Genomic DNA, 51,466 nt, shown 5'->3' on the forward strand with positions numbered 1-51,466 from the left:
AAACGATGCATCGCCGATGGTAGTGTGGGGTTTCCCCATGTGAGAGTAGGTCATCGTCAAGATTAAATTCCGAAACCCCTATCTGCGTATGCAGGTAGGGGTTTTGTTTTTGCCTGGAGAAAAGTTCGTACAGCAACACTGGACAGCTCTGCGCTGTCACCGTCTCTCGACAATGCTAAGGTTTGACCCTCGCGTTTGTATTTTCCAAGGAAGCCTTTATGCCGGACGCAACGTCCCTCAGTGCTGGTTTTATGGTGGTTCACGGCAACCGCCTGGATGAGTTACGCAGCCTGGTGGTGAGCTGGATGCGGCGTTACCCGCTGGCTCCCCTGGAAAATGAAATCGCCTTGGTGCAGAGCAATGGCATTGCTCAATGGCTAAAGCTGGCGTTGGCAGAAGATGCTGAAGACGACGACATGGGGGGCTGCGGTATCGCCGCCGCCATTGACGTTCAATTGCCCGGTAGTTTCATGTGGCAGCTCTATCGCATGGTTCTGGGGCGCGACGAGATTCCGGCCAAGTCCCTGCTCGATAAAGCCCCGCTGACCTGGCGTCTGATGCGTCTGCTTCCGCAGTTGATCAACCAGCCTCATTTCGAACCGCTGCAGCGCTTCCTGACCAATGACACCGATTTACGCAAACGCTATCAGCTATCTGAACGGCTCGCGGATCTGTTCGACCAATATCAGGTATACCGTGCCGACTGGCTCGAAGACTGGGCAGAAGGGCGTCACCAACTGCGAAATGCACGCGGGGAGACCAAGCCACTGACGCCAGCTAATTGCTGGCAAGCGGAGTTGTGGCGTGCACTGTTGCTGGATGTTGGTGAAGAAGGGATGGCGCAAAGCCGTGCCGGTGTCCATCAGCGTTTTATCGAACGAATCAACAGCCTCGACGCTGCCCCGCCTGGATTGCCTTCACGGGTTATCGTATTCGGTATTTCTTCTCTGCCAGCCCAAGCCCTGGAAGCTTTGGCCGGGCTGGCTCGTTTCAGTCAGGTGTTGTTGTGTGTACACAATCCATGTCGTCACCACTGGGCAGACATCGTCGCCGATAAGGACCTGTTGCGACATCAATACAAGCGACAGGCTCGCAAGAGTGGAACGCCGGTTGTACTCGATGCCCAAACCCTTCATCAACATGCTCAACCGCTGCTGGCAGCATGGGGCAAGCAAGGTCGAGACTACATCAACCTGCTCGACAGCTATGACGATCCCAACAGCTATCGCTCGGCATTTCGTGACGGCCGCATCGACCTGTTCAGTGACAGCCAACCACTGAACCTGCTTAACCAGTTGCAGGATGACATCCTTGAACTGCGTCCCCTGAACGAAACGCGCGAGCGATGGCCTGCCATAGATTTGCAGATAGACAAATCCATCCGTTTTCACATTGCTCATAGCGCGCAGCGTGAAGTAGAGATTCTTCACGATCAGTTGCTCGCGCGTTTCAGCGCCGACCCACAATTGCGTCCTCGCGATGTGATCGTCATGGTCCCGGATATAGACAGCTATGCACCGCACATTCGGGCTGTGTTCGGTCAACTGGAGCGACACGATCCGCGATTCGTTCCTTTCACGCTTGCTGACCAAGGCCAGCGCGGTCGTGATCCCTTGCTGATCGCCGTCGAACACCTGCTCAAGTTGCCTGACAGTCGTTTCCCGGTCAGCGAGATTCTTGATCTGCTGGACGTTGCCGCATTGCGCACCCGCTTTGGTGTAGAGGAGCGTGACCTGCCGACTTTGCATCGCTGGATCGAAGGTGCTGGCATCCGCTGGGGCATGAATGCCGAGCAGCGTGCAGGTCTCGGTCTGCCGCAGGCTCTGGAACAGAACAGTTGGCGTTTTGGCTTGCGGCGAATGTTGCTCGGCTATGCGGTTGGCAGCGCCAATGCCTGTGAAGGTATCGAGCCCTACGATGAAATAGGCGGCCTGGATGCAGCACTGATAGGCCCTTTGGTCGCGCTGTTGGATGCGCTGGAAATAGCACACCAGGAACTGACCCGACCGGCATCACCCCAGCAGTGGAGCATGCGGCTGCAGGCATTGGTGTCGCTGTTCTTCCAGGCGAGCAACGAGCATGACGAATACTTGCTGACCCAGCTCGAAGAGTTGCGTGAAGCCTGGCTCGAGAATTGTGAGTCGGTAAGCCTGCAAGACGAATTGCCTCTGACCGTCGTTCGTGAAGCCTGGCTTGCCGGCCTCGATCAGGGACGTTTGTCTCAGCGCTTCTTGGCGGGTGCAGTCAATTTCTGCACGTTGATGCCCATGCGCGCGATCCCGTTCAAACTGGTCTGTCTGCTGGGGATGAATGACGGTGACTACCCGCGCGCACAACCGCCGCTGGACTTCGATCTCATGGGCAGTGACTACCGTCCCGGCGACCGCTCGCGACGTGAAGACGATCGCTACTTGTTGCTGGAGGCTCTGTTGTCGGCCCGTGACCAGCTCTACATCAGTTGGGTCGGCCGTAGCATTCGCGATAACAGCGAGCGCCCCGCATCGGTACTGATCGGCCAGCTACGAGATCATCTCGCCAGCGGTTGGCGATTGACCGGTGCCGATGAAGACCTGCTTGAAGCCATCACTCAGGAACATCCTCTGCAACCCTTCAGCGCCCGTTACTTTCATGAGGGCGATGATCTGTTCAGCTACGCCAGCGAGTGGCAAGTGCTTCATCAAGCCACTGAGCAATTGACTGAAATCGACAGGCTTGACGCTCACGTTCAGGATGAACCGTTGAGTCTCGGTCAGCTCCAGGATTTCCTGCGCAACCCTGTGCGACATTTCTTCAGTCAGCGGTTGAAGGTGTTCTTTGAATCTGCCGAAGTACCGTTGCCGGATGAAGAGCCCTTCGTCCTCGATGCCTTGCAGCGATACAACCTCAGCGACAGTTTGCTTGAGGCGGCACTGGCGGACCTCGATAACAGCGATCAAGCGCTGGAGGTGCAGGCTCGGCGTCTTCAGAACGGTGGACTGCTGCCAATGGCAGGGTTCGGTGAATGCCTTCAGCGGGAGCTGATCGAGCCGTTACCGGATTTGCTGCAACGCTATCAACAATTACTGAGCTTATGGCCAACGCCGCTGACCAGTGCACTGCCGGTGAGCCTGGAGTTGCATGACTTGCGTGTCGAGGGCTGGCTCAGCGGTCTGCATCAGCGGTCTGATGGTGGTTTGCTGTCTATCACGACGATTCCCAACAGCATTGGGTCGATCAAATCCCGTAAATGGCATCGCCTGACGCGACCGTGGGTCAATCATCTGGTCGCGTGCGCCAGCGGACTGTCGATGACCACGGCACTGGTGGCCAGCGACGACAGCCTGTTACTTGCTCCATTGGACGCGGATGCTGCTCGACGGATTCTGGGTGACCTGCTGCTGGCCTGGCAATCAGGTATGCGCCAGCCACTTCCTATTGCGGTTAAAACGGCCTTCGCCTGGTTGGGGCAGACCGATCCGGTCAAAGCCGAAGCCGCTGCTCGCAAGGCCTATGAAGGCGATGGATTGACCACTGATGGAGAGCGAAGGGAAAGCATGGCACTCGCACGTCAGTTCGCCGATTACGACGTACTTGTCGCCAACGAGACATTCACCGATTGGTGTGACGCGCTGTATCGACCGTTGCTTGAGGCGCCTTGGCGTTCATTGTCCAGTGAGGAGGCGCGTTCATGAGTACCAAGACACCTCTTGCCCTGGCATTCCCGCTGCACGGCAGTCAGTTGATCGAAGCCAGCGCCGGGACTGGCAAAACCTTCACTATTTCTGCGCTGTATTTGCGCCTGGTGCTTGGCCACGGTGTGGACTCCAGTGGTTTCGGGCGCGAGCTGTTGCCTCCGCAAATCCTCGTGGTGACCTTTACCGATGCCGCCACCAAAGAGTTGCGTGAGCGCATCCGTACCCGACTGGCTGAAGCCGCACGGTTTTTCCGCGATGAAACCCCGGCACCTGACGGCCTGATTGCCGAGTTGCGTGATCAATACCCGATCGAGCAGTGGTCCGGATGCGCCAACCGCTTGGACATCGCCGCCCAGTGGATGGACGAAGCGGCCGTCTCGACCATTCACAGTTGGTGTCAGCGCATGTTGCGCGAGCATGCCTTCGACAGTGGCAGCCTGTTTACCCAGACCCTGGAGACTGACCACAGCGATCTTCTGGGCGAAGTGTTGCGCGATTACTGGCGATTGTTTTGCTACCCGATGCAGGGAGATGCACTGAATTGGGTGCGTAGCAACTGGGGCGGGCCAGCAGCATTGTTGCCGCGGGTTCGCGGATTGTTTGCCAGCGAGCGGGACAACGTTGAAGGCAAGGAGCCTGCCGAGCTGATTGCGCAGTGTTTGCAGGAGCGACGAGCCGCGTTGTTGGAGCTCAAGCTGCCCTGGCGTCAGTGGGCTGACGAGCTGCTGGTTATCTGCCACGAAGGTGTCGCCAGTAAAAGTGTCGATGGCCGCAAGATGCAGGCACGTTATTTCGAACCCTGGTTCGAGAAACTCAAAGCCTGGGCTGAAGATGAAACCCTTGAGCATCTGGACATCGGGACCGGTTTCACGCGCCTGACTCCCGACGGCATGGCTGAAGCCTGGAAGAAAGGTGACGTACCCAACCATCCGGGGCTCGATGCCATGCCCGGTCTGAAGGCCTGCCTGGACAGTTTGCCGACTCCGGACGCGGCGGTTTTGCAACACGCCGCCCATTGGGTCGGCGTGCGCTTCGAGGAAGAAAAGCGTCGTCGCGCGGAAATGGGCTTTGACGACATGCTGCTGCGCCTTGATGCCGCGTTGCAATCCGACGGTGGTGAGCGGCTTGCGACGTTGATCCGAGAACAGTTCCCGGTAGCGTTGATCGACGAGTTCCAGGATACCGACCCGGTCCAGTACCGGATCTTCGAGAGCATCTATCGCATCGAAGAAAACTGCCCGCAAAGCGGTCTGTTCCTGATCGGCGATCCCAAGCAGGCGATCTATGCCTTCCGCGGCGCCGATATCTATACCTATCTTCGCGCACGGCAGGCGACCACCGGGCGCCTGCATACCCTGGGCACCAACTTTCGTTCCAGCCACGGCATGGTCAGTGCCGTGAACCATGTATTTGAATGCGCCGAGTCTCGTGAGTCGGGGCGCGGGGCTTTCCTGTTCCGTGAAAGCAATGGCGATAACCCGGTGCCGTTCCTGCCTGTGGAATCGCAGGGTCGCAAGGAAGTTCTGCGCATCAATGATCAATCTGTCCCGGCGCTGAACATCTGGCACTTGTCTGCCGAGCAGCCGTTGTCCGGTGCCCTGTACCGCCAACAACTGGCTGCTGCGTGTGCCAGTGAAATCACTGCCTTGCTCAACGCTGGGCAGCAAGGGCGCACGGGTTTTGCCCGGGAAGGTAAAGACTTTGCAGGCCTGATGCCTGCGGACATCGCGATCCTCGTCCGTGATGGCAAGGAAGCGCAGGCCGTGCGTGCCGAGCTCTCTGCCCGAGGCGTACGCAGTGTTTATCTGTCCGATAAGGACTCGGTGTTCGCCGCGCAGGAAGCTCACGATGTGCTGACTTGGCTCAAGGCCTGTGCCGAGCCCGATGTCGAACGACCGCTGCGAGCGGCATTGGCCTGCATCACGCTCAATCTGTCATTGGTAGACCTGGAACAGTTGAACCAGGACGAGCTGGCCTGGGAGGCGCGGGTCATGCAGTTCCGCGGTTATCGCGAGCTTTGGCGCAAACAGGGCGTACTACCGATGCTGCGACGCCTGCTGCACGACTTCCAACTTCCACAGACGTTGATTGCCCGCAACGACGGCGAACGTGTATTGACCAATCTGTTGCACCTGTCTGAGTTACTGCAACAGGCGGCTGCTGAACTGGATGGCGAGCAGGCCCTTATTCGGCACTTGTCCGAGCATTTGGCGCTGTCCGGTCAGGCCGGTGAAGAACAGATCCTGCGGCTGGAGAGCGACGAGCAACTGGTCAAGGTCGTGACCATTCACAAGTCCAAGGGGCTCGAATATCCCTTGGTGTTCCTGCCGTTCATTTGCTCGACAAAACCGGTGGATGGCAGCCGTCTGCCACTGCATTACCACGACGCCTCGGGCAAGGCTCAGGTGACCTTGAACCCCACGCCCGAGTTGATTGCCCAGGCCGATGATGAGCGCCTGGCCGAGGATTTGCGTCTGCTTTATGTCGCCCTGACACGGGCGCAACACGCCTGCTGGCTGGGGGTCACGGATCTCAAGCGCGGAAGTAACAACAGCTCGGTACTGCATCTGTCAGCGTTGGGTTATCTGTTGGGTGGCGGTACACCATTGACTGAGTCGGCGGGCTTGAAGGTTTGGTTGCGGGACTTGCAACAGGATTGTCCTGCAATGAGCTGCAGCGAAATGCCTGAAGCGACCGGCGAGCATTACAATCCACCGCTGAACACCGCCGCATTGCTTGCTCCATTGACTCCCCAGCGCAAGGCCAGCGAAAACTGGTGGATTGCCTCTTACAGCGCCTTACGCATAAGCGACAGCCTGAGCATCGGCAATGACGAAGCGCCTGAGAGCCCGCAGGCGCAGAAGCTTTTTGACGATGAGCGTCTCGATCCGCAAGCGCCCCGAGAGATGGCGCATGGCGGTGCCGATATCCATCGATTCCCCCGTGGCCCGAACCCTGGGACGTTTCTTCATGGCCTGCTCGAGTGGGCTGGCGATGAAGGTTTTGCTGTCACACCGCAAGCTGTGGAAGATGCTATTGCCCGTCGCTGCAATCGCCGTGGCTGGGAAGGCTGGATAACGACGTTGAGTGACTGGCTCCAACATCTGCTCAAATCGCCGCTGTCTGTCGGTGCTGGGCAGGCTGCGATGACTCTCGAAAAGTTGACCCAGTACCAGGTCGAAATGGAGTTCTGGTTTGCCAGCCATAAAGTCGATGTCCTCAAGCTCGATGCACTGGTGCGCCAGTACACTCACAACGGCGTGGCTCGCGTCGCCGCCGAGCCGGTGTTGCTCAATGGCATGTTCAAGGGGTTCATCGACCTGACGTTCGAGCACGATGGGCGCTATTACGTCGCCGACTACAAATCCAACTGGCTCGGCGTCGACGACACGGCCTACACAGAACAGGCCATGGAGCAGTCGATCCTCGACAACCGATACGATCTGCAATACGTGCTGTACCTCCTGGCCCTGCATCGCCAGCTCAAGGCCCGGCTTGCCGATTACGATTACGACCGACATGTCGGTGGCGCGTTGTACCTTTTCCTTCGGGGCACGCGCGCACCGAGTCAGGGCGTGTACTTCGCCCGCCCACCCAAAGAGTTGATCGAGCGGCTGGACCGGATGTTTCAGGGTAAGCCGGAGCCCAGGGTCGAGCCCGCCTGGGAACAGGGAGTATTGCTATGAGCCGCACCTTCGCCGATTTGCTGCCCACTTCGCTGGCAGCTGACAGCCTGGCGGATCTTGAGCCCTTGAACCGTGCCGACGACTTGTTGTTGCTGCTCACGCGCTGGGTTGAACGTGGTTGGTTGCGCGCGCTGGACAAGGCCTTCGTGGCCTTTCTTCACGAACTGGCACCCGAGGATGATCCGTTGGTGCTGCTGGCTGCGGCATTGACCAGTCACCAATTGGGTCATGGGCATGTTTGCCTGGATCTGTTCGAGACGCTCAAGGAGCCAGACTTCGCCCTGTCATTACCCCCGGAAGGCGACCTGCAGAGTGGCGTGATGCTGTTACCGTCGCAACTGCTGGAAGCGCTGGAGGGCGCCCATTGGTGCAAGGTGCTGGCTTGCAGCCCGCTCGTTGCATTGGCGGCCGACGAACGTGAAACCGTGCAGTCGCGACCGTTGGTGTTATCGGGCAAGCGCCTGTATCTGCGCCGCTATTGGGCCTATGAGCGACGTATCGATAATTCGCTGCGAGAACGCCTGGCAACCCATGAGGCCGCGCCGGATGACTTGCTCCTGCGTCTCACCGGATTGTTTGGTCCGGCCAAAGCCGGCGAGGTAATCGACTGGCAAAAACTCGCCTGTGCCCTCGCAACCCGCAGTGCCTTCAGTATCGTCACCGGTGGTCCTGGAACCGGCAAGACCACGACGGTCGTGCGTTTGCTGGCACTGCTGCAGGCTCCCGCTGTGGAGATGGGCAAGCCGTTGCGCATTCGTCTCGCCGCGCCGACCGGCAAAGCCGCGGCGCGGCTGACGGAGTCCATCAGCCAGCAAGTCCGAACGCTGAAAGTCAGTGAAGCCATACGCGATAAAATCCCGTCCGATGTCACCACCGTTCACCGCCTGCTCGGCAGTCGCCCGGGTACCCGACATTTTCGTCACCATGCCGGTAATCGCTTGCCGCTGGATGTGTTGGTGGTGGACGAAGCATCGATGATCGATCTGGAGATGATGGCGAACTTGCTCGATGCACTGCCGGCCCATGCTCGTCTGGTGTTGTTGGGTGACAAGGACCAGTTGGCTTCCGTGGAGGCCGGTGCGGTTTTGGGCGATCTGTGTCGTGACGCCGAGGCCGGTTGGTACAGCCCGCAGACACGCCATTGGCTGGAGGCCGTCAGCGGGGAAAGCCTGCAAGCCAGTGGGTTGCAGGAAGACACCCAAGGCACTCATCCCCTGGCCCAGCAAGTGGTCATGTTGCGTCACTCGCGCCGATTCGGCGAGGGCAGTGGCATTGGCCAGTTAGCCCGTTGGGTGAACCAGCAGCAGCCTGAGGAAGCCCGAAAGTTGTTGGTCGCTCGAAGCCACGACGATGTGTTTTGCCTGTCCCTCAAGAATGAACAGGATCGGGCGCTGGAGCGTTTGTTGCTCGAAGGTCATGGCGAGGGGCCGCAGGGTTACCGGCATTATCTAAGTCTGCTGCGTAACCAGCGGCCACCGCTCGATAGCCAGCACGATGATCCGTGCTGGGCGGACTGGGCTCGTCAGGTGCTGCAAGCCTTCGATGCCTTCCAGTTGTTGTGCGCCGTGCGTAAAGGACCTTGGGGCGTGGAAGGGTTGAACCTGCGAGTCACCGATGCGCTGCTCAAGGCCCGGCTGATCGACAGTGACCAGCAGTGGTACGAAGGTCGGCCAGTGTTAATGACCCGCAATGACTACGGCCTGGGCCTGATGAACGGCGACATCGGCATTGCACTCAAACTTCCCGAGCGAGAGGGGCCGCAAGCCGGTCGGCAGGTCCTTCGAGTGGCGTTCCCGCGTAACGACGGGCAGGGCGGTGTGCGTTTTGTTTTGCCGAGCCGACTCAATGATGTCGAAACCGTTTACGCCATGACCGTGCACAAATCCCAAGGCTCGGAGTTTGCCCATACCGCATTGATTCTGCCGGATGCCCTCAATCCTGTTCTCACCAAGGAACTGATCTATACCGGGATTACCCGCGCCAAGGACTGGTTCACGTTGATCGAACCTCGCGGGGGCGTATTTGAAGAGGCTGTGAGACGCAAGGTCAAGCGCTTGAGCGGGTTGATGCTGGAGCTGAAAGAGGGCAACGATACGGTGGATCTGCCTTGATGAGCCCCCCGCATCTGCCTGGAACTCAGTCGGTAAACCGCATTTCCCGCGTCTCACCAAGCAATAACGGTCCATTGAGCTCCGTCACCTCCCTGATGTAATCCCACAACAGGGTGATCCGCTTGAGCTTGCGCAGGTCCTCCCGGCAGTACATCCAGAACTGGCGGGTGATGTTGATCTCTTGCGGCAATACCGGCAGCAAGCGTGGGTCCTGAGCGGCGAGGAAGCAGGGCAGGATGGCCAGTGATCGCCCCTGCTGTGCCGCTACGAATTGTGCAATGACACTGGTGCTGCGCAGGTTGGCGCTGGCGCCGGGCAATACGTTTGCCAGGTACAGCAGCTCCGAACTGAATGCCAGGTCGTCGACGTAGCTGACAAACGAGTGCTTGGCCAAATCTGCAGGGCGACGAATCGTTGGGTGGTTATCCAGATATTCCTGCGTCGCATATAGCTGTAATCGATAGTCGCAGAGTTTGCAGCAGACGTACGGACCATGCTCGGGGCGTTCCAGGGCGATGACGATATCGGCCTCGCGCTTGGACAGGCTGATGAAGTGTGGCAATGGCAGGATATCCACCGAGATCGCCGGGTACGCGTCGACGAAATGGCTCAGTTGCGGCGTGATGAAAAAGCTGCCGAAACCTTCGGTGCAGCCCATCCGCACATGCCCGGACAACGCCACTCCAGAACCCGAAACCTGTTCGCACGCCATGTGCAGCGTACTTTCTATCGACTCGGCATAGCCCAGCAGTCGCTGGCCTTCAGCGGTCAGGACGAAGCCGCTGGTCCGGGATTTTTCGAACAGCAAGGTTCCCAGTGAAGCTTCCAGCGAACTGATGCGCCGCGACACGGTGGTGTAGTCGACGGCCAGGCGTTTGGCTGCGGTGCTGGCCTTGCGGGTTCGGGCGACCTCAAGGAAAAACTTGAGGTCATCCCAGTTCAGCGAGCCTAAAGATGTGATGTTTTTTTGCATGTTGGACCGGCTTTAATGTGCGTTCTTATTAGAAGTTTGCACATCTATACTCCAAAAACAGTCGTATAACCAATTCGCGACACACGCCTCATCTCAAGGCGACTTTTTCGCCTTGGCTCTCTAGATAACAACAAGTCCAGGAGACCCACATGAACGTATCGCTCTCGCCTAACGAGACCACCCTGCAGAAGGTCAAACTGTTGATCGATGGGGAGTGGGTCGAGTCCCAAACCACCGAATGGCACGACATCGTCAACCCGGCCACTCAGCAAGTGCTGGCCAAAGTACCGTTCGCGACCGCGCAGGAAGTCGACGCCGCGATCAGCGCCGCCCATCGCGCCTTCCAGACCTGGAAGCTGACGCCCATCGGCGCGCGGATGCGCATCATGCTCAAAATGCAGGCACTGATTCGCGAGCACTCCAAGCGCATCGCTGTGGTGTTGAGCGCAGAGCAAGGCAAAACCATTGCCGACGCTGAAGGCGATATTTTCCGTGGCCTGGAAGTGGTCGAGCACGCGTGCTCCATCGGCAGCCTGCAAATGGGTGAGTTCGCTGAAAACGTGGCAGGCGGTGTCGATACCTACACCCTGCGCCAACCCATCGGTGTGTGTGCCGGCATTACCCCATTCAACTTCCCGGCGATGATTCCGCTGTGGATGTTCCCGATGGCCATCGCCTGCGGCAACACCTTCGTACTCAAGCCGTCCGAGCAGGACCCGATGTCGACCATGTTGCTGGTGGAACTGGCCATCGAGGCCGGCGTTCCGGCGGGTGTGCTGAACGTCGTGCACGGCGGCAAGGATGTGGTGGATGCACTCTGCACCCACAAGGATATCAAGGCTGTTTCCTTCGTCGGCTCTACGGCCGTGGGTACTCACGTTTACGACCTGGCTGGCAAACATGGCAAGCGCGTGCAATCGATGATGGGCGCCAAGAACCACGCGGTGGTGCTGCCGGATGCCAATCGCGAACAAGCGCTCAATGCGCTGGTGGGCGCCGGTTTCGGTGCTGCCGGTCAGCGTTGCATGGCCACTTCGGTGGTGGTGCTGGTGGGGGCGGCCAAGCAGTGGCTGCCTGACCTCAAGGCGCTGGCGCAAAAGCTCAAGGTCAATGCCGGCAGTGAGCCGGGCACTGACGTAGGCCCTGTGATCTCGAAAAAGGCCAAGGCGCGGATTCTCGATCTGATCGAAAGCGGCATCAAGGAAGGCGCCAAACTGGAGCTGGACGGTCGCGACATCTCGGTCCCCGGGTACGAGAAGGGCAACTTTGTCGGCCCGACCCTGTTCTCTGGGGTGACGACTGACATGCAGATTTACACCCAGGAAATCTTCGGCCCGGTGCTGGTGGTGCTGGAAGTCGACACCCTCGACCAGGCTATTGCGCTAGTCAACGCCAACCCGTTCGGCAACGGCACCGGTCTGTTCACCCAAAGCGGTGCGGCAGCGCGCAAATTCCAGACCGATATCGACGTCGGCCAGGTCGGCATCAACATCCCGATTCCGGTGCCTGTCCCATTCTTCAGCTTCACCGGTTCGCGCGGTTCCAAGCTCGGTGACCTCGGCCCGTATGGCAAGCAAGTGGTGCAGTTCTACACTCAGACCAAGACTGTCACCAGCCGCTGGTTCGATGACAACAGCGTCAACGACGGTGTGAACACCACGATCAATTTGCGCTAAGGAGCCGGACATGAAAATCGCTTTTATCGGTCTCGGCAACATGGGTGCGCCAATGGCGCGCAACCTGATCAAGGCCGGTCACGCGCTGCGCCTTGTCGACCTGAACAAAACCGTGCTGGCAGAACTTGAGCAGTTGGGCGGCAGCATCAGCGCGTCGGCCCGTGAGGCCGCCGAAGGCGCGGAGTTGGTGATCACCATGCTGCCGGCCGCTGTGCATGTGCGCAGCGTCTGGCTGGGTGAAAATGGCGTGCTCGCCGGTATCGGCAAGGGCGTGCCGGCGGTGGATTGCAGCACCATTGATCCGCAAACCGCTCGCGATGTAGCCGCCGCTGCCGCCAAGCAGGGCGTGGCCATGGCCGATGCGCCGGTCTCCGGTGGCACGGGCGGTGCGGCGGCGGGGACACTGACCTTCATGGTCGGCGCCACGCCGGAACTGTTCGCCACGCTGCAACCGGTACTCGCGCAGATGGGGCGCAACATTGTCCATTGTGGCGAAGTCGGCACCGGGCAAATCGCCAAGATCTGCAACAACCTGCTGCTGGGCATTTCCATGGTGGGCGTAAGCGAAGCCATGGCGCTCGGCGATGCATTGGGTATCGACACCAAGGTGCTGGCGGGCATCATCAACAGCTCAACGGGTCGTTGCTGGAGTTCGGAGATGTACAACCCTTGGCCGGGTATCGTCGAAACCGCACCGGCTTCGCGCGGTTACACCGGTGGCTTTGGTGCCGAGCTGATGTTGAAGGATCTGGGGCTGGCAACCGAAGCGGCCCGTCAGGCGCACCAACCGGTGGTGCTCGGCGCGGTGGCCCAGCAGTTGTATCAGGCGATGAGCTTGCGCGGGGAAGGGGGCAGCGACTTCTCGGCGATTATCAATGGCTATCGCAAGCCGCAGTGATCATGTGTAGGTAAACCTGTGGGAGATTCTATGGTTGAGAGCTTCCCCTCAACCACAGAATCTCCCACAGTGTTTTTCGGTTGATCGCAGATTCTGTGACCGGACAATAACTACTGTAGGAGCGAGCGGTGCGACGATTCGACTTGCCCGCGAAGAGGCCGGTACATCCAACATTGATGCTGACTGACCTGGCGCATTCGCGGGCAAGCCACGCTCCCACAGGGATTTGTGTTGTCCATGGATTTTGCGATCGCCGAAAGAACCTGTGGGAGCTTTCCCTCAACCATAAAATCTCCCACAGTGGTTTTTCGTGGAATCAGGCAAACACGAAATATTTGCGCACGGTTTCCACCACTTCCCAGGTACCTTTCATGCCTGGCTCGATGACAAAAATGTCACCGGCACGCAGGTGGATAGGCGCCATGCCTTCCGGGGTGATGATGCAGTAGCCTTCCTGGAAATGGCAGTATTCCCACTTCACGTATTCCACGTACCACTTGCCTGGTGTGCAGATCCAGGTACCCATGATCTTGCTGCCGTCTTCGCTGGTGTAGGCGTTGAGGTTGACGGTGTGCGGGTCGCCCTCGAGTTTTTCCCACTTGCAGGCGTCAAGCACGGGCAGCGGGTGGGTGTCGCGAAGAACGGTAATCGGTGCGGTCATGATGACTCCGGCTGATGAGAGAGAGCTGAAGTCGCACCCTATCGGGCTTGGAAGCGCCTCAGTTGTCTGTGCTCGACATCGAGGTATCCAGAAACGCAGCGGCTATCGACCGGCTAGCCGTTGAATCCAGTGACGTACAGGTTGAAACTTCCTCTCTAGAAATGGCCGATTCCTGGCAGTTTGTGCGAAAGATTCAAGCAAGGCCGACGGTTTTTGCAAGAAAATGCACAGGTATCACTCGTATCATTCACATCGGAAAAGGCCGAGAGCTTTGCAATGAAAAAAACAATGTCGTGGTGGGATATCAGCCCGCCCTTGAGCGCGGCAACACCGACCTGGCCAGGCGATACGCCTTTTCAGGAAGAGCGCGTGTGGACCTTGGGGCCTGAGTGCCCGGTGAATGTCGGACGTATCACGCTGTCACCGCACACGGGCGCCCATGTCGATGCACCGTTGCACTACAGCGCAGACGGCGCGGCGATTGGCGATGTGCCGCTCGACGTCTACATCGGGCCTTGCCGAGTGTTGCACTGCCTGGACAGCGGCCGATTGGTACAGCCCGAGCAATTGCAAGGTCGTTTGAAAAACCTGCCCGAACGCGTCCTGCTGCGCACTTATCGACAGGCACCGCTGAGCAACTGGGATTCGGACTTCACGGCGGTCGCCAAAGAAACCGTCGACCTGTTGGCCAGTCACGGCGTGCGTCTGATCGGCATCGATACGCCCTCGCTGGACCCGCAGCAATCAAAAACCATGGATTCGCACAATGCAGTGGCCCGCCACGGCATGGCTATCCTGGAAGGCATCGTGCTCGACGAGGTCCCGGAAGGTGACTATGAGCTGATCGCGCTGCCGCTGCGTTTTGCAAATCTGGACGCAAGCCCGGTGCGGGCGATTCTGCGTCCTCTGAATTCACTGCTATCTGAAGAGGCTGCCCAATGAGCCAATGTCCGTACTCGCCTGCCAATCCGTCCGGGGAATGGCACAACGCCGAGCTGAATTTTTCCGATTCCATGAGCTACGGCGACTACCTGGACCTGGGGCGCATTCTCAATGCCCAGCACCCGCTGTCGCCGGACCACAACGAAATGCTGTTCATCATCCAGCACCAGACATCCGAGCTGTGGATGAAGCTGATGTTGCACGAGCTCAAGGCGGCTCGGGAGCATGTACGACTGGGCGAATTGCCACCGGCTTTCAAGATGCTGGCGCGGGTCTCGCGAATCTTTGATCAGCTGGTGCACGCCTGGACAGTGCTGGCCACCATGACGCCCACCGAGTATCACGCGATTCGGCCATTTCTCGGGCAGTCGTCGGGTTTTCAGTCTTTCCAGTACCGTGAAATCGAATTCATCCTGGGTAACAAGAGCGCGACGCTGTTGCGCCCCCACGCCCATCGCCCGGAGTTGTTGCAGGAACTGGAGAAGTCGATCGCCACACCGTCGCTGTATGACGAAGCGATTCGTTTGATGGCCAATGCCGGGCTGGTGATCGACCCGAAACGCTTCGAACGTGACCCGAGCCTGCCAACCGAGCACGATGCCTCGGTCGAAGCTGCCTGGCGCGAGGTCTATACCGACCCTTCACGTTATTGGGATCTCTATCAGTTGGCGGAAAAGTTCATCGACCTCGAGGACTCGTTCCGTCAATGGCGCTTCCGGCACGTCACCACGGTTGAACGGATCATCGGCTTCCAGCCAGGAACAGGTGGGACTGAAGGGGTCGGCTATCTGCGCAAGATGCTCGACACGGTGCTGTTCCCCGAGTTGTGGCGCCTGCGCTCGACGCTCTGACCTGCGGGTAAGAAAAAGCCCCGGCATTCACTGAATGCCGGGGCTTTTCTTTGCGTGGTTACTGAGCCACTGGCAAGGCGCGATGCCTAGCCATGCGCAGCCGGTAGAACAGGTAGATGATCGCGACCCAGACCGGGATGGCGTACACGGACGCCCGTATCCCCGGGATCAACCACATGACATAGATGATCACAGCCATGAACGCCAGGCACAGGTAATTGCTGTAGGGCGTCCAGAACGCCTTGAAGCCGGGCACGATGCCGCGCTGGCCCATGGCCTTGCGGAACTTCAGGTGCGTCAGGCTGATCATTGCCCAGTTGATCATCAGCGAGGCGACCACCAGGGCAAACAGCAACTCAAGGGCTTTATGGGGGGCGACGTAGTTGACCACCACCGACAGCATCGTGATCAGCGCCGAAACGCCCAGCGCCAGCAGCGGTACGCCCTGTTTGTTCAGCTTCATCAGCGCTTTGGGTGCATCGCCTTGCTCGGCCAGGCCGTAGAGCATGCGGCTGTTGCAGTAGACGCCGCTGTTGTAGACCGACAGCGCGGCGGTAAGCACCACGAAGTTGAGGATCTGCGCGGCGGTGTCGCTGCCAATCAAGGCGAAAATCTGCACGAACGGGCTGCCGCTGTAGGCATCGCCCGAGGCGCCCAGGGTCTGCAGCAGTTGGTCCCACGGGTACAGCGACAGCAGCACGGTGAGTGCGCCGACGTAGAAGATCAACACCCGGTAAACCACCTGGTTGATCGCCTTCGGAATCACTTTACGCGGTTCGCTGGCTTCAGCGGCGGTGATGCCGACCAGTTCCAGGCCGCCGAAGGAGAACATGATGAACGCCATCGCCATCAGCAAACCGCTGTAGCCGTTGGGGAAGAACCCGCCGTGGCTCCACAGGTTGCTCACCGACGCTTGCGGGCCGCCCGTGCCGCTGAACAGCATGTAGCAGCCCAGGACGATCATGCCGATGATGGCCACGACCTTGATGATCGCGAACCAGAACTCCATTTCACCGAAGACTTTGACGTTCAGCGTGTTGATCAGGTTGACCAGCACGAAGAACACCGCGGCGCTGACCCAGGTCGGCACCTCCGGCCACCAGAACTGCACGTATTTGCCGACCGCCGTCAGCTCGGCCATGCCCACCAGGACATACAGCACCCAGTAGTTCCAGCCGGACAGGAAGCCGGCGAAGCTACCCCAGTAGTTGTGGGCAAAATGACTGAAGGAACCGGCGACCGGTTCCTCGACAATCATCTCGCCCAGCTGGCGCATGATCAGGAAGGCAATGAACCCGGCAATTGCATAGCCGAGGATCATTGACGGTCCGGCGGACTTAAGCACGCCGGCAGAGCCCAGGAACAGCCCAGTACCGATCGCACCCCCTAATGCGATCAGTTGGATATGTCGATTCTTCAACCCCCGCGTGAGCGTTCCCTGTTGCAAGATTTCATCTGCCATCTCGGTCCCTTCTGCTTGTTGTTGTCAGGCATGATTTGAAAGATCAGATATTACTCTCGGTGAACTTTTCGTAATACAGGTGAACGCTGTCCAATGTCTGGGTTTGCAACCAGTTCTTGATCGACTCGACCATCGGTGGAGGCCCGCAGACGTACATGTCGACCGGCGCATCGCGCAGTTCACTGCTGTCGAAGTACTGCAGCATGCTGGCAGACGTTGATCAGTGCGTTGAGCTGACCGTCACCGTCGCGGGTGATGATCATTGGCTGGCGGCCTGCACGCATCGTGACGAAGTCGTGATTGTTGGCCAACTCGCTTTCGTGGCAGGCGTAGATCCAGTTCTTCTCGAAGATCAGTTCCATCTCCAGATCGAACAACTGCGGTTCGGTGAAAATGTCCCGGGCGATCCGGAACACGCCTTCTGCCGGACGGAAGTCCAGGCAGCCCTGGATAAACGCTTTCCACTGCGCGACGTTTTTTCGCCACTCATGGGTGTGCACCGGTTTTTATTGGGGCTAATCGGTGTGCTCATTAGAGGGATTGAGGCGGGTGGGGGTCTATCCGGTTTGTCGACGAAGACAAGCCATAAAATTGGGGGGCGCGTGTCTGGTTCCTGTAGGAGCTGCCGAAGGCTGCGATCTTTTGATTTTTCAGGAGCAAAAGATCGCAGCCTTCGGCAGCTCCTACAGGGGGTGTCGGGTAACAATCGGTTGTGCAGCGTCTACCCAACCTCTGCACCATTGCGATGAACGGCTGCCCCTGATTGCAGCAATCAGGTACTGTTTTGACAGGCGTCGAGTGCCATTTGATTGCTGCGTTATCCACTTAGTCAGCGATTGCTATCCATTCAGTTGGCTGTGGCGTTTTGTGGCCTGGAAGTTGCCATTTCAGTCGAAGACGCGCCGTCAGAGCGCGCAAAAAAATAGCCTGTGGGTGCACCGTGATGAGCAGCAAAACTGATCCGCAGTTCCGCGATATTCGTGTCGATAGCGATGACCTTGATGCCGCGAGGATCTGGATGTCCGGTATCTGCGGACCTCATCGACTGGTGACCGCGACACCCGAACGGATCCGCTTTCATCACAGCGCCAACACGTTCAAATCGATGGCTACTACGCTTGGCACTATCGAGTACGGCACTGATGTGACCATCGATATTGAAGACCCCGAGCACTTCAGCAGCTACAGCCTGAGCTTGCCCCTGACAGGCGAGCAGGAATTGAGCAAGAACGGCAGTGTGCTCAAGTCCGATCGCGATCAAGGCGTGATCATTTCCCCGAATGAAAACCAGTTGCTGGCGATCTCCGGCGATTGCCGCAAGGTTCAGGTGGTGATCACCCGTGTGGCCATGAGCGAGTCCCTGGAGGGCATGCTGCAGCGCCCGCTGGATACGCCTTTGTGCTTCGAGCCGGTGATGGATGCGGTCGACGGCGCGTCGGCCTCCTGGTGGCGGATGGCGCGCTATTTCATCGCCGAACTGGAGCGTAGCAGCGAGCTCTACGAGCAGGTGGCTTTCACCCGGGACATTGAAAGTTCGCTGATCAAGGGGTTGATCCTCGCCCAGCCGAACAATTATTCGCAGGAGCTTCGTGAAGTACTCGGCATCAAGTTGCCGCACTACCTGATTCGGGCACGGCAATTCATCCATGAAAATGCCCGGGAAACCCTGCACCTTGAGGACATTGAGGCGGCGGCCGGCGTATCGCGCTTTAAATTGTTCGAGGCGTTCAAGAAATACTTCGCCCTGTCGCCGATGGTCTACCTGAAAAAGTACCGCTTGAACGCCGTGCGCCAGGACATTCTCGAACATGGCTCGGCGCGCAATATTTCCGCGATCGCCATGGGCTGGGGCTTTACCCACCTGGGGCGTTTCTCCGCCGAGTATCGCAAGTTGTTCGACGAGTCCCCGAGCATGACATTGCAGCGTAATAGTTCTCGACGCATGCGCTAAATTCGGAGCTCTACCGCGCTCGCTGTAGGAGCGAGCTTGCTCGCGAAAAACCTGTAGACGCGGCGACCATTCAGGATGATCGCGTCATCGTTAACGTATTTCGCGAGCAAGCTCGCTCCTACAGGATGTCGGTGTACGCCCCGGCGAGTTGAGCCTTTTACTTGCGCACCACCAGATCCAGCAACTCCTCACGCTCCTTGATTTTCTGCAGGACGATTTCCGAGCGGATATCGGTCACGCCGGCCGTGCGGTTGAGGTGGTTGACGATGAAATCCGAGAAGTGTTTGAGGTTGCGCGCCTGGACCCGCAATACATAGTTGCTGGCGCCGGTAATCACGTACGCGGTGACCACTTCCGGCCACGATTGCACCTTCTTGATGAAGGTCTCGTGCCAGTCCTCGACGTCCTGGCGCAACGACACATGGACGATGGCTTCCAGCTCGATTCCCAGCCGTTCGGCATTCAGTACGGCGCGATAACCGGTGATGATTCCTTCCGTTTCCAGCAGGCGCAAACGGCGCAAGCAGGCCGACGGCGATAGAGCGACTTTCTCTGCCAGTTCCTGGTTGCTGATACGGCCATCCTGTTGCAATTGATGGAGGATGCGCAGGTCTGTCGAGTCGAGATTCATGGCTGATAGAAGTCCACGTTTATTGGCGTTTAATTCGAATTTTCTGCGAGATAACTACTATATGGCAGTCCACTTTGCACGAAAATTCTCCATTGCTTCGTTCATTATCTTTCCACGGAAAAGGGGCCGACAACGCCTGAAAACACGCTAAGACCTTCAAAGAACAGGACACCCAATGACAACAAGAAACGATTGCCTGGCGCTTGATGCCCAGGACACTCTTGCGCCACTGCGCCAGCAATTCGCACTGCCCGACGGTGTGATCTATCTCGATGGCAACTCGCTGGGCGCCCGCCCGGTCGCCGCATTGGCGCGCGCGCAAGAAGTGATTGCTCAAGAGTGGGGTAATGGCCTGATCCGTAGTTGGAACAGCGCGGGTTGGCGTGACCTTTGCGAGCATCTGGGCAATCGATTGGCCGGGCTGATTGGCGCTCGTGACGGTGAAGTGGTGGTGACCGACACCACTTCAATCAACCTGTTCAAGGTGCTCAGCGCCGCCCTTCGCGTGCAGGCTGCACGGTCGCCGGAACGCCGGGTGATCGTTACCGAATCCAGCAACTTCCCGACCGACCTGTACATCGCCGAAGGCCTCGCCGACATGCTGCAGCAGGGTTACACCTTGCGTCTGGTCGATAGTCCCGAGGAGCTGCCGCAAGCGATCGACCAGGACACCGCCGTGGTGATGCTCACCCACGTCAACTACAAGACGGGCTACATGCACGACATGCAGGCCCTGACCACGCTCACCCACGAATGTGGCGCACTGGCCATCTGGGACCTGGCGCATTCCGCTGGCGCGGTGCCGGTCGATCTGCATCAAGCGCAGGCTGATTATGCGATTGGTTGCACTTACAAATACCTTAATGGCGGCCCTGGTTCGCAGGCGTTTGTCTGGGTTAGTCCGCAACTGTGTGATCTGGTGGCGCAACCCCTGTCGGGCTGGTTCGGGCACTCGCGGCAGTTTGCGATGGAGACTCGCTACGAGCCGAGCAGCGGCATCGCTCGCTACTTGTGCGGCACTCAACCGATCACCTCTCTGGCGATGATCGAGTGCGGTCTGGATATCTTCGCCCAGACCGACATGGCCTCCCTGCGCCGCAAATCCCTGGCCCTGACCGATCTGTTCATCGAGCTGGTCGAGCAGCGCTGTGCCGCTCATGAACTGACCCTGATCACACCACGGGAGCACGCTAAGCGTGGCAGCCATGTCAGCTTCGAACATCCAGAAGGCTACGCAGTGATCCAGGCCTTGATCGCCCGTGGCGTGATCGGCGATTACCGCGAGCCGCGCATCATGCGCTTCGGTTTCACCCCGCTGTACACCACCTTCACCGAAGTCTGGGATGCAGTGCAGATTCTCGGTGAGATCCTCGATCAGAAAACCTGGTCGCAAGCGCAATTCCAGGTTCGCCACAGTGTGACGTGAAAGCGTTTTTTCCATCCATGTGCTCTCTCTTAAAAAAGACAAAATTCAGAGGACAGACAAATGAGCAAAGCCGCCGGCTTTGACACTATCGCCAACCGTGAGCAAGGACTGCGGCGCCAACTCACCTCGGGGCAAATGAGCATGATCGCCATTGGTGGCGCGATCGGCACCGGGTTGTTCATGGGCAGTGCGTATGCCATCGGCTATGCCGGGCCGAGCGTGCTGCTCAGCTACGCCATCGGCGCGATCATTACCTTGCTGTTGATGGGCTGTCTGGCGGAAATGACCGTGGCCCACTCGACCTCGGGTTCGTTCGGTGCCTATGCCGAGTTTTATATCAGCCCGCTGGCCGGGTTCCTGGTGCGCTATGCCTATTGGGCGGCCATTGTGCTGGCGGTCGGTACGGAAGTGACGGCGGTGGCGATGTACATGAAGTACTGGTTTGCCAACGTGCCGGAATGGATCTGGATCATCTCGTTTTCCAGCATGCTGATCCTGCTCAACGCCATCAGCGTGAAGACGTTCGGTACGTTTGAATACTGGTTCTCCACCATCAAGATCGGCGCGATTGTCGGCTTCATCATTTTGGCGGTGTATGTGGTGTTCGGTTCCGGCAACCCGCAATACGGCGTGCAAAACTACACCGACCACGGCGGCTTTTTCCCGAATGGTCTTCAGGGAATGTGGGTCGCGGTGATCGTTTCGATCTTCAGCTACCTGAGCGTGGAAATGATCGCCGTGGCTGCCGGTGAGGCGCAGGACCCTGAGCGTGCCGTCAAGAAAGCCTTTCGCGCGACCATCGTGCGGTTGGTGGTGTTTTACCTGCGGACCCTGGCACTGATGCTGGCCATCGTGCCGTGGGTTCAGGCCGGCAAGGCCCAGAGCCCGTTCGTCACGGTCATGCAAACCATCGGTATTCCCGGCGCGACCGGGGTGATGAATTTCGTGATTCTGATTGCGGCGTTGTCGGCCATGAACAGCCAGCTCTACATCACCACGCGCATGATGTTCAGCCTCTCTCGTGGTGGTTATGCACCGAAATCCATGGGCGTGTTGAGCAAGACTGGCATTCCGCTCAATGCCCTGTTGCTGTCGAGTTCTGGCATCGCCTTGGCCACCTTGCTCAACATTGTGTACCCGGAGAGTTCGTTCACTTTGATGATGGCGATCTCCATGTTTGGTGCCATCTTCACCTGGTTCATGATCTTCCTGACGCACTACTGTTTCCGTCGCTACCACGAGCGTAACGGCGAGCGAAAACTGTCGTTCCGCATGCGTTTGTTCCCTTACAGCACCTTGCTGGGGCTGGTACTGATGGGCGCGGTCATGATCACTACCTATTTCACTGACGCGTTCAAGATGACACTGGTATTCGGCGTGCCTTTCCTGCTGTTGCTCACCGTTGTCTACTGCATGTTTTTCAGAAAACCCAAGGCTGCGGGTGCATTGAATCCGTTGTCCAGGGTCTAGTCTGGGCACGCAACTGCGAGTCTTCAGTCTTCAACGACTGGCGGCCCGCAATGCCTCGAACAGGGCCTGGGCATAACCGGGCAGATGGTCGAATGAACGGGCGCACAGCAGAAGTTTGCGTTGCGCCCAGTCTTCCTTCAGCGCAATGCTTTTGAACGATCGGTCGGGCGATCCGCGTTCGATGGCAGCCAGCGGCACGATCGCCAGCCCGGCACCGTGCGCGACCATGCGCATCACGCCATCGAAACCGTCGGCGCGGATGCGGATATGCATCCGCGAGCCGGTGTGCAGGGCCTGTTCTTCAAGATAAATCGCCAAAGCATTGTTGGTATTCAAACCAACGTAGGTGTGATGCAGGGTGTCAGCGAAACTCACGAATTCGGCGTTCGCCAAGGGATGATCGCAGGGCATGATCAGCACCAGCGGATCGTCGCGAAACGCTTGGGATTGCAGGTCGCTGGTGTCCACCGCATCGGTGACGATACCGAGGTCTGCGGCGCCCTGACGCAAGGCGTGGGTGATGCGCGTGCTGGGCAGTTCCTGAACGTCGATGTCGAGGTTGGGATGCTCGCGCAGAAAATCGGCGAGCAGCTCCGGCAGGTATTCGGTGAGCGCCGTGGTGTTGCACAGCAGCCGTACCTGACCTTTGACGCCGTTGGCGTATTCGGCCAAATCCTGCTGCATGCGCTCGGCTTGTTGCAGCATAACCCTTGCATGTCGTGCCAGGGCTTTGCCGGCGGGTGTGGGCGTGACACCACGACGGCCGCGTTCGAGAAAGTCGATGCCCAGTGACGCTTCCATGGCACGAATCCGTGCGCTCGCTGCGGCCAGAGACAGATGACTGCGCGCCGCTCCAGCGGTGATGTTGCCGGTGTCGAGGATGTTCAGGTACAGGCGCAGGTCGGTCAGGTCGAAGTGCATAGAGTGTCCAGAAGATCGTTCCCACGCTCTGCGTGGGAATGCCTCACCGGACGCTCCGCGTCCACTTCGGCAAGTGACGCAGAGCGTCACGGGCTGCATTCCCACGCGGAGCGTGGGAACGATCCTGTCTCTTGCTGGGCAAGAGGCAGCCTCAGTATATGGCAGATTTTCAACCGGCCCGTCCAGGCTCACCATGAGCCCATGAATACATTCTCCGCGTTCTACCAAAATCTCGGCCTGACCCTTTCCTTGCTGGTCATCGCCACGTTCCTGCTGGCCGGCATGATCAAGGGTGTGATCGGTCTCGGGCTGCCGACCATCGCCATGGGGCTGCTGGGTCTGGCTATGGCGCCATCACAGGCTGCAGCACTTCTGATTATCCCCGCGACCCTGACCAATGTCTGGCAACTGGCGTTCGGTGGGCACCTGCTGGGGTTGGTCAAACGGTTATGGCCGATGTTGCTGGCGATTTTCTTCGGCACCGCAGCGGGCACGTTGTGGATTGGCATGTCAGGTGGTCACCGGGTGGTGCGGGGTTTGGGCGCGGCGTTGTTGCTCTATGCGTTGAGCGGTTTGCTCCTACCGACCTTGCGCGTCGGCACTGGTAGCGAACGCTGGCTGGGTCCGCTGTGCGGCTTGATCACGGGTGTGATCACCTCGGCCACGGGGGTGTTCGTGATTCCGGCGGTGCCTTATTTGCAGGCACTGGGTTTGAGCAAGGATGAGCTGGTGCAGGCGCTGGGCCTGTCATTCACGGTCTCGACCCTCGCCCTGGCCGGCGGCTTGTTGTGGCGCGGGGCTCTGGGTGGTGGCGAGTTGAGCGCGTCGTTGCTGGCGCTGATTCCGGCGGTGCTCGGCATGTTGCTCGGGCAGTGGTTACGCCAGCGGATCAGCGCCATATTGTTCAAGCGCGTGTTCTTTATCGGCCTGGGATTGCTCGGCGGCCATTTATTGATCAGCGGCTAGCAGACGACGAGCTGATCATATCGATGGCGCGGATCTCGAAGTCCCGTTCCAGGTATTCGTCGCGTTGTTCAAGAAACTGTTTCATATGCGGCAGGTTCGAGTGCACGTCGAGGTGGGCCTGGGATTGCCAGATCTCGTAAAAGATAAACAGCGTCGGGTCCTGTTTGTCGCGCAGCATGTGGTACTCGATGCAGCCGGGCTCGGCGCGACTTGCCTGCACATGACCGCTGAAGAACGCTTCGAAGGCGTCGGATTTTTCCGGACGGGTTTTGGCGTGCAGGATGAAGCCTTGAATTTCACTCATGAAATCTCTCCTCAAGTCAGAATCGGCGCCAGTCTAAGGCAACAATTGCCAGTTGATTCGTGCGTATAGGTCAAATGAATTTTGCCAGTCGTGCGCTTATTCCGCGCGAGGCGGATCGCTATTCTGCCGCCATCCAATTCCTGATCTTCCCGTTTCTAATCTTTCCGTTTCTGATTTTCCCGAGACCCCCCATGAAAAAAGTTCTGTTGCTCAATGGCGGCAAAAAATTCGCCCACTCTGATGGCCGCTACAACGCCACCCTGCATGACGCAGCACTCAGCGTGCTGGATCGTGGCGGCATGGACGTGAAAACCACGTTCATCGACGAGGGCTACGACGTTGCTGAAGAAGTCGCCAAATTCCTTTGGGCCGATGTGATCATTTACCAGATGCCCGGTTGGTGGATGGGCGCGCCGTGGACCGTAAAAAAGTACATCGACGAAGTCTTCACCGAAGGTCATGGCAGCCTCTACGCCAGCGACGGCCGCACCCGTTCCGATGCTTCGCAAAAGTACGGCAGCGGTGGCCTGATCCAGGGCAAGCAGTACATGCTCTCGCTGACCTGGAACGCGCCGCAGCAAGCGTTTGACGACCCCACCGATTTCTTCGAAGCCAAAGGCGTCGACGCGGTGTACTTCCCGTTCCACAAGGCCAACGAGTTCCTTGGCATGACCGGCCTGCCGACCTTTCTCTGCGTGGACGTGATGAAACGGCCGAACATCGAAGCCGATGTGGTGCGTTATGAGCAGCATTTGAGCGAGGTGTTTGGCCTGTCGGTTTAATCGATTCGGGCTACTATCGGACGCAACGGCCGAAAAGATCGCAGCCTGCGGCAGCTCCTACACAGATATCACCCTATAGGAGCTGCCGAAGGCTGCGATCCTGGCGGTTTGAGCAACGCCGGTTCGCGAAAGAGGACACACGTGAAAGCCAGATCCGATGAGTTGCAGATTTTCGTCTGCGTGATTGAATGCGGCTCGATTTCCGCGGCAGCCGAGCAGGTTGGCCAAACGCCCTCGGCGGTCAGCCGGACGCTGTCGCGGCTGGAGGCCAAACTCGATACGACGTTGATCAACCGCACCACGCGGCGCATGGATTTGACTGAAGAAGGCAAGTATTTCTTCGAGCACGCCAAGCTGATTCTCGATCAGATGGATGAGCTCGAAGAGCGTTTGTCGTCGCGCCAGCAAACGCCGTCCGGGCGCTTGCGCATCAATGCCGCATCGCCCTTCATGCTGCACGCCATCGTGCCGTACATCGACGAGTTCCGCAGGCTCTACCCGGACATCCAGCTCGAACTCAACAGCAACGACCTGATCATCGACCTGCTGGAACAAAGCACCGACATCGCGATTCGCATCGGCACCCTGGCTGATTCGACCCTGCACGCTCGATCCCTGGGTTGCAGTCCATTGCACATCGTCGCAAGCCCGGCGTATCTGGAAAAGCACGGCACACCGACGGCGGTCGCTGACTTGACCGACCATACGTTGTTGGGCTTCACCCACAACGAAGGTCTCAACCAATGGCCGCTGCGCTACGTGCACGGTGATCGCTGGCCAATCCAGGCTTCGCTCAGCGCCTCCAGCGGCGAGACCATTCGCCACCTGGCGCTGGAAGGCCAGGGCATCGCCAGCCTGTCGCACTACATGACCATCGAAGACATTCGTGCCGGGCGCTTGAAAGTGTTACTGGCCCAGTTCAACAGCGGCTATCGCCAACCGATCAACGCTGTGTACTACCGCAACTCTCAACTGGCCCTGCGGATTCAATGCTTCCTGGACTTCATCCAGAGCAAGTTGGCGCTGTATGCCTCCACGGACTTCACCGGCTGATTCGTGAATCCTGCGCAAGAGTGAATTCGCTTTAGATCGCGTCATCGTTCTTCGCGAGCAAGCCCGCTTCCACAGGAATCGAGTCGTTCATAAAACCATTGAACGACACAAAATCTGTGGGAGCGAGGCTTGCCCGCGATGGCATTTTCGAAGTCCCTACAACTGGCCGGGCTGCCCTCAATTCCGTAACATCCGCACATTCTTTTTGCTCCTCCTGCATGCGGTCCCCCCATGAAACCCAAAAACCTGCGCGCCGATGTCCTGGCCGGCCTCACCACGTCCTTTGCCCTGTTGCCCGAATGCATTGCTTTCGCGCTGGTGGCTCATCTCAACCCGCTGATGGGGCTGTATGGTGCGTTCATCATCTGCACCCTGACCGCGCTGTTCGGCGGCCGGCCAGGCATGGTGTCCGGCGCAGCGGGATCGATGGCGGTGGTGATCGTCGCGCTGGTGGTACAACACGGCGTGCAGTACCTGCTGGCCACCGTGTTGCTGGGCGGGTTGATCATGATCGCGTTCGGTCTGCTCAAGCTGGGCAAACTGGTGCGCATGGTGCCGCATCCGGTGATGCTCGGCTTCGTCAATGGCCTGGCGATCATCATTGCGCTGGCCCAGTTGGAGCATTTCAAGAGCGGCGAGACCTGGCTCAGCGGCACGCCGCTGTACATGATGATCGGCCTGGTCGCGGTGACCATGGCGATTGTTTATGTGCTGCCGCGCCTGACGCGCACGGTGCCGCCGGCATTGGTGGCGATTCTCGGCGTTGGCCTGGCGGTTTACCTGCTTGGCCTGCCAACCCGCACGTTGGGCGATATGGCGCACATCGCCGCAGGCTTGCCGACCCTGGCGCTACCGGACATCCCGTGGAGCCTGGAAACCTTGCGCATCATCGCGCCCTACGCGATTTTGATGGCGCTGGTCGGCCTGCTGGAAACCCTGCTGACCCTGAACCTGACTGACGAAATCACCGAGAGCCGTGGCTATCCGGATCGCGAATGCGTGGCGCTGGGGGCGGCCAATGTGGTGTCTGGCGCGTTTGGCGGCATGGGCGGTTGCGCGATGATCGGCCAGACCGTGATCAACCTCAGCTCCGGTGGGCGCGGGCGCTTGTCCGGTATCGTGGCCGGGGTCTCGATCCTGTTGTTTATCCTGTTTCTGTCGCCGCTGATCGAGCGTATTCCTTTGGCCGCGCTGGTCGGCGTGATGTTCGTCGTGTCGCAGCAGACCTTCGCGTGGGCTTCGCTGCGAGTGGTGAACAAGGTGCCACTGAACGACGTGCTGGTGATCATTGCCGTGACGGTGGTCACGGTGTTCACCGACCTGGCCACGGCGGTGATGTGCGGGATCGTCATTGCCGCGTTGAACTTTGCCTGGCAGCAGGCTCGCGAGCTTTACGCCGACAGTCACCTCGAGGCTGACGGCGGCAAGCTGTACCTGATGCACGGGACGCTGTTCTTCGCTTCCACGACACCCTTCCTCAATCAGTTCGATCCGGCCAACGACCCGGCGGTGGTGACCATTGACTGCCGCCATTTGAGCTTCGTCGACTACTCGGCCATTGCTGCCCTCAAGACCCTGCGCGAGCGCTATGCAAAGGCCGGCAAGCACCTGCGCGTGCTGCACCTGTCCGAGCGTTGCAAGAAGCTGCTCAAGCGGGCACACGTCAATCACGACTGAATACCGCGTCAGCTTTATCGCCAGCAGGCTGGCTCCCACATGAGAATGCATTCCCGTGTGGGAGCCAGCCTGCTGGCGATGGGGCACTCATTTCAACTCGATAATGAGTTCAGGCTGATGAAAATTCGCCCGCCCAATTTTCATTAATCGCGACACAACATACCCATTAGCGACACGCCTTACCTCTGCACGAAAATTACTTTCACCTCGTTTGATAATCGCGCCTCGAAATGTTTTAAGAGTTTCACAAATATTTCGACGTGACCCTCTCGAGGAGTACCGCATGACCCTGTCCTTCGGTTATTGGCTGCTGGTGTATGCCGCCATCGCCATCATTGCGCTGATCGTTCTGATCGCCCGCTACCGGCTCAATCCATTCATTGTCATCACCCTGATCTCCATCGGCCTGGCGCTGGTGGCGGGCATGCCGCCATCGGGTGTGGTGGGTGCGTACGAAGCCGGGGTTGGCAAGACTCTGGGGCATATTGCGCTGGTGGTGGCGCTCGGGACGATGCTTGGCAAGATGATGGCCGAGTCCGGTGGCGCCGAGCAGGTGGCGCGCACGCTGATCGACCGCTTCGGCGAGAAAAACGCGCACTGGGCGATGGTCTGCATCGCGTTCCTGGTCGGCTTGCCGCTGTTCTTCGAGGTCGGGTTTGTGTTGCTGGTGCCGATCGCGTTCACCGTGGCGCGTCGGGTTGGCGTATCGATCCTGATGGTCGGTTTGCCGATGGTTGCCGGACTGTCGGTGGTGCATGCCTTGGTGCCGCCGCACCCGGCTGCGATGCTGGCGGTGCAGGTGTATCAGGCGTCGGTGGGGCAGACCTTGCTCTACGCGATTGCGATCGGCATTCCGACGGCGATCATTGCCGGCCCCCTGTACGCCAAGTTCATTGTGCCGCGCATTCAACTGCCGGCGGAAAACCCGCTGGAGCGCCAGTTCCTCGAACGCGAACCGCGCGACAGCCTGCCGGGGTTCGGCATCACCATGGCGACCATTTTGTTGCCGGTGGTGCTGATGCTGATCGGCGGCTGGGCCAATCTGATCTCTACGCCGGGCACGGGCTTCAACCAGTTCCTGCTGTTCATCGGCAACTCGGTAATCGCCTTGCTGCTGGCGACCTTGCTGAGCTTCTGGACCCTCGGCCTGGCCCAGGGTTTCAATCGCGAATCGATCCTCAAGTTCACCAATGAATGCCTGGCGCCGACCGCCAGTATCACCCTGTTGGTGGGCGCGGGCGGCGGCCTGAACAAGATTCTGGTGGACGCTGGCGTCACCGACCAGATCGTCGGCCTGGCTCACGAATTCCACCTGTCGCCCTTGATCATGGGCTGGCTGTTCGCCGCGCTGATGCGCATTGCTACCGGCTCGGCTACGGTTGCGATGACCACCGCATCAGGTGTGGTTGCGCCAGTGGCCATCGGCCTGGGTTATCCGCATCCGGAATTGCTGGTGCTGGCAACCGGTGCCGGTTCGGTGATCTTTTCCCACGTCAACGACGGCGGCTTCTGGTTGATCAAGGAATACTTCAACATGACAGTGGCCCAGACCTTCAAGACCTGGACGGTGCTGGAAACCCTGATCTCGGTTGTAGCTTTTGCTTTGACCGTCGGCCTTTCTTACCTGATTTAACCGGAGCCATCTGCCATGGACATCCTTTACCAGATTCGCGCCCGCCAGGATTCTTTCAGCGCCGGTGAAGGACGCATCGCTCGCCTGATGCTCGACGACGTAGGATTTGCCGCGTCCGCCAGCCTCGATGAACTGGCCCAGCGGGCGGAAGTCAGCACCGCCACGTTGTCTCGGTTCGCCCGTACCGTCGGCTGCAAGGATTTGCGTGACCTGCGTTTGCAACTGGCCCAGGCCAGTGGTGTGGGCAGTCGTTTCCTCGACCCGGCGGGCACACCGGATCAGTCGGCGTTTTACGGGCAGATTGTTGGCGATATCGAATCGACCTTGCGCCAGCATCTGTCGGCTTTCGATGAGTCGCGTTTTGCCGATGCGGTGAAGCTGCTGGGCAAGGCGCGAATGATTCATGCCTTCGGCATGGGCGGCTGCTCGACCCTGTGCAGCGATGAACTGCAAGTCCGCCTGGTACGCCTCGGTTATCCGATCGCGGTGTGCCACGACGCCGTGATGATGCGCGTCACCGCCGCCAGCCTCAGCGCCGATCACGTGGTGATCGTCTGTTCGTTGACCGGCATCACCCCTGAACTGGTGGAAACCATGGAGCTGGCGCGCAACTACGGCGCCCGCATCCTGGCCATCACTCGCGGCGACTCACCTTTGGCGCAATTGGCCGATATCGTTCTGCCGCTGCAAGGCGTCGAGACCTCGTTCATCTACAAACCGACGGCGGCACGCTACGGCATGTGGCTCGCCATCGATGTGCTTGCCACCGAGCTGGCACTGGCCAATCCTGAAGACAATCAAGAGCGTCTGCGGCGGATCAAACTCGCCCTGGACGATTACCGCGGCGGCGACGATCACTTGCCGCTGGGAGACTGACATGATGTACGACACGCTGATCCGCAACGCCCTGATCATCGACGGTACCAATAGCCCAGGCTATCGCGCCGACGTGGCAGTCATGAACGGTCGCATCGAGCGTATTGGCGACTTGTCTGACGCCCGTGGGAGCGAAGAAATCGATGCGGCAGGGAAGGTGCTGGCGCCGGGTTTCATCGACGTCCACACCCACGACGATACGGTGGTGATCCGCCAACCGCAGATGCTGCCAAAACTGAGCCAGGGCGTAACCACGGTGATCGTCGGCAACTGCGGGATCAGCGCGTCACCAGTGAGCTTGCGCGGTGATCCGCCGGACCCGATGAACCTGCTCGGCACCGCCGCTGCATTTGCTTATCCGAAGTTCAGCGATTACCGCGCCGCCGTCGAAGCGGCGAACACCACACTGAATGTGGCGGCGTTGGTCGGTCATACAGCGCTGCGCAGCAACCACCTCGATGACCTGTTTCGCACCGCCACAGCGGATGAAATCGCCGCGATGCGTGAACAGTTGCGTGAAAGCCTGGAGGCTGGTGCGCTGGGTTTATCCACCGGTCTTGCCTACGCCAGTGCCTTCTCGGCTTCCACGGATGAAGTCATGCAACTGACCGAAGAGCTGACGGCCTTCGGCGCGGTCTACACCACCCATTTGCGCAGCGAGTTCGAACCGGTGCTGGAGGCCATGGATGAAGCCTTCCAGATCGGCCGCCACGCGAAATCCCCGGTGATCATTTCCCACCTCAAATGTGCCGGTGCCGGGAACTGGGGGCGCAGCCCGCAACTGTTGGCCTCCCTGGAAAAGGCTGCGAAAACCCATCCGGTGGGCTGCGATTGCTATCCGTATGCCGCGAGCTCTTCGACGCTGGATCTCAAACAGGTCACCGATGCCCATCGCATCACCATCACCTGGTCGACACCGCACCCGGAAATGGGCGGTCGTGACCTGATGGACATCGCAGCCGAATGGAACCTGTCGTTGCTCGATACCGCCCGCCAGCTGCAACCCGCCGGTGCGGTGTATTACGGAATGGACGAGGCCGATGTGCGCAGAATCCTCGCGCACCCGCTGTCGATGGTCGGCTCCGATGGCTTGCCGGAAGACCCGTTTCCTCATCCACGTTTGTGGGGCGCGTTCCCGAGGGTGCTCGGACATTTCAGCCGAGACGTGGGACTGTTCCCGCTGCACACCGCCGTGCACAAGATGACCGGGCTGTCGGCGGCGCGATTCGGCTTGAAGGGCAGGGGCGAGATTCGCGAAGGCCATTGGGCCGACCTGGTGCTATTCGACCCGGCAACCATTCGTGACGTGGCGGATTTCAACGATCCACAACGGGCGGCCGAAGGCATCGAAGGTGTGTGGGTTAACGGCGTACTCAGTTACCGCGACGGCCAGGCAAACGGCAGAAGGGAAGGCCGGTTTCTAGCGCGGGAAGGGAACCTGCGCGATGGGTTTAGCCCCTTGTAGGAGCTGCCGAAGGCTGCGATCTTTTAATGTTGAAGAGTGATGGCATATTGAGATTAAAGTATGCCATTCCCAAGCCGATCCGCTGACGTACAGCCCGCTACACTCTGGGCTAATTCTGTCTGGGAGCAACTCGATGAGCTTCGGCAAAACCACTCCGATCCTGCGCATTTTTGATGAAACAAAGGCGGTCGAATTCTACGTCGACTTCCTCGGTTTCAAGATCGACTGGCAGCACCGCTTTGAAGCCAACTTCCCGTTGTACCTGCAAGTCTCTCGCGGTGAATGCGTGCTGCACCTGTCCGAACATCACGGCGATGCAACGCCGGGCTCGGCACTGCGCATCGAGACCAGCGAACTGGAAACTTTCCAGCAGCAACTGCTGGCCAAGGAATACGCCTTCGCCCGCCCACAGATCCAGGCAATGCCCTGGGGCAGCCAGGACATGACCGTGACCGATCCTTTCGGTAATCGGTTGGTGTTTACCAATGCGATTAGTGTTTGAGCCGTTCGGCAGCTGACACGTCTTACTGAGGCATGATGTGATAGCCTGCAATCAATGATTTCATTGATTGCAGGAGGCGTCATGGCCAGCATCACAATTCGAAACCTCGACGATCAAATCAAGGAACAGCTACGTATCGCGGCTGCCCATAACGGGCACTCGATGGAAGAAGAAGCTCGCCTGATCCTGGGAAGGGCATTGGCAACCGTCGACCGTGCGGGTGGGCTCGGCAGCAGAATTCGTAAGCGCTTCAGCGCATGTGGCGGGGTTGAACTCGATCTACCTTCTCGGGAGGAGAGAGCAACGGCGGTGGACTTCTGCGAATGATAGTGCTCGATACCAATGTACTTTCGGAGTTCATGCGGGCCGAACCCGACGCTCAAGTTCTTGCCTGGGTGGATGCACAACCGGCGATGGAGCTCGCAATAAGCGCCGTTACCGTGGCGGAAATTCTTCACGGTATCGCGCGCCTTCCCGCTGGTAAGCGCAAACAAAAACTCGAATCTCATGCGATGGCAATGTTTGAAGAAGACTTTGCCGGCAGGATATTGCCCTTTGATGTTCATGCAGCCGTCGAGTACGCGACATTGGTGGCGGGTTACGAGGCAAAGGGGCGAGCGGCATCGATGGCTGATGCACAAATTGCTGCTGTTTGCCGAATGCACGGCGCTCCGATTACAACTCGAAATGTTCGGGACTTTGAGTTTTCCGGGCTGGAGGTGATAAATCCGTGGGACGCCTGAGCTTCTTCATTGCCAGTTAGATCGCCATCGCGAGCAGGCTCGCTCCCACAAGGTACTTACTGACCTGTGGAAGCGAGCCTGATCGCGAATGGAGCTTTCATTCAGCGTTAGCCCGACATCAAACCCGGAAATGACTCACCATCTGCTGCAACTGATTGCCCAACCGTGCCAGTTCAACACTAGACGCGGCTGTCTCGTCGCTGGCGGCGGCGGTTTGTTCGGAGACGTCGCGCACGTTGATGATGCTGCGGCTGATTTCTTCGGCCACGGCGCTCTGTTGTTCGGCGGCGGCGGCGATCTGCTGGTTCATCGACTGGATGTTGGACACCGTGCGGGTGATGCTGTCCAGTGAGGCGCCAGCCTTGCGAGTCAGGGCTACGCTGCTGTCGGTCAGGGTGCGGCTGTTGTTCATGACCGCCGCCACTTGCTGGGTGCCGTTCTGCAGACCGGCCACCAGGCCTTCGATTTCCTCGGTGGATTTCTGTGTACGCTGGGCCAGGCCACGGACTTCGTCAGCCACCACGGCGAAACCACGTCCGGCTTCACCGGCGCGCGCTGCTTCGATGGCCGCATTGAGCGCCAGCAGGTTGGTCTGTTCGGCCACAGCCTTGATCACGTCCATGACGCTACCGATCTTGTCGCTTTCCTGCTGCAACACGGTCATGGCTTCGGTGGAACGCACCACTTCGTTGGCCAGGCGCTCGATCTGGGCGATGGCTTCACCGACAACCTTGTCACCTTCACGGGCTTCACCATCCGCCGCAGCGGCGGCTTGCGAAGCCTGCTCGGCATTGCGCGCGACTTCCTGCACGGTAGCGGTCATCTCGTGCATGGCGGTGGCAACCTGATCAGTTTCGACTTTCTGATTATTAACCCCGGCGCTGGTTTGCTCGGTCACGGCCGACAGTTCTTCGGCGGCGCTGGCAATCTGGGTGACGCCGTCGCGGATGCCGCTGATCAAATCGCGCAGGGTCACGCCCATGCGCGCAATGCCTTGCTGCAGCACGCCAAGTTCATCGCGGCGCGTGACCTTGATGTCTTGGGACAGATCGCCGCTGGCGATACGATCAACCACCGCCAGGGTGTCGCGCAGCGGGCCGGTGATCTGCCGGGTGATGAGGATGGCGGCAATGATGCCCACCAACAACGCCAGCAGTGTGCTGACCAGTTGCAGGGTGCGAGCCTTGGCACTTTCGGCGTCACGGCGGTCAAGCTGGATCTGATAGAGCTGCTCGCTGAGGCTGACGATGGCCGCGCCCTCATCGGTCATTTCCTTGCGCGCTTGCACCACATCGCTGTTCGCGGTCTTGTAGGCCTGCAAGGCGCTGCGGTAGTTGCCCAGTGCTGTTTCCAACTGACGCAGTGCGTCTGGCTGAACGTCAGCAAAGTGCGCGTTGAGGGATTTTACGCTGGCGATGGCCGCGTCCAGTTGTGCGACGGCTTTTTGCTCGGTCTCGGTATTGGTGGTGGCGGTGTAGCCGCGCACTTCGTAACGGGCCAGCAAGAAGGCTTCCTTGGCAGCGGTGATGGCCTGGAATTGCTCAAAGCGTTGATCGCTCAGCGGCATTTGCTGTACGCGGGTGTTGATGTCGTTGATCAACGTGTTGGCGGTTTCGGCGTTCGCGGTCATCACCTCACGCGCGCTGTTGCCTGAGCGGTAGGCACCACGCATTTTGTTCAGCGACGTCTTGTAGGCATCGATGACGGTGCCTTGCTCTTTGAGCAGCTTGAGGTTTTCCGGGCTCTTGAATTTCACCAGCAAGGCCTGCTGCTGTGCCGAAAACGCTTCAAGTGTGGTTTGCACGTTTTGCGCGGTGGTTTCATCGCCGTTGGTCAGCATGTATTGCAGACGCACGACCCGCAGCTTGGTCAGGCCGGAATTGAGCTGAGTGATGTCGCTCATCCAGTTGCTGCGGTCAATCAGGCTGCCCAGGCTGCTCCAGCCGGTAAGAGCGAGGATGCAGGTCAGTGCCAGAACCAGGCCAAATCCCAGGCCCAGTTTCAGGTTTACGCTGATATTGCCGAACCAGCTATTCATCAAAATTCCTCCAGGAACGTGGTGTTTCTTGCGTCGGTTGGCTGGAAGATTGTTGTTTTTGGTGGCCAGCATGCGGTGTAGAAGCTCTGTATCGGCAGCAATAGCGGGAGCTGAAAGGATTTTGTCGGAGGGATTCTGTTACAAGGTTTTTTTCACATTGGTTTCACTGGCTACCGACGCCTGTCTCTTTACCCTCGTGGCATCGAATGAGGTGTGCACGCCGGCGAGGTGGCTTGATGTGGAATTGAGACTGAGTTTGTTCGGGATAAGCCGCTCAATCGATGTGAGCCGTTTTGCCAGCTATCGCAATGCTGCAGTGGTGCTGGCTTCGGCGCTGCTGGTCATTCCTCTCACGGTGTTTCTGTTGCGACCGGACTCAGTGCCGGACCTGGCCCATGGCAATGTCGCTGGTGCTCAGGCTCTGCTGAAGGGGTGGGCCAAGGGCGACATGATTGTGCTGGTGCGCCATGTCGAGCGCTGCGATCACTCCAGCGCCGCCTGCCTGAGCGGCAACGATGGTATTACCGATCGGTCGCGCAGTGTCGCGGTGGGTGTCGGTGCACAGTTCGAGCAGTTGGGTCTTAAAAACGCTGACATTTACAACAGCCCGGCCATGCGTACGGCGCAAACGGCCAGGTACATGTTCAACAAGGTCAGCACTGGCGACGACTGGCTGGTCAACTGCAAGGGCACCATGTTGCGCGACGCTCTGTTACACAAAGTCGCGGGGCGCAACCTGATTCTGGTGACCCACAGCGAATGCATGGTGCAACTTGAGAAAGACCTCAAGTTCTCGGCCTCGACGCCGGGTTACGGCGCCGCTCTATTCATCACGGCCTCGACTCTGCAAGCGCCGAGCATGCTAGGCTTTATCGACGCTTCGGATTGGCACTCGGTGACTACTGAATGATTTCTCTCTCCCGTTTTCGTTTTTACTCGGTCAACCTGGGTATCCCGCTGGCATGTGCAGTCGTAGTGTTTCTGTTATTTGACCTGACCAAAATCGACATCGCATTCAGCGATTTTTTCTTTGACCCGGTGACGCAGAAGTTCCCGCTGAACCATGTGCAACTGTTCGAAAAGATCACCCATAAGTGGGCGCGAATCATTCCGAACTGGACCGGCGAGATTGCGATCATCGGTGCTGTTTTGTCATTCCTGTGGCCACTTCTAAAATCGGAAAAGTATCCGAAGTTCATCGCGTTCCTGGAAAAAATCAAAGTCGCGCCAGTGCTGCGGTTTGCCCGCAAGCATCGACGGGATTTCCTTTACGTGGTATTCGCGTTTTCCATCAGCACAGGCGTGATTCACTACCTCAAGGGGCACACCAGCGTGTATTGCCCAATTGAGACGACACAATACGGTGGCAAGATCGAGCACAAGGAGTGGTACCAGAACTTCGATTTGCTGAAGGTCGCGGGTGATGGTCGGTGCTGGCCGGGTGGGCATGCTTCGGGCGGTTTCACCATGTTGGCGCTGTACTTCGTTGCGCGACGTTATCGCTGGCGCTATTCCAAAGCGGTGCTATATGGCTCGCTGGCGCTGGGTTTCGTTTATGGCACGACGCGGGTCCTGCAAGGTTGGCACTATATGTCCCATACATTCTGGTCCGGCATCTTTGTGTGGCTGGCGTGTTTACTGACGGCACTGGCGTTTTATGGACGAGCGCGGCTGGAGGTGCCCGTAAAGCGTGCGATTTCAGTACCGACCGTCAACCCGTCATCGCAAGCAAGCTCGCTCTCACAATAGTTGGGAATGTGCAGCCAATGCCCGCCACTTGATGTAGAACCCGGCGCTATTAATCCAGGCGCCGGGACCATTGCCGATCCGGATCTTCCCAAACCGTGCTGATCAACGCTGTCAGCACATGATCCTGCCAGCGCCCTGCGATGTTCAAATACGCCTTGGCATAACCTTCACGCTCAAACCCCAGGCGTTCGAGCAATCGCGCGCTGCGCTCGTTTCCCGGGATGTAGTTGGCCATGATCCGATGCAGGTTCATGGTTTCGAACATGTACCGTATTCCTGCTTCCACCGCTTCGTGCATCAAACCGTGGCCTTCACGGGATTGGTCAATGTGATAGCCGAGATAACAGGACTGGAACGCGCCACGAATGATGCCGCTGAAATTACAGGCGCCGATCATTTGCCCGTCGTCGCGATCCAGCACGGCGAAATGCACCGCATAACCTTCATCAAACGCCATGGCTTGCTGTGCGAGGCGCGAGCGGATTCTTTGCGGGCTGTAATAGTCATCTGAACGAACCGGCGACCAGGGCTCCAGGTGCGCCCGGTTGCGCTGGTAGAAGTCGCTTTCCAGCGCAGCCTGGCCGGGGCTCAGGATAGCCAGCGTCAGGCGTTTGCAGGGGAGGGTGAGGATCGTCATCTGGCGCTCCGATGCGCGTTGCGGAAGACGAGCAATCTACAGGCCAAAAAAAGCCCGCGGGAGGGCGGGCAAACCGTAGTTTCTTGAATGAGCGAGGGCAATGTACCGGTTGCGGCTTCGAGGCGGGGTGAAGAAAAGTTCATGTGTGGGCCGATCTACCCTTGGGCAAGGCGTCCACCGTCGGCCACACCCACTAAGCTGGCGCTAAAGCCTATTCTTTGAGGAATGCCAACCTTGAGGGCCAGCGAGAGCTCTGGGTAGGTACCCAGGCCCATGTTGATTCGGTTCTTGGTCACCGGTTCACGGTAATTGAAATTCCACAGCAGCGAGCCGTTGCTGCGTACACGGAGCTGCAAACCGTCACCGTCAGTGAGGACGTAATCCTTGGACGCAGGTTTGACTCCCTTGAGCTGTCGATCGGAGAGGCGGAGGGTTTGAGCAGGCACGAGATTTACGTCAGGCACTGATTTGGTATTCCAAAGATTAGCACCGGATGGCCTGGAATACCGTTTGGAATACCCGAATGGCTGGAACTCAAAAAATCTCAGAAGACCGCAAAAGCGCTGGAAGCCGTGTGATTACTGGGTTTCAGGCACAAAAAAAGACGTCCGTGGACGTCTTTTTTTGATCATTTGGTGGAGCCGGGGGGATTTGAACCCCCGTCCGCCAGTACTCCGCTGTCGGTACTACATGCGTAGCCGTGTCTATTAAGTTAACCCTCAGCGACCCGACGGGCAGGGTGCTTTGGGCGAGTTGTGTAAGTTTTAGCCGCTTCGTCCACAACGTACTGCACGGCGATTCTGTTCTATATGACAATCACTTCGGGTTTACAGACATCCCCTGATGATTGCTGGGCCCGAAGGCACCAGAAGTGTTTTAGGCAGCGAAAGCTACGTTATCAACACCGTATTGAGCGTCATTGGCAACTATAAGAAGTTGCAACAGTGGATTTACGAGTTCTGTTACCAACTCGGCATGCACCTAAAGTTTCGCGACCGGCGTCGAATCCTAAACGGCCCCGAACTCATTGCTCGTGAATCTCGTGAGCAACAAGCCCGTACAGTCTACGACAATGTGGCCAGGAAGGCCAACCCGAAGGTTGGCCTTCCTGGCATCAGTTACGTGTAGGGTTTCGAATTTGCATCTTGGTGATCATGCCGGAGGTGATTTCCACGCAATCCTTATCGTTGCCGGCCGCCTGGGATGCCTTGGCTTTGGTCAGTGCGCTCTTGACGTTATTCAGGGAGTCTTCCGGTATGGACGGTGCGCTGTCCACGAAATCGCTTATTTGTTGAATGTTTGCCGCACAAAGGTCTTTGTCCGCCGCGAACACGGGCGATGCCAGCAGTGCCGCCGTGATAAACAATCCAGCAATTGCAGAGTTCTTCATGGATATCTCCTTGCGCATGAGGGCTCGGTGCTGCCGGTGAAAGGGGGCCGCTGGCCGAGGTGGTTATAAGCCCTTTCGCAGGGCTTAGCTAAATGACTATAGCTGCGCGCAGGAATTCGGTTTTTTTTTCAGGGAAACCTGGACCCTGTAGGAGCGAGCTTGCTTGCGATGTAAGACGGAACACCGCGGAGTGTCAGGCTGCCAGCGTTATCGTTGGCGATTATCGCGAGCGAGTTCGCTCCTACAGGTTTTCAGGGTTTCAGGTGGTGCGAGCCTGGGTGACGCGATCCACCAGGTAAACCAGCCCGTGATAATCGATCCCACCATGCTGGCTGAGGCCGATTTCGCAGGTACGACTGGTGGAAATGCCTTCGCTGCAGTACTGCACAGCGTCCTTCAGCGTGCGCAATGAATGAGCGTTCAGCTCGGGGGTGGTGAAGCCCTTGTCGCCGGCAAACCCGCAGCAGTGAATGCCTTCGGGGATGACCACGTTTTTGCTGCATTTGCGCGCCAGATCGATCAGTGCCTGACTTTCGCCCAGGTGCTGAGTGCTGCAGGTCACGTGCACCGCGATTGGGGTGTCCTGCGGTGTGAAGTCCAGTCGATCCATCAGGTGCGTGCGGATGAAACGCACCGGGTCGTACAGGTCCAGGCGCACGTCGCCAAGGTCCTGAGTCAGGCGCAAGGTGCAGGGGCTGGTGTCGCAATAGATCGGATCGAGCCCGCCTCGGCTTGCATGGAGCAGGGCTCCGATCAGCTCCTGGCGCTTGTGTTCGGCCTGTTCGGCATAGCCTTTGGAGGCGAACGGCTGACCGCAGCAGAGGTTGTCCAGATTGTCCGGGAAAACCACCTGGAAGCCGGCTTTTTCCAGCAGGCCTCGGGTTTTGTCGTACAGCGACATTTGTTCCTTGTCACCGGCCGCCGGCCCCATCGCCCGCGAAACACATGCAGCCAGGTACACCACGCGCGGACGCTCATCGGTCACCGTCGGGCTGAAGCGAATGGCTTTTTCAGGTTGCGGCATGGCGTTGGTCCATTGTGGGACCTGGCCTTTGGACAAGCGCGTCAACGTCGCCGATAACTTCGCCAACCTCGATGCGCCCAACAACATTCGCGCACCGTTGGCCACGTGCAATGTAAAGCGTGCGCCTTGCAAAGCGGTGGCGAAATTTCCTTCAAGCCAGTTGGCGGTTTTCGTATGGGTGGCGTGCTGGCCGCGAAGCTTTTTCACCAGCTCGCCGGTGTTGATGCCTACCGGGCAGCGTTGTGCACAAAGACCGGTCGCGGCACAGGTGTCAATGCCTTGGTATTCATACGCCGCTTCCAGCTCGCGGGTATCGACCCCGGCGCGTTTTTTTGCCTGGATGTCGCGCCAGATCACGATGCGCTGGCGCGGGCTCAGGGTCAGGCCTTTCGATGGGCAGACCGGCTCGCAGAAACCGCATTCGATGCACTTGTCCACAATTTCGTCGGCGGCGGGCAAGGGCTTGAGGTGCTTGAGGTGGATTTGCGGGTCTTCGCTGAGCACCACGTCCGGATTGAGAATGCCATAGGGGTCAAGCAGGCGCTTGAGCTGCCACATCAACTGGTAGGCGTCGCTGCCCCATTCCAGTTCGACGAATGGAGCCATGTTGCGCCCGGTGCCGTGCTCGGCCTTGAGCGAGCCGCCGAACTCCACCGCCACCAACTGCGCCACGTCATCCATGAACGCCTGATAGCGTGCGACTTCTTCCGGGTTGTTGAAGCCTTGGGTGAAGACGAAATGCAGATTGCCTTCCAAAGCGTGTCCGAAAAGGATCGCTTCGTCGTAGTGATGTTTGTCGAACAGCTCGATCAGTCGGTTTACGCCGATGGCCAGTTGTTCCACCGGGAACGTCACGTCTTCAATGATCACCGTGGTCCCAGTCTTGCGCACGGCGCCGACAGCGGGGAAGGTGTCTTTTCGGATAGCCCAGAGACGAGCGTTTTCCTGTGGGTCTTCGGTGAAGTCGACTTGCTTCTCCACTGCAAACGACTTCAGCGACGCCATGATTTGTGTCAGTTGTTCCTGCAGCAATGTCGACGATGCGGCGCGAGATTCGATCAACAAGGCGCAGGCATTGTTCGACAGATGCTGTACGAAAGCGGGCATGCCGGGTTTGTTTTGCACCGAACGCAGGCTGCGGCGGTCCAGCAGTTCCACGGCGGACACCGGTTGGCTTTTCAGCACGGTGACGGCGTTGCAGCAGGTTTCCACGTCCGGGAACACGATCAGTGCCGAGGCTTTGTTCGGATGATCGATAACCGTGTCATAGGTCACGGCGCTAATGAAACCCAGGGTACCTTCGGAGCCCACCAGCAAATGGCTCAAGATATCCACAGGCTCGTCGTAATCCACCAGGGCATTGAGTGACAGGCCAGTGGTATTTTTCAGACGGTATTTGTGGCGAATTCTTGCAGCCAGTTCGGCGTTGGCGCGGGTTTCGCGGCCCAAGGTTGCCAAGTGTTCCAATAGCTCACCGTGGCTTTGCCGAAACGCCGCGACACTGGCGGCGTCTTCGGTGTCGAGACGGCTACCATCGGCCAGTACCAGGCGAATGCCGGCCAGGGTGTGATAGGTGTTTTGCGCGGTACCGCAACACATGCCGCTGGCATTGTTGGCAACAATGCCGCCAATCTTGCAGGCGTTGATTGACGCAGGGTCCGGGCCGATCTTGCGCCCGAATGGCGCGAGCCAGGCATTGGCTTGAGCACCGATCACTCCCGGTTGCAGGCGGATTTGCCTGCCCTGGCCGCGAATTTCGCGACCGTTCCAGTTATCCCCAAGGACGATCAATACCGAGTCGCTGATAGCTTGGCCGGACAGGCTGGTGCCGGCGGCGCGAAACGTCACCGGGACCTGATCGCGCTGCGCCAGTTTCAGCAGCGCCACCACTTCATCTTCGGACTCGACGCGAATGACCAGCTTCGGAATCAGCCGATAGAAGCTGGCGTCGGTGCCGAAGGCCAGGGTCGACAGTGGGTCGTCGAAGCGACGTTCCCGGGGGATCAGTTGCTGCGCATCACGCAGGAAAGCGGACGGTAGACTCATTGGTCCTCCAGAATCAACACCACCAGATCTTTAGGGCCGTGGGCGCCGTAGGCCAGCACTTGCTCGATGTCCGCGGTCTTCGACGGGCCGGACACCAGCAACGCGTTGGTCGGCATGCCCTGGGCCCATTCGAATTCCTGCTGTACCTGATAGAAGTTGTCGCGAATTTCGCTGGCCTTGAGCAGGGCGAAATGCACAGGTGGCGCCAGGCTCATCAAGCGCGGTTCTTCCCGCGTTGGCCAGAGAATAAGGCTACCGGTCGCAGCGATTGCGCCCAGGGTGCCGGTCAGGCTCGCCGGGGTGTCGTTGAACAGTTCGGCTTTCCATTCTTCCACCGGGCGGTCGTAGGCCTTGAGTGTAGGCAGGGCCGGATTGTTCGCCCAATGCTGTGTGATCTGTTGACCATGCGCTGTAGTCGGTGCAATCAACAAGCTGGGCAGCTGACGATCCTGCAGCAGTTTGGCCAGCAAGGCGGGCCACGCTTGAGCCGAAGTCAGATGAATTTCCGTATGCACCGCTTCCATCAGTTTGCGCAGTTGCGGGATACGTTGTTCCGGGGTGTAGGTGTAGGGCGCGGTCACCAAATCGACATTGAAGTTGTCAGCCACGGGCGTGGTGCCTGTCAGACTTTTGCGCAGTTTGCCGAGAATATTTTGTTTGGCGCTCATCAACGATCTCCCTGTTTGGCCAGATGCTCGCGAGCCATGTCATGCAGTGAACGGGCGGCGGGTTTCGGCGCGCTGTGGTTTTGTGTCCACGGGCCGACGTTGCTCGGCGTGAGCCCCCGCAGGCGCGTGGCAGCGAGAGCGAACAGCCGATACAACATCGGTGAGCTATTGAGTTTCGCCCAGGCGTTCCAGATGAAGCGCTCCTTGCGCGAATACTTGCTGCCTTGGCCACGCATCACTTGGTCTGTGCTGTCCGGCGCCTTGACGTTTTCTTCGCGCAGGCGTCGAAGCAGTGAAGGGATGGGGATTTTCACCGGACACACTTCACCGCAGGCACCGCACAGCGAAGAGGCGCTCGGGTGATCCGGGACTTTCGCCAGGCCGACCATGTGTGGGGTAATGATTTTTCCGATAGGGCCGGGGTACACCTCACCGTAGGCATGACCGCCGATTCGGGTATAGACCGGGCAATGATTCATACATGCGCCGCATCGGATGCAGTTCAGGGTCTGGCGCAGTTCGCTGTCGGCAAAGGCCTGGCTGCGGCCGTTGTCCAGCAGCACCAGATGCACTTCCCGGGGGCCGTCGAGTTCATGTTCCTTGCGCGGGCCGGAGATCATGTTGACGTAGGTGGTGATCGGAATGCCCAGGGCAGATCGGGTCAGCAGTGACAACAGCGGCACGGTATCGCGCAGGTTTTCCACGACTTTTTCGATGCCGGTCACCGCAATGTGCACGGGCGGAACCGTGGTGGTCATGCGGCCGTTGCCCTCATTCTCCACCAGCAGCAGGGTGCCGGTTTCGGCCACGGCGAAGTTGACGCCGGAGACGCCGATGTCCGCTTCGAAGAATTTCTGCCGCAGGACCCTGCGACCGATCTGAATGAGCTGGTCAACGTCCTTGGTGTATTCCACGCCAAGTTTGTCGTGGAACAAGGACGCGACCTGACCGGCATTCTTGTGGATCGCCGGCATAATTATGTGTGAAGGCTTCTCGTGGTCGAGCTGGACGATGTACTCGCCCATGTCCGATTCCAGGCATTCAATGCCCTGCTCAGCGAGGACATGGTTCATTTCCATCTCTTCGCTGACCATCGATTTGCCCTTGATCACTTGCCGCCCCTCGTGAGCGCGGATGATCGAGAGGACGATGCCGTTGGCCTCGTCCACCGTTTCCGCCCAGTGTACTTTCACACCGTTGCGGATCAGGTTCTGTTCAAGCTGTTCGAGCAACTCGGGCAGCTTGGATAACGCACGGGCGCGGACAGCATTGCCCAGTGCGCGCAGGTGTTCTCTTTCGTGGGCATCGCTGAAAGCCGCTGCCCGTTTTGTCATCAGTGAATCCATCGCCTTGCGAAAGTTGCCTCGCAATTGCGCGTCACCCAGGGCTTCGTGAGCCCGGGTGCGGAAATCTTCTTCTACGGCGACCGTAGGAATAATCGCGGATGCGTTCATCGCGCGCCTCCGGTTCGTTGCCAGAGGAAGCTGGCAAGGTGTTGGCCGCGCAACGCTTCTTTCTGTTTCTCCAGCGAACCGTTGATGTTCATCAGGCAACCGCAGTCGGCACTCAGGATCTTATGCGCGCCGGATTCCTTCAACGATCGGGTCTTATCGGCCACCATCGCACCGGAAATGTCTGGCATACGGACGCTGAAAGTCCCACCGAAGCCACAGCATTCGCTTTCGTGGTCGTGATTGACCCGTTCCACGTTGCTCAGCTGCGACAACAACTCGCGGCCGTGCAGGTGGGTGTTCATCTCGCGACGTGCCGAGCACGACGTGTGCAGTGCCACTTTTACCGGTTCGCCGCTGTCCTTGAGCTGCACCTTGCAGACAAACAACAGGAACTCGGCGAGTTCATAGGTCCGGGCCGCCAGGGCTTGAACCTGTTTCAGCGTGTCCGGCTCGTCCTTGAACAAGTCGGCATAGTGTTCGCGCAACATGCCTGCACAGGAGCCCGAAGGCACCACCACCGGATAATCCCCGGCGAACAGCGCCAGTTGTGAGCGCGCCACGGTCCTGGCCTGCTCGGTATAGCCCGAGGTGTAGGCCGGTTGACCGCAGCAGCTTTGCCCTTGCGGGTACTCGACACGGATGCCTTCGCGCTCCAGCAAGTGGATCGCGTCCATTCCGGCTTGCGGGTAGAACAAGTCCACTACGCAGGTCCCGAACAGGTACACCCGTTGCGGTTTCTCGCTGGGGTATTGCCGAGGCTCGGGCAGTGGCGGGGCGAGACGGGTCGCATTCGGCACAGCGTTGTAAAAAAGCTCGCTCATCAGGCGTGTCTCCGGGTGGGCCCGGTTATTCGTCCGCTGAGGCCGCTGAATATAGAGTGAGATTCTTTCAGCAGCCTTACAGACCGGGTGGTGAATAGCTGACGCCGGAATCGTGGTCCGGCGTCGGTTTTTTCTATGTCGCGAGTAGTACTTAGTGCACCAGCATGCCGGTGAACCAGTAGGCCTGGGCCAGGGTGATCAAGCCGACGATCGTGGCGAAGAACAGGCTGTGTTTGAGGGTGAAGCGGAACAGGTCCGATTCCTTGCCCACCAGGCCAGTCGCGGCGCAAGCCACGGCGATCGATTGCGGCGAGATCATCTTGCCGGTCACGCCACCACTGGTGTTCGCCGCTACCAGCAAGGTGTCATTGACACCGATCTGGTGTGCGGTGGTCGCTTGCAACGAACTGAACAGTGCGTTGGACGAGGTATCGGAACCGGTCAGGAACACACCCAACCAACCCAGGAACGGCGAGAAGAACGGGAAGGCTGCGCCAGTGCCGGCCAGAACCAGAGCCATGGTCGACGACATGCCCGAGTAGTTGGTGACGAAGGCGAAGGCCAGCACCATACCGATGGACAGGATCGGCCAGCGCAGTTCGTAGAAGGTCTCTTTCAAAGTGGTCAGACCAGTTTTGATGTTGATCTTCAGAACCATCATCGAGATCAGCGCCGAGAAGAAGATCGCTGTGCCGGTCGCGGAAATCGGGTCAAGCTTGAACACCGCTGGAATGGCGGTCGGGTTGGCCACGATTGGCGCGACCTTGATCACCATTTGATCAAGATGCGGGATGGCAAAGTTGAACACGAAGCTGTACATCGAGCCGCCGGCTGCGAACATGGCCTTGAACGGCTTCAAGGTCCAGATGGTGACCAACACGGTCAGGATCAGGAACGGCGACCAGGCTTTGAAGATTTCTCCAAGGCTGTAGGGCGAAGCCACGGTGGTGCGCTTTTGACCGAAACCGCCGGAGCTTTCACCGACTACCGAGGCGGAGACGGCGCCGACGATGTGCTGACCGGCAGCGCGCTTAGGCTGCCAGACTTTCAGGAACAGCGTCAGGGAGATCAGGCTGACGAGCGCCGAGGTGATGTCCGGCAGTTCCGGGCCAATGAAGTTCGAAGTGAAGTACTGGGTCACTGCGAAACTCAGGCCGGCAACCAGTGCCGCAGGCCAGGTTTCCCGAACGCCACGCAGGCCATCCATCATGAATACCAGCCAGAATGGTACGAACAGCGACAGCAGTGGCAGCTGGCGGCCAGCCATGGCGCCGATCTTGAACGCGTCGATACCGGTCACTTGCCCGGCGACAATGATCGGGATACCCAGGGCGCCGAAGGCCACAGGTGCGGTGTTCGCGATCAGGCACAGACCGGCGGCGTACAGCGGGTTAAACCCAAGGCCGACCAACAGCGCGGCGGTAATCGCTACTGGAGCGCCAAAGCCGGCAGCACCTTCCAGGAAGGCACCGAAGCAGAAACCGATGAGCAGCACCTGCAGGCGTTGGTCGTCGGTAATCGACAGCACCGAGCTGCGGATCACTTCGAACTGACCGCTCTTTACCGTCAGTTTGTAGAGGAACACGGCCGCCACGATGATCCAGGCAATCGGCCAAAGGCCGTAGGCAAAGCCATACCCTGCGGCGGCGAATGCCATGTCGACCGGCATCTGGAAGGCAAAGATCGCCACCAGGATCGACAAGGCCAACGTGATGCTGCCGGCGACATGTCCCTTAAGACGGAACACGGCCAGAGCCAGGAAGAAAAACACGATGGGAATGACGGCCGCGAGTGCGGATAAACCGAGGCTGCCGAGAGGGCTGTAGAGCTGTTGCCAAGTTTGCATATGGGGTGGCCCCTAATTGTTGTTGGTCAGGCGCTGATCAGCGTTCTTGGATAATTGGTAATACCAATTTACAATCGCTGTTGGCTAGGGTAAAAGCCTTGTAGGCGGTGTGTCAATTTGCCGCCCTAAAACTTTTGTCGAATACCTGCCCCGAAGGGGTGTTCGCTGTGTTTGAGCAAGTGCTGTATGGCAGGTGCTGGCGCGACGCCAATCAGCCAGAATAGAGCGCCGGCGAGCCGTCGGATCGTGGAGAAGATGAGTTATGGGGTTTGATCAGATTCGTCAGCGCCGTTTGTCTGACGATATTGTCGAGCAGCTTGAGGGCATGATCCTTGAGGGCACGCTGAAGGCGGGTGAGCGCTTGCCGGCTGAGCGTGCGTTAGCCGAGCAATTTGGCGTATCGCGTCCTTCGTTGCGCGAAGCCATTCAAAAGCTGACGGCCAAGGGGTTGCTGGTCAGTCGTCAGGGTGGCGGCAATTACGTGGTGGAGTCGCTGGGCACAACATTCAGCGATCCATTGCTGCTTCTGCTGGAGAGTAATCCGGAGGCTCAGCGCGATCTGTTGGAGTTCCGGCATACCCTGGAAGCGTCTTGTGCCTATTACGCCGCATTGCGTGCCACGGATGTCGATCGCGAGCGCCTGACTGCGGCTTTCGATGAATTGCAGGACTGCTATTCGCGGCAAGACGAAGTGAGCCGGGCGGAAGAAGGGGCGGCAGACGCGAAATTTCATCTGGCGATTGCCGAGGCCAGTCACAACGCAGTGTTGCTGCACACCATTCGTGGGCTTTTCGATTTGCTCAAGCGCAATGTGGTGACCAACATTGGTGGCATGTACAAACAGCGCACTGAAACCCGCGACATGTTGATCACGCAGCATCGAGAGTTGTATCAGGCGATCATCGAAGGGCGAGCGGAGCAGGCGCGGGAAGTTTCCAGTCGGCACATTTTGTATGTGCAGGAAGTACTGGAGGAGGTGCGTCAGGAAGTGCAGCGCGTGGCTCGAGCGGAACGACGCAAGGGGATGTAAAGGGTTTCAAACGCAAAAGATCGCAGCGTTCGGTAGCTTCTGTAGGAGCTGCCGAAGGCTACGATCTTTTCGCTGGTGCCAGAAATTCAGGCTGGAAAATTAATCTTCCTTGCCCTTGTTCCGCACAGCGCGCTGCAACTCACGCCCGGCGTCGCGTTCGCGCTCGGTATCACGCTTGTCGTATTCCTTCTTACCCTTGCCCAGAGCGATTTCGCACTTGACCATGTGCTTGCTCCAGTACCAGGAAAGGCATACGCAAGCGTAACCCTTTTGCTGCACGGCGGCAGCGAGCTTTTCGAGCTCGCGCCGGTTGAGCAGCAATTTTCGAGTACGAACCGGGTCAGCGATGACGTGGGTGCTGGCGGTCGTCAATGGCGTGATGTGACTGCCGAGCAGCCAGGCTTCGCCATCCTTGAGCAGCACGTAACTGTCGACCAGTTGCAGCTTGCTTGCCCGCAAACTTTTTACTTCCCAGCCGGCCAGGACCAGACCAGCCTCGAACCGATGCTCGATGAAGTAATCGTGTCGCGCCTTTTTATTTTGCGCGATGGTCCCTGTTGGGTGTTTCTTCTGTTTAGCCATAGGGGCGGCATTATAGGGAGTTGCACGCGAGTCGGCTACGGGGTTGCTGCATGCTTGAGCACGTTGATTGAATCCCGGACAATGCGCGCTCTTTTTTGAACGCTCGGGCGTGTTATCGATGTCGACAGACAAGGTTTCTGTCCACGGCAGTTGGGCTAGTCGATGGGTATTCATACTCGCCGCGACCGGTTCGGCTGTGGGGTTGGGTAGTATCTGGAAATTCCCTTACATGGTCGGCGTCTACGGCGGCGGCGCTTTTGTCCTTATGTTCCTGGCCTGTATCGCGCTGATCGGTGTGCCGGTGATGCTCGCGGAAACCCTGATTGGCCGGCGCGCTCGCCAGAGCCCGGCCAACGCCTTGAAGGCGCTGGCGCTGGAGGTTGGGCATTCGGCCAAATGGTCCTGGGGAGCATTCGCCGGGATGATCACGGCGTTGCTGATCCTGTCTTTCTATAGTGTCGTCGGCGGCTGGTCGCTGGATTACATCATCGACATGGGGCGTGGCGACTTTAAGGGCGCAACAGCCGATCAGGTGGGGGCTTACTTTGGCAATGTGATCGCTGATCCATGGCGGCTGACACTTTGGCACACGATTTTCATGCTGTTGTCGGCGGTGGTGATTGCCAAGGGTGTGGTCGCCGGGCTTGAACGCAGCTTGCGAATCATGATGCCTTTGCTTTTTGTGATGATCCTGGTGCTACTGGGCTACAGCATGACTACCGGGCATTTCATGGAAGGCGTGCACTTCATGTTCGATTTCCATCCGGAAAAGGTCATGGATGGCTTGCTGCCAGCGATGGGGCACGCTTTCTTTTCCCTCAGTGTCGGCGTCGGTTCGATCATGATCTACGGTGCCTACATGCCGAAGAACTCGTCGATATCCGGCACTGTTGTCGGCGTGGCCTTGCTCGATACTTTCGTATCGCTGGTTGCTGGTCTGGCGCTGTTTCCGATTGTGTTTGCAGCGGGCCTTAACCCGAGCGAGGGTCCTGGCCTGATGTTCGTCAGTCTGCCGTTTGCCTTCGGTAACGTAGCGCTCGGCCAATTGATGGGCGTAGTGTTCTTCGTGCTGGTGGCGGTGGCGGCCTGGAGCTCGGCGATTTCCTTGCTTGAGCCGATGGTGGCTTATCTGGTCGAGCGAACGAAAGTCAGTCGTGCCTGGGTGACGTTCTGGCTGGCATTTACTTGTTGGTTTTTCGGTTTGGGTACTGTGTTTTCCTTCAATATCTGGAAGGAGGCCAAGTTTTTCGTGAACGAAGGCGGCCTGTTCCACCTCTACCAATGGGGGGCGGCGGGTGGCCTCGACTTCTTCGGTGTGATTGATTTCTTAACTTCGCGGATCATGTTGCCACTCGGTGGTTTGTGTTTCGTGGTGTTTGCGGGCTGGGTGATGGGCCGGGAAGCGGTGCGCGACGAATTGTCGATCCGCAACCCTGCATTGTTTGCTCTGTCCTTGTTCTTGATGCGCTATGTGGCGCCCTTCGGCATCCTCGTAGTGTTTGCCGCCCAGCTGTGGAAATGACGCTTACATGACGACACATATTTCACGTTCAGCTTTGCTGCCATATCCGGCGCAAGCACTTTATGACCTGGTCAACGACGTGGCGCGTTATCCGGAATTCCTGCCGTGGTGCTCAACGGCCGAAGTCCTGGAGAGTTCTCCCGAGCATATGCGCGCCAGTGTTGGAGTGGCCAAGGGCGGGCTCAGTCAGCATTTCGTGACGCGCAATACCTTGGTGCCTGGTCAGTCGATTGAAATGAACCTTGAAGAGGGGCCATTTACTCAACTGCACGGCGTCTGGGCATTCAAGCCATTGGGTGAGAAGGCCTGCAAGATCAGCCTGGAGCTGTCGTTTGATTATGCCGGCCCGATTATTCGCGCAACCCTGGGGCCGTTGTTCAATCAGGCGGCCAATACGCTGGTAGATGCTTTCTGCCAACGGGCCAAGCAAATATATGGTTGAAGCAAATATCGAGGTCGAAGTGGTGTATGGCGCTGTCGATCGTCAGGTTCTGATGCCGATAATCGTTGAGGCGGGGACGACGGTTCGCGCCGCATTGTTGAAGTCCGGGATCGGCCAGGTGTTTGCGGAGCTGAATCTGAGCGAATGTCCGGTTGGAATCTTTGGCAAGGTAATCACCGATGCCGACACTCGCGTGGTTCAGTCGGGAGATCGATTAGAGATTTACCGGCCACTGCTTGCCGACCCGAAGGAAGTTCGACGGCTTCGGGCCGCCAAGGCAGCTGAGGCCAAAGCCAGGAATCAGTGAGCGGCAAAAGCTATTGGCAATAAAAAAACCCGGCGTGCCGGGTTTTTTATTGCGTCGCAAATTATTGCGGCGATGTGTCCAGTGGTTCTGGAGTCGGGACTGGAACGGTTTCTACACCGTCGACGTCCTTTTGAATCTGATCCAGCAACGAACCCGGCTTCACCGGTTTTTCCGGTTTTGGCTTCTCGACGTTCTCTGCCGGTGCAGTGACGGTTGTGCCGCTGTCTTTGCCGAGAATCGCTTCGTCACGGCTCACGCCTGGCATGAAATCACCAGAGAGGCTGACAAGCTGGTCATTTGGGTTGAAGATGACGCTAATGCGTTCCTGTTGGCGTTCACCGCCCCCTGGTTGCAGGCTGTACAGGTAATCCCAGCGATCGGCATGGAACGTGTCAGTCAGCAGAGGGTTGCCCATGATAAACCGTACTTGTTTTCGGGTCATTCCCGGACGTAACTGGTCTATCATGTCCTGCGTGACGACATTGCCCTGCTGGATGTCGATTTTGTAAACCCCGGGGAATGAACAACCGGCGAGTGCGAGCAGTCCCACAAAGGTGAAACTGGTTAGCAAGAGCT

General features: G+C 58.6%; 42 protein-coding genes, 1 other RNA gene and 4 pseudogenes. 26 read left to right on the forward strand and 21 right to left on the reverse strand.

The genetic code is table 11. The annotated features are described in order from the left end of the window. The first annotated feature begins 218 nt into the window (after positions 1-218). The 3 genes from recC to recD are packed head-to-tail and all read left to right on the forward strand — an operon-like array spanning position 219 to position 9,471. Positions 219-3,671 carry an exodeoxyribonuclease V subunit gamma gene (gene recC, locus ACRESJ_RS18150; RefSeq protein WP_431759114.1) on the forward strand — a complete coding sequence of 1,151 codons (3,453 nt, stop codon included), beginning with the start codon at positions 219-221 and terminating at the stop codon, positions 3,669-3,671. Continuing rightward, complete coding sequence (gene recB / locus ACRESJ_RS18155; protein WP_431759115.1) at positions 3,668-7,360, forward strand: exodeoxyribonuclease V subunit beta; 3,693 nt, start codon at positions 3,668-3,670, stop codon at positions 7,358-7,360. The genes recC and recB overlap by 4 nt, the downstream gene beginning before the upstream one ends. Continuing rightward, a complete protein-coding gene (gene recD, locus ACRESJ_RS18160; RefSeq protein WP_431759116.1) occupies positions 7,357-9,471 on the forward strand; it encodes an exodeoxyribonuclease V subunit alpha in 2,115 nt (704 codons plus the stop codon). Before recB ends, recD begins: the two co-directional genes overlap by 4 nt. 25 nt (positions 9,472-9,496) lie before the next feature. On the opposite strand, the gene ACRESJ_RS18165 is transcribed toward recD, so the two are convergent. Then, positions 9,497-10,444, reverse strand: coding sequence for a LysR family transcriptional regulator (locus tag ACRESJ_RS18165; protein WP_431759117.1), 948 nt, complete (start codon positions 10,442-10,444; stop codon positions 9,497-9,499). A gap of 149 nt (positions 10,445-10,593) precedes the next feature. Between ACRESJ_RS18165 and ACRESJ_RS18170 the strand changes: the two genes are divergently transcribed. Together ACRESJ_RS18170 and mmsB are read left to right on the forward strand one after the other, a co-directional pair. After that, positions 10,594-12,120 carry a CoA-acylating methylmalonate-semialdehyde dehydrogenase gene (locus tag ACRESJ_RS18170; protein ID WP_431759118.1) on the forward strand — a complete coding sequence of 509 codons (1,527 nt, stop codon included), beginning with the start codon at positions 10,594-10,596 and terminating at the stop codon, positions 12,118-12,120. A gap of 10 nt (positions 12,121-12,130) precedes the next feature. Continuing rightward, positions 12,131-13,018, forward strand: a complete 888-nt coding sequence (gene mmsB, locus ACRESJ_RS18175) for a 3-hydroxyisobutyrate dehydrogenase (protein ID WP_431759119.1) — start codon at positions 12,131-12,133, stop codon at positions 13,016-13,018. 316 nt (positions 13,019-13,334) lie between these two features. On the opposite strand, the gene ACRESJ_RS18180 is transcribed toward mmsB, so the two are convergent. Continuing rightward, a complete protein-coding gene (locus ACRESJ_RS18180) occupies positions 13,335-13,679 on the reverse strand; it encodes a cupin domain-containing protein (RefSeq protein WP_007900627.1) in 345 nt (114 codons plus the stop codon). Positions 13,680-13,955: 276 nt separating this feature from the next. Here ACRESJ_RS18180 and kynB point away from each other — a divergent pair, with 276 nt between their 5' ends. Next, entirely contained in the window at positions 13,956-14,621 is a 666-nt protein-coding gene (kynB, locus tag ACRESJ_RS18185) for an arylformamidase (RefSeq protein WP_431759120.1), read from the forward strand. Beyond that, on the forward strand, positions 14,618-15,472 hold the full coding sequence (gene kynA, locus ACRESJ_RS18190) for a tryptophan 2,3-dioxygenase (RefSeq protein WP_431759121.1): 855 nt from the start codon (positions 14,618-14,620) through the stop codon (positions 15,470-15,472). Before kynB ends, kynA begins: the two co-directional genes overlap by 4 nt. 58 nt (positions 15,473-15,530) lie before the next feature. Here the strand turns inward: kynA and ACRESJ_RS18195 are convergent, their stop codons facing one another. The 3 genes and pseudogenes from ACRESJ_RS18195 to ACRESJ_RS18205 all read right to left on the reverse strand — a co-directional run. Next, positions 15,531-16,934: an amino acid permease gene (locus tag ACRESJ_RS18195; protein ID WP_431759122.1), complete on the reverse strand. Its 1,404-nt coding sequence runs from the start codon at positions 16,932-16,934 to the stop codon at positions 15,531-15,533. A 43-nt stretch (positions 16,935-16,977) separates the two neighbouring features. Next, a pseudogene (gene antC, locus ACRESJ_RS18200) lies at positions 16,978-17,127 on the reverse strand (anthranilate 1,2-dioxygenase electron transfer component AntC); the annotation flags it as partial. Positions 17,128-17,137: 10 nt separating this feature from the next. Then, a pseudogene (locus ACRESJ_RS18205) lies at positions 17,138-17,434 on the reverse strand (Rieske 2Fe-2S domain-containing protein); the annotation flags it as partial. A 443-nt stretch (positions 17,435-17,877) separates the two neighbouring features. Here ACRESJ_RS18205 and ACRESJ_RS18210 point away from each other — a divergent pair. Beyond that, the gene (locus ACRESJ_RS18210) at positions 17,878-18,885 is read left to right on the forward strand and encodes a helix-turn-helix domain-containing protein (RefSeq protein WP_431759123.1); all 1,008 of its coding nucleotides are present in this window, start codon (positions 17,878-17,880) and stop codon (positions 18,883-18,885) included. Between the two features lie 157 nt (positions 18,886-19,042). Here the strand turns inward: ACRESJ_RS18210 and ACRESJ_RS18215 are convergent, their stop codons facing one another. Continuing rightward, the gene (locus ACRESJ_RS18215) at positions 19,043-19,516 is read right to left on the reverse strand and encodes an Lrp/AsnC family transcriptional regulator (RefSeq protein ID WP_431759124.1); all 474 of its coding nucleotides are present in this window, start codon (positions 19,514-19,516) and stop codon (positions 19,043-19,045) included. Positions 19,517-19,691: 175 nt separating this feature from the next. On the opposite strand from ACRESJ_RS18215, the gene kynU reads away from it, so the two are divergent. Next, entirely contained in the window at positions 19,692-20,942 is a 1,251-nt protein-coding gene (gene kynU / locus ACRESJ_RS18220) for a kynureninase (RefSeq protein ID WP_431759125.1), read from the forward strand. A 60-nt stretch (positions 20,943-21,002) separates the two neighbouring features. After that, a complete protein-coding gene (locus ACRESJ_RS18225) occupies positions 21,003-22,412 on the forward strand; it encodes an amino acid permease (RefSeq protein ID WP_431759126.1) in 1,410 nt (469 codons plus the stop codon). Positions 22,413-22,442: 30 nt separating this feature from the next. Here ACRESJ_RS18225 and ACRESJ_RS18230 read toward each other — a convergent pair whose 3' ends face one another. Continuing rightward, a complete protein-coding gene (locus tag ACRESJ_RS18230) occupies positions 22,443-23,333 on the reverse strand; it encodes a LysR substrate-binding domain-containing protein (protein ID WP_431759127.1) in 891 nt (296 codons plus the stop codon). A 201-nt stretch (positions 23,334-23,534) separates the two neighbouring features. Between ACRESJ_RS18230 and ACRESJ_RS18235 the strand changes: the two genes are divergently transcribed. After that, a complete protein-coding gene (locus ACRESJ_RS18235; RefSeq protein WP_431759128.1) occupies positions 23,535-24,299 on the forward strand; it encodes a sulfite exporter TauE/SafE family protein in 765 nt (254 codons plus the stop codon). Here the strand turns inward: ACRESJ_RS18235 and ACRESJ_RS18240 are convergent. Further along, positions 24,289-24,603 (reverse strand): putative quinol monooxygenase, encoded by a 315-nt coding sequence (locus ACRESJ_RS18240; RefSeq protein WP_431759129.1) that lies wholly within the window; start codon positions 24,601-24,603, stop codon positions 24,289-24,291. The two genes, ACRESJ_RS18235 and ACRESJ_RS18240, sit on opposite strands and share 11 nt — an antisense overlap. Before the next feature lie 191 nt (positions 24,604-24,794). Between ACRESJ_RS18240 and ACRESJ_RS18245 the strand changes: the two genes are divergently transcribed. The 9 genes from ACRESJ_RS18245 (at position 24,795) to ACRESJ_RS18285 (ending at position 33,334) form a co-directional block, all read left to right on the forward strand. Next, positions 24,795-25,385, forward strand: a complete 591-nt coding sequence (locus ACRESJ_RS18245) for an NAD(P)H-dependent oxidoreductase (protein ID WP_431759130.1) — start codon at positions 24,795-24,797, stop codon at positions 25,383-25,385. Positions 25,386-25,526: 141 nt separating this feature from the next. Further along, complete coding sequence (locus tag ACRESJ_RS18250; protein WP_431759131.1) at positions 25,527-26,438, forward strand: LysR family transcriptional regulator; 912 nt, start codon at positions 25,527-25,529, stop codon at positions 26,436-26,438. A 231-nt stretch (positions 26,439-26,669) separates the two neighbouring features. Beyond that, positions 26,670-28,115, forward strand: a complete 1,446-nt coding sequence (locus ACRESJ_RS18255) for a SulP family inorganic anion transporter (RefSeq protein ID WP_431759132.1) — start codon at positions 26,670-26,672, stop codon at positions 28,113-28,115. 283 nt (positions 28,116-28,398) lie between these two features. Next, a complete protein-coding gene (locus tag ACRESJ_RS18260) occupies positions 28,399-29,748 on the forward strand; it encodes a gluconate:H+ symporter (RefSeq protein WP_431759133.1) in 1,350 nt (449 codons plus the stop codon). A gap of 15 nt (positions 29,749-29,763) precedes the next feature. After that, positions 29,764-30,624: a MurR/RpiR family transcriptional regulator gene (locus ACRESJ_RS18265; RefSeq protein WP_431759134.1), complete on the forward strand. Its 861-nt coding sequence runs from the start codon at positions 29,764-29,766 to the stop codon at positions 30,622-30,624. Between the two features lies 1 nt (position 30,625). Beyond that, positions 30,626-32,089 (forward strand): N-acyl-D-amino-acid deacylase family protein, encoded by a 1,464-nt coding sequence (locus tag ACRESJ_RS18270; RefSeq protein WP_431759135.1) that lies wholly within the window; start codon positions 30,626-30,628, stop codon positions 32,087-32,089. Positions 32,090-32,222: 133 nt separating this feature from the next. Beyond that, positions 32,223-32,591 (forward strand): glyoxalase superfamily protein, encoded by a 369-nt coding sequence (locus ACRESJ_RS18275; RefSeq protein ID WP_431759136.1) that lies wholly within the window; start codon positions 32,223-32,225, stop codon positions 32,589-32,591. Positions 32,592-32,672: 81 nt separating this feature from the next. Then, the gene (locus ACRESJ_RS18280; protein WP_431759137.1) at positions 32,673-32,918 is read left to right on the forward strand and encodes a FitA-like ribbon-helix-helix domain-containing protein; all 246 of its coding nucleotides are present in this window, start codon (positions 32,673-32,675) and stop codon (positions 32,916-32,918) included. Beyond that, on the forward strand, positions 32,915-33,334 hold the full coding sequence (locus ACRESJ_RS18285) for a type II toxin-antitoxin system VapC family toxin (protein WP_431759138.1): 420 nt from the start codon (positions 32,915-32,917) through the stop codon (positions 33,332-33,334). Before ACRESJ_RS18280 ends, ACRESJ_RS18285 begins: the two co-directional genes overlap by 4 nt. 118 nt (positions 33,335-33,452) lie before the next feature. On the opposite strand, the gene ACRESJ_RS18290 is transcribed toward ACRESJ_RS18285, so the two are convergent. Next, on the reverse strand, positions 33,453-34,316 hold the full coding sequence (locus ACRESJ_RS18290) for a methyl-accepting chemotaxis protein (RefSeq protein ID WP_431759153.1): 864 nt from the start codon (positions 34,314-34,316) through the stop codon (positions 33,453-33,455). A 42-nt stretch (positions 34,317-34,358) separates the two neighbouring features. After that, positions 34,359-35,444 (reverse strand): annotated as a pseudogene (locus tag ACRESJ_RS18295) (methyl-accepting chemotaxis protein); the annotation flags it as partial. Positions 35,445-35,610: 166 nt separating this feature from the next. Here ACRESJ_RS18295 and ACRESJ_RS18300 point away from each other — a divergent pair. Further along, entirely contained in the window at positions 35,611-36,282 is a 672-nt protein-coding gene (locus tag ACRESJ_RS18300) for a histidine phosphatase family protein (protein WP_431759139.1), read from the forward strand. Continuing rightward, positions 36,279-37,121, forward strand: a complete 843-nt coding sequence (locus ACRESJ_RS18305; protein WP_431759140.1) for a phosphatase PAP2 family protein — start codon at positions 36,279-36,281, stop codon at positions 37,119-37,121. Before ACRESJ_RS18300 ends, ACRESJ_RS18305 begins: the two co-directional genes overlap by 4 nt. Positions 37,122-37,170: 49 nt before the next feature. Here the strand turns inward: ACRESJ_RS18305 and rimJ are convergent, their stop codons facing one another. The 9 genes and pseudogenes from rimJ to ACRESJ_RS18350 form a co-directional block, all read right to left on the reverse strand. Continuing rightward, positions 37,171-37,758, reverse strand: a complete 588-nt coding sequence (gene rimJ, locus ACRESJ_RS18310) for a ribosomal protein S5-alanine N-acetyltransferase (protein WP_431759141.1) — start codon at positions 37,756-37,758, stop codon at positions 37,171-37,173. Between the two features lie 239 nt (positions 37,759-37,997). After that, positions 37,998-38,204 (reverse strand): annotated as a pseudogene (locus tag ACRESJ_RS18315) (integrase arm-type DNA-binding domain-containing protein); the annotation flags it as partial. 187 nt (positions 38,205-38,391) lie between these two features. After that, positions 38,392-38,778, reverse strand: a transfer-messenger RNA (tmRNA) gene (ssrA, locus tag ACRESJ_RS18320). Positions 38,779-38,872: 94 nt separating this feature from the next. After that, positions 38,873-39,148 (reverse strand): hypothetical protein, encoded by a 276-nt coding sequence (locus ACRESJ_RS18325; protein WP_431759142.1) that lies wholly within the window; start codon positions 39,146-39,148, stop codon positions 38,873-38,875. A 259-nt stretch (positions 39,149-39,407) separates the two neighbouring features. Then, positions 39,408-42,218 carry an FAD-binding and (Fe-S)-binding domain-containing protein gene (locus ACRESJ_RS18330; RefSeq protein WP_431759143.1) on the reverse strand — a complete coding sequence of 937 codons (2,811 nt, stop codon included), beginning with the start codon at positions 42,216-42,218 and terminating at the stop codon, positions 39,408-39,410. Beyond that, positions 42,215-42,886 (reverse strand): LutC/YkgG family protein, encoded by a 672-nt coding sequence (locus ACRESJ_RS18335; RefSeq protein WP_431759144.1) that lies wholly within the window; start codon positions 42,884-42,886, stop codon positions 42,215-42,217. The genes ACRESJ_RS18330 and ACRESJ_RS18335 overlap by 4 nt, the downstream gene beginning before the upstream one ends. Beyond that, entirely contained in the window at positions 42,886-44,340 is a 1,455-nt protein-coding gene (locus ACRESJ_RS18340; protein ID WP_431759145.1) for a LutB/LldF family L-lactate oxidation iron-sulfur protein, read from the reverse strand. The genes ACRESJ_RS18335 and ACRESJ_RS18340 overlap by 1 nt, the downstream gene beginning before the upstream one ends. After that, the gene (locus ACRESJ_RS18345; protein ID WP_431759146.1) at positions 44,337-45,161 is read right to left on the reverse strand and encodes a (Fe-S)-binding protein; all 825 of its coding nucleotides are present in this window, start codon (positions 45,159-45,161) and stop codon (positions 44,337-44,339) included. The genes ACRESJ_RS18340 and ACRESJ_RS18345 overlap by 4 nt, the downstream gene beginning before the upstream one ends. Before the next feature lie 151 nt (positions 45,162-45,312). Further along, on the reverse strand, positions 45,313-47,007 hold the full coding sequence (locus ACRESJ_RS18350; RefSeq protein WP_431759147.1) for a lactate permease LctP family transporter: 1,695 nt from the start codon (positions 47,005-47,007) through the stop codon (positions 45,313-45,315). A 262-nt stretch (positions 47,008-47,269) separates the two neighbouring features. On the opposite strand from ACRESJ_RS18350, the gene ACRESJ_RS18355 reads away from it, so the two are divergent. Further along, complete coding sequence (locus ACRESJ_RS18355; RefSeq protein WP_431759148.1) at positions 47,270-48,037, forward strand: FCD domain-containing protein; 768 nt, start codon at positions 47,270-47,272, stop codon at positions 48,035-48,037. 99 nt (positions 48,038-48,136) lie between these two features. Here the strand turns inward: ACRESJ_RS18355 and smpB are convergent, their stop codons facing one another. Further along, complete coding sequence (smpB, locus tag ACRESJ_RS18360; RefSeq protein WP_008057382.1) at positions 48,137-48,619, reverse strand: SsrA-binding protein SmpB; 483 nt, start codon at positions 48,617-48,619, stop codon at positions 48,137-48,139. A 118-nt stretch (positions 48,620-48,737) separates the two neighbouring features. Here smpB and ACRESJ_RS18365 point away from each other — a divergent pair, with 118 nt between their 5' ends. Genes ACRESJ_RS18365 through ACRESJ_RS18375 form a run of 3 tightly spaced genes read left to right on the forward strand, consistent with a single transcriptional unit; the run spans position 48,738 to position 50,890 of the window. Next, complete coding sequence (locus tag ACRESJ_RS18365) at positions 48,738-50,141, forward strand: sodium-dependent transporter (protein ID WP_431759149.1); 1,404 nt, start codon at positions 48,738-48,740, stop codon at positions 50,139-50,141. 7 nt (positions 50,142-50,148) lie between these two features. Further along, on the forward strand, positions 50,149-50,583 hold the full coding sequence (locus ACRESJ_RS18370) for a type II toxin-antitoxin system RatA family toxin (RefSeq protein ID WP_431759150.1): 435 nt from the start codon (positions 50,149-50,151) through the stop codon (positions 50,581-50,583). Beyond that, entirely contained in the window at positions 50,576-50,890 is a 315-nt protein-coding gene (locus ACRESJ_RS18375; protein ID WP_431759151.1) for an RnfH family protein, read from the forward strand. Before ACRESJ_RS18370 ends, ACRESJ_RS18375 begins: the two co-directional genes overlap by 8 nt. A gap of 61 nt (positions 50,891-50,951) precedes the next feature. Here ACRESJ_RS18375 and ACRESJ_RS18380 read toward each other — a convergent pair. Continuing rightward, the coding region (locus ACRESJ_RS18380; RefSeq protein ID WP_431759152.1) for an outer membrane protein assembly factor BamE at positions 50,952-51,466 on the reverse strand (515 nt) is incomplete at its 5' end.

Source organism: Pseudomonas sp. (genome assembly GCF_050739655.1).
Classification (GTDB): Bacteria; Pseudomonadota; Gammaproteobacteria; order Pseudomonadales; family Pseudomonadaceae; genus Aquipseudomonas.

Bases quoted from the DNA above. Each gene is read 5' to 3' on its own strand.
- recC (WP_431759114.1), top strand. From the start codon at position 219: ATGCCGGACGCAACGTCCCTCAGTGCTGGTTTTATGGTGGTTCACGGC.
- recB (WP_431759115.1), top strand. From the start codon at position 3,668: ATGAGTACCAAGACACCTCTTGCCCTGGCATTCCCGCTGCACGGCAGT.
- recD (WP_431759116.1), top strand. From the start codon at position 7,357: ATGAGCCGCACCTTCGCCGATTTGCTGCCCACTTCGCTGGCAGCTGAC.
- ACRESJ_RS18165 (WP_431759117.1), bottom strand. From the start codon at position 10,444: ATGCAAAAAAACATCACATCTTTAGGCTCGCTGAACTGGGATGACCTC.
- ACRESJ_RS18170 (WP_431759118.1), top strand. From the start codon at position 10,594: ATGAACGTATCGCTCTCGCCTAACGAGACCACCCTGCAGAAGGTCAAA.
- mmsB (WP_431759119.1), top strand. From the start codon at position 12,131: ATGAAAATCGCTTTTATCGGTCTCGGCAACATGGGTGCGCCAATGGCG.
- ACRESJ_RS18180 (WP_007900627.1), bottom strand. From the start codon at position 13,679: ATGACCGCACCGATTACCGTTCTTCGCGACACCCACCCGCTGCCCGTG.
- kynB (WP_431759120.1), top strand. From the start codon at position 13,956: ATGAAAAAAACAATGTCGTGGTGGGATATCAGCCCGCCCTTGAGCGCG.
- kynA (WP_431759121.1), top strand. From the start codon at position 14,618: ATGAGCCAATGTCCGTACTCGCCTGCCAATCCGTCCGGGGAATGGCAC.
- ACRESJ_RS18195 (WP_431759122.1), bottom strand. From the start codon at position 16,934: ATGGCAGATGAAATCTTGCAACAGGGAACGCTCACGCGGGGGTTGAAG.
- ACRESJ_RS18210 (WP_431759123.1), top strand. From the start codon at position 17,878: ATGAGCAGCAAAACTGATCCGCAGTTCCGCGATATTCGTGTCGATAGC.
- ACRESJ_RS18215 (WP_431759124.1), bottom strand. From the start codon at position 19,516: ATGAATCTCGACTCGACAGACCTGCGCATCCTCCATCAATTGCAACAG.
- kynU (WP_431759125.1), top strand. From the start codon at position 19,692: ATGACAACAAGAAACGATTGCCTGGCGCTTGATGCCCAGGACACTCTT.
- ACRESJ_RS18225 (WP_431759126.1), top strand. From the start codon at position 21,003: ATGAGCAAAGCCGCCGGCTTTGACACTATCGCCAACCGTGAGCAAGGA.
- ACRESJ_RS18230 (WP_431759127.1), bottom strand. From the start codon at position 23,333: ATGCACTTCGACCTGACCGACCTGCGCCTGTACCTGAACATCCTCGAC.
- ACRESJ_RS18235 (WP_431759128.1), top strand. From the start codon at position 23,535: ATGAATACATTCTCCGCGTTCTACCAAAATCTCGGCCTGACCCTTTCC.
- ACRESJ_RS18240 (WP_431759129.1), bottom strand. From the start codon at position 24,603: ATGAGTGAAATTCAAGGCTTCATCCTGCACGCCAAAACCCGTCCGGAA.
- ACRESJ_RS18245 (WP_431759130.1), top strand. From the start codon at position 24,795: ATGAAAAAAGTTCTGTTGCTCAATGGCGGCAAAAAATTCGCCCACTCT.
- ACRESJ_RS18255 (WP_431759132.1), top strand. From the start codon at position 26,670: ATGAAACCCAAAAACCTGCGCGCCGATGTCCTGGCCGGCCTCACCACG.
- ACRESJ_RS18260 (WP_431759133.1), top strand. From the start codon at position 28,399: ATGACCCTGTCCTTCGGTTATTGGCTGCTGGTGTATGCCGCCATCGCC.
- ACRESJ_RS18265 (WP_431759134.1), top strand. From the start codon at position 29,764: ATGGACATCCTTTACCAGATTCGCGCCCGCCAGGATTCTTTCAGCGCC.
- ACRESJ_RS18270 (WP_431759135.1), top strand. From the start codon at position 30,626: ATGATGTACGACACGCTGATCCGCAACGCCCTGATCATCGACGGTACC.
- ACRESJ_RS18275 (WP_431759136.1), top strand. From the start codon at position 32,223: ATGAGCTTCGGCAAAACCACTCCGATCCTGCGCATTTTTGATGAAACA.
- ACRESJ_RS18280 (WP_431759137.1), top strand. From the start codon at position 32,673: ATGGCCAGCATCACAATTCGAAACCTCGACGATCAAATCAAGGAACAG.
- ACRESJ_RS18285 (WP_431759138.1), top strand. From the start codon at position 32,915: ATGATAGTGCTCGATACCAATGTACTTTCGGAGTTCATGCGGGCCGAA.
- ACRESJ_RS18290 (WP_431759153.1), bottom strand. From the start codon at position 34,316: ATGGGCGTGACCCTGCGCGATTTGATCAGCGGCATCCGCGACGGCGTC.
- ACRESJ_RS18305 (WP_431759140.1), top strand. From the start codon at position 36,279: ATGATTTCTCTCTCCCGTTTTCGTTTTTACTCGGTCAACCTGGGTATC.
- rimJ (WP_431759141.1), bottom strand. From the start codon at position 37,758: ATGACGATCCTCACCCTCCCCTGCAAACGCCTGACGCTGGCTATCCTG.
- ACRESJ_RS18325 (WP_431759142.1), bottom strand. From the start codon at position 39,148: ATGAAGAACTCTGCAATTGCTGGATTGTTTATCACGGCGGCACTGCTG.
- ACRESJ_RS18330 (WP_431759143.1), bottom strand. From the start codon at position 42,218: ATGAGTCTACCGTCCGCTTTCCTGCGTGATGCGCAGCAACTGATCCCC.
- ACRESJ_RS18335 (WP_431759144.1), bottom strand. From the start codon at position 42,886: ATGAGCGCCAAACAAAATATTCTCGGCAAACTGCGCAAAAGTCTGACA.
- ACRESJ_RS18340 (WP_431759145.1), bottom strand. From the start codon at position 44,340: ATGAACGCATCCGCGATTATTCCTACGGTCGCCGTAGAAGAAGATTTC.
- ACRESJ_RS18345 (WP_431759146.1), bottom strand. From the start codon at position 45,161: ATGAGCGAGCTTTTTTACAACGCTGTGCCGAATGCGACCCGTCTCGCC.
- ACRESJ_RS18350 (WP_431759147.1), bottom strand. From the start codon at position 47,007: ATGCAAACTTGGCAACAGCTCTACAGCCCTCTCGGCAGCCTCGGTTTA.
- ACRESJ_RS18355 (WP_431759148.1), top strand. From the start codon at position 47,270: ATGGGGTTTGATCAGATTCGTCAGCGCCGTTTGTCTGACGATATTGTC.
- smpB (WP_008057382.1), bottom strand. From the start codon at position 48,619: ATGGCTAAACAGAAGAAACACCCAACAGGGACCATCGCGCAAAATAAA.
- ACRESJ_RS18365 (WP_431759149.1), top strand. From the start codon at position 48,738: ATGTCGACAGACAAGGTTTCTGTCCACGGCAGTTGGGCTAGTCGATGG.
- ACRESJ_RS18370 (WP_431759150.1), top strand. From the start codon at position 50,149: ATGACGACACATATTTCACGTTCAGCTTTGCTGCCATATCCGGCGCAA.
- ACRESJ_RS18375 (WP_431759151.1), top strand. From the start codon at position 50,576: ATGGTTGAAGCAAATATCGAGGTCGAAGTGGTGTATGGCGCTGTCGAT.